The organism is Candidatus Vesicomyosocius sp. SY067_SCS001 (assembly GCF_014706615.1).
Classification (GTDB): Bacteria; Pseudomonadota; Gammaproteobacteria; order PS1; family Pseudothioglobaceae; genus Ruthia.
In genome coordinates, this window is the sequence record NZ_CP054877.1 from 461,370 (window position 1) to 519,040 (window position 57,671).

At 30.8% G+C, this 57,671-nt stretch carries 51 protein-coding genes (2 of these 51 cut by a window edge); 30 read left to right on the forward strand and 21 right to left on the reverse strand.

Annotation, left to right across the window (positions count from 1 at the left end; genetic code table 11):
* The 6 genes from rho to HUW60_RS02240 form a co-directional block, all read left to right on the forward strand.
* On the forward strand, positions 1 to 954 hold the 3' portion of the coding sequence (gene rho / locus HUW60_RS02215) for a transcription termination factor Rho (protein WP_190600806.1). Its footprint begins 309 nt before the window's first position; only the last 954 of its 1,263 coding nucleotides appear in the window; its start codon lies beyond the left edge, outside the window; the stop codon is at positions 952 to 954.
* A gap of 121 nt (positions 955 to 1,075) precedes the next feature.
* The gene (lptF, locus tag HUW60_RS02220) at positions 1,076 to 2,167 is read left to right on the forward strand and encodes an LPS export ABC transporter permease LptF (protein ID WP_255501583.1); all 1,092 of its coding nucleotides are present in this window, start codon (positions 1,076 to 1,078) and stop codon (positions 2,165 to 2,167) included.
* Between the two features lie 141 nt (positions 2,168 to 2,308).
* Complete coding sequence (gene queF / locus HUW60_RS02225; protein ID WP_190600807.1) at positions 2,309 to 2,707, forward strand: preQ(1) synthase; 399 nt, start codon at positions 2,309 to 2,311, stop codon at positions 2,705 to 2,707.
* Positions 2,708 to 2,714: 7 nt separating this feature from the next.
* Positions 2,715 to 3,860: a polynucleotide adenylyltransferase PcnB gene (gene pcnB, locus HUW60_RS02230; protein ID WP_190600808.1), complete on the forward strand. Its 1,146-nt coding sequence runs from the start codon at positions 2,715 to 2,717 to the stop codon at positions 3,858 to 3,860.
* A gap of 376 nt (positions 3,861 to 4,236) precedes the next feature.
* Complete coding sequence (locus HUW60_RS02235) at positions 4,237 to 4,461, forward strand: exodeoxyribonuclease VII small subunit (protein WP_190600809.1); 225 nt, start codon at positions 4,237 to 4,239, stop codon at positions 4,459 to 4,461.
* Between the two features lie 49 nt (positions 4,462 to 4,510).
* The gene (locus HUW60_RS02240; RefSeq protein ID WP_190600810.1) at positions 4,511 to 5,365 is read left to right on the forward strand and encodes a polyprenyl synthetase family protein; all 855 of its coding nucleotides are present in this window, start codon (positions 4,511 to 4,513) and stop codon (positions 5,363 to 5,365) included.
* Here the strand turns inward: HUW60_RS02240 and HUW60_RS02245 are convergent.
* The 5 genes from HUW60_RS02245 to HUW60_RS02265 form a co-directional block, all read right to left on the reverse strand.
* Entirely contained in the window at positions 5,362 to 6,306 is a 945-nt protein-coding gene (locus HUW60_RS02245; RefSeq protein WP_190600811.1) for a beta-ketoacyl-ACP synthase III, read from the reverse strand. The genes HUW60_RS02240 and HUW60_RS02245 overlap by 4 nt on opposite strands.
* On the reverse strand, positions 6,299 to 7,318 hold the full coding sequence (gene plsX / locus HUW60_RS02250; RefSeq protein ID WP_190600812.1) for a phosphate acyltransferase PlsX: 1,020 nt from the start codon (positions 7,316 to 7,318) through the stop codon (positions 6,299 to 6,301). The genes HUW60_RS02245 and plsX overlap by 8 nt, the downstream gene beginning before the upstream one ends.
* A gap of 5 nt (positions 7,319 to 7,323) precedes the next feature.
* Positions 7,324 to 7,521, reverse strand: a complete 198-nt coding sequence (gene rpmF, locus HUW60_RS02255) for a 50S ribosomal protein L32 (protein ID WP_190600813.1) — start codon at positions 7,519 to 7,521, stop codon at positions 7,324 to 7,326.
* A gap of 24 nt (positions 7,522 to 7,545) precedes the next feature.
* Positions 7,546 to 8,040, reverse strand: coding sequence for a YceD family protein (locus HUW60_RS02260; protein WP_190600814.1), 495 nt, complete (start codon positions 8,038 to 8,040; stop codon positions 7,546 to 7,548).
* A 348-nt stretch (positions 8,041 to 8,388) separates the two neighbouring features.
* Positions 8,389 to 9,090, reverse strand: coding sequence for a lysophospholipid acyltransferase family protein (locus tag HUW60_RS02265; protein WP_190600815.1), 702 nt, complete (start codon positions 9,088 to 9,090; stop codon positions 8,389 to 8,391).
* A gap of 892 nt (positions 9,091 to 9,982) precedes the next feature.
* Here HUW60_RS02265 and HUW60_RS02270 point away from each other — a divergent pair.
* Positions 9,983 to 10,735: a YciK family oxidoreductase gene (locus tag HUW60_RS02270; RefSeq protein WP_190600816.1), complete on the forward strand. Its 753-nt coding sequence runs from the start codon at positions 9,983 to 9,985 to the stop codon at positions 10,733 to 10,735.
* Between the two features lie 107 nt (positions 10,736 to 10,842).
* On the opposite strand, the gene HUW60_RS02275 is transcribed toward HUW60_RS02270, so the two are convergent.
* Complete coding sequence (locus HUW60_RS02275; protein ID WP_190600817.1) at positions 10,843 to 11,643, reverse strand: inositol monophosphatase family protein; 801 nt, start codon at positions 11,641 to 11,643, stop codon at positions 10,843 to 10,845.
* A 13-nt stretch (positions 11,644 to 11,656) separates the two neighbouring features.
* Between HUW60_RS02275 and HUW60_RS02280 the strand changes: the two genes are divergently transcribed.
* Positions 11,657 to 12,394, forward strand: a complete 738-nt coding sequence (locus tag HUW60_RS02280) for an RNA methyltransferase (RefSeq protein WP_190600818.1) — start codon at positions 11,657 to 11,659, stop codon at positions 12,392 to 12,394.
* Here the strand turns inward: HUW60_RS02280 and htpG are convergent, their stop codons facing one another.
* Positions 12,395 to 14,245: a molecular chaperone HtpG gene (gene htpG / locus HUW60_RS02285; RefSeq protein WP_190600819.1), complete on the reverse strand. Its 1,851-nt coding sequence runs from the start codon at positions 14,243 to 14,245 to the stop codon at positions 12,395 to 12,397.
* Between the two features lie 545 nt (positions 14,246 to 14,790).
* Between htpG and HUW60_RS02290 the strand changes: the two genes are divergently transcribed.
* From HUW60_RS02290 to bioB, 5 genes are all read left to right on the forward strand, one after another.
* Complete coding sequence (locus tag HUW60_RS02290) at positions 14,791 to 15,327, forward strand: L-threonylcarbamoyladenylate synthase (RefSeq protein WP_190600820.1); 537 nt, start codon at positions 14,791 to 14,793, stop codon at positions 15,325 to 15,327.
* Positions 15,324 to 16,250, forward strand: a complete 927-nt coding sequence (gene hemF / locus HUW60_RS02295) for an oxygen-dependent coproporphyrinogen oxidase (RefSeq protein ID WP_190600821.1) — start codon at positions 15,324 to 15,326, stop codon at positions 16,248 to 16,250. Before HUW60_RS02290 ends, hemF begins: the two co-directional genes overlap by 4 nt.
* Entirely contained in the window at positions 16,240 to 16,464 is a 225-nt protein-coding gene (locus tag HUW60_RS02300; protein WP_190600869.1) for a sulfurtransferase TusA family protein, read from the forward strand. Before hemF ends, HUW60_RS02300 begins: the two co-directional genes overlap by 11 nt.
* 132 nt (positions 16,465 to 16,596) lie before the next feature.
* Positions 16,597 to 18,012 (forward strand): type I glutamate--ammonia ligase, encoded by a 1,416-nt coding sequence (gene glnA / locus HUW60_RS02305; protein ID WP_190600822.1) that lies wholly within the window; start codon positions 16,597 to 16,599, stop codon positions 18,010 to 18,012.
* Positions 18,013 to 18,110: 98 nt separating this feature from the next.
* Positions 18,111 to 19,079, forward strand: a complete 969-nt coding sequence (gene bioB, locus HUW60_RS02310; protein WP_190600823.1) for a biotin synthase BioB — start codon at positions 18,111 to 18,113, stop codon at positions 19,077 to 19,079.
* On the opposite strand, the gene murG is transcribed toward bioB, so the two are convergent.
* Positions 19,042 to 20,034 carry an undecaprenyldiphospho-muramoylpentapeptide beta-N-acetylglucosaminyltransferase gene (murG, locus tag HUW60_RS02315; protein WP_238924526.1) on the reverse strand — a complete coding sequence of 331 codons (993 nt, stop codon included), beginning with the start codon at positions 20,032 to 20,034 and terminating at the stop codon, positions 19,042 to 19,044. The genes bioB and murG overlap by 38 nt on opposite strands.
* 1,214 nt (positions 20,035 to 21,248) lie before the next feature.
* Here murG and HUW60_RS02320 point away from each other — a divergent pair.
* From HUW60_RS02320 to nusB, 5 genes are all read left to right on the forward strand, one after another.
* Positions 21,249 to 22,859: an ABC-F family ATPase gene (locus HUW60_RS02320; RefSeq protein ID WP_190600825.1), complete on the forward strand. Its 1,611-nt coding sequence runs from the start codon at positions 21,249 to 21,251 to the stop codon at positions 22,857 to 22,859.
* Between the two features lie 133 nt (positions 22,860 to 22,992).
* Positions 22,993 to 23,580 carry a riboflavin synthase gene (locus HUW60_RS02325; RefSeq protein ID WP_190600826.1) on the forward strand — a complete coding sequence of 196 codons (588 nt, stop codon included), beginning with the start codon at positions 22,993 to 22,995 and terminating at the stop codon, positions 23,578 to 23,580.
* Positions 23,581 to 23,582: 2 nt separating this feature from the next.
* Positions 23,583 to 24,656, forward strand: coding sequence for a bifunctional 3,4-dihydroxy-2-butanone-4-phosphate synthase/GTP cyclohydrolase II (gene ribBA, locus HUW60_RS02330; protein ID WP_190600827.1), 1,074 nt, complete (start codon positions 23,583 to 23,585; stop codon positions 24,654 to 24,656).
* An 11-nt stretch (positions 24,657 to 24,667) separates the two neighbouring features.
* On the forward strand, positions 24,668 to 25,171 hold the full coding sequence (gene ribH / locus HUW60_RS02335; protein WP_190600828.1) for a 6,7-dimethyl-8-ribityllumazine synthase: 504 nt from the start codon (positions 24,668 to 24,670) through the stop codon (positions 25,169 to 25,171).
* A gap of 2 nt (positions 25,172 to 25,173) precedes the next feature.
* Positions 25,174 to 25,599 carry a transcription antitermination factor NusB gene (gene nusB / locus HUW60_RS02340; RefSeq protein ID WP_190600829.1) on the forward strand — a complete coding sequence of 142 codons (426 nt, stop codon included), beginning with the start codon at positions 25,174 to 25,176 and terminating at the stop codon, positions 25,597 to 25,599.
* Positions 25,600 to 25,835: 236 nt separating this feature from the next.
* Here nusB and metH read toward each other — a convergent pair whose 3' ends face one another.
* Entirely contained in the window at positions 25,836 to 29,489 is a 3,654-nt protein-coding gene (gene metH / locus HUW60_RS02345; protein ID WP_190600830.1) for a methionine synthase, read from the reverse strand.
* A 190-nt stretch (positions 29,490 to 29,679) separates the two neighbouring features.
* Between metH and HUW60_RS02350 the strand changes: the two genes are divergently transcribed.
* Complete coding sequence (locus HUW60_RS02350) at positions 29,680 to 30,075, forward strand: hypothetical protein (protein WP_190600831.1); 396 nt, start codon at positions 29,680 to 29,682, stop codon at positions 30,073 to 30,075.
* Positions 30,076 to 30,155: 80 nt separating this feature from the next.
* Here the strand turns inward: HUW60_RS02350 and ssb are convergent, their stop codons facing one another.
* The 3 genes from ssb to HUW60_RS02365 are packed head-to-tail and all read right to left on the reverse strand — an operon-like array spanning position 30,156 to position 32,630.
* Positions 30,156 to 30,653 carry a single-stranded DNA-binding protein gene (gene ssb / locus HUW60_RS02355; RefSeq protein ID WP_190600832.1) on the reverse strand — a complete coding sequence of 166 codons (498 nt, stop codon included), beginning with the start codon at positions 30,651 to 30,653 and terminating at the stop codon, positions 30,156 to 30,158.
* 33 nt (positions 30,654 to 30,686) lie between these two features.
* Positions 30,687 to 31,844, reverse strand: a complete 1,158-nt coding sequence (locus HUW60_RS02360; RefSeq protein ID WP_190600833.1) for an MFS transporter — start codon at positions 31,842 to 31,844, stop codon at positions 30,687 to 30,689.
* An 18-nt stretch (positions 31,845 to 31,862) separates the two neighbouring features.
* The gene (locus HUW60_RS02365) at positions 31,863 to 32,630 is read right to left on the reverse strand and encodes an outer membrane protein assembly factor BamD (protein ID WP_190600834.1); all 768 of its coding nucleotides are present in this window, start codon (positions 32,628 to 32,630) and stop codon (positions 31,863 to 31,865) included.
* 98 nt (positions 32,631 to 32,728) lie between these two features.
* Between HUW60_RS02365 and HUW60_RS02370 the strand changes: the two genes are divergently transcribed.
* From HUW60_RS02370 to HUW60_RS02390, 5 genes are all read left to right on the forward strand, one after another.
* Entirely contained in the window at positions 32,729 to 34,831 is a 2,103-nt protein-coding gene (locus HUW60_RS02370) for a RelA/SpoT family protein (RefSeq protein WP_190600835.1), read from the forward strand.
* 74 nt (positions 34,832 to 34,905) lie between these two features.
* A complete protein-coding gene (iscX, locus tag HUW60_RS02375; RefSeq protein ID WP_190600836.1) occupies positions 34,906 to 35,100 on the forward strand; it encodes a Fe-S cluster assembly protein IscX in 195 nt (64 codons plus the stop codon).
* A 515-nt stretch (positions 35,101 to 35,615) separates the two neighbouring features.
* Positions 35,616 to 35,810: an OmpA family protein gene (locus HUW60_RS02380; RefSeq protein WP_238924527.1), complete on the forward strand. Its 195-nt coding sequence runs from the start codon at positions 35,616 to 35,618 to the stop codon at positions 35,808 to 35,810.
* Between the two features lie 153 nt (positions 35,811 to 35,963).
* Positions 35,964 to 36,404, forward strand: a complete 441-nt coding sequence (locus HUW60_RS02385; RefSeq protein ID WP_190600837.1) for a tetratricopeptide repeat protein — start codon at positions 35,964 to 35,966, stop codon at positions 36,402 to 36,404.
* A gap of 12 nt (positions 36,405 to 36,416) precedes the next feature.
* Positions 36,417 to 37,706: an aminodeoxychorismate synthase component I gene (locus tag HUW60_RS02390; protein WP_190600838.1), complete on the forward strand. Its 1,290-nt coding sequence runs from the start codon at positions 36,417 to 36,419 to the stop codon at positions 37,704 to 37,706.
* Positions 37,707 to 37,889: 183 nt separating this feature from the next.
* On the opposite strand, the gene HUW60_RS02395 is transcribed toward HUW60_RS02390, so the two are convergent.
* Positions 37,890 to 39,770 carry an NAD+ synthase gene (locus HUW60_RS02395; RefSeq protein ID WP_190600839.1) on the reverse strand — a complete coding sequence of 627 codons (1,881 nt, stop codon included), beginning with the start codon at positions 39,768 to 39,770 and terminating at the stop codon, positions 37,890 to 37,892.
* A gap of 619 nt (positions 39,771 to 40,389) precedes the next feature.
* Between HUW60_RS02395 and hemH the strand changes: the two genes are divergently transcribed.
* From hemH to HUW60_RS02415, 4 genes are all read left to right on the forward strand, one after another.
* Positions 40,390 to 41,373, forward strand: coding sequence for a ferrochelatase (gene hemH / locus HUW60_RS02400; protein ID WP_190600840.1), 984 nt, complete (start codon positions 40,390 to 40,392; stop codon positions 41,371 to 41,373).
* 117 nt (positions 41,374 to 41,490) lie between these two features.
* Positions 41,491 to 43,767, forward strand: a complete 2,277-nt coding sequence (gene nrdA, locus HUW60_RS02405; RefSeq protein ID WP_190600841.1) for a class 1a ribonucleoside-diphosphate reductase subunit alpha — start codon at positions 41,491 to 41,493, stop codon at positions 43,765 to 43,767.
* A 15-nt stretch (positions 43,768 to 43,782) separates the two neighbouring features.
* A complete protein-coding gene (gene nrdB / locus HUW60_RS02410; protein WP_190600842.1) occupies positions 43,783 to 44,919 on the forward strand; it encodes a class Ia ribonucleoside-diphosphate reductase subunit beta in 1,137 nt (378 codons plus the stop codon).
* A gap of 8 nt (positions 44,920 to 44,927) precedes the next feature.
* Entirely contained in the window at positions 44,928 to 45,191 is a 264-nt protein-coding gene (locus tag HUW60_RS02415; protein ID WP_190600843.1) for a 2Fe-2S iron-sulfur cluster-binding protein, read from the forward strand.
* Positions 45,192 to 45,375: 184 nt separating this feature from the next.
* Here HUW60_RS02415 and HUW60_RS02420 read toward each other — a convergent pair whose 3' ends face one another.
* The 3 genes from HUW60_RS02420 to HUW60_RS02430 all read right to left on the reverse strand — a co-directional run bounded on the left by HUW60_RS02420 (position 45,376) and on the right by HUW60_RS02430 (position 47,314).
* Complete coding sequence (locus tag HUW60_RS02420; protein WP_190600844.1) at positions 45,376 to 46,044, reverse strand: dUTP diphosphatase; 669 nt, start codon at positions 46,042 to 46,044, stop codon at positions 45,376 to 45,378.
* Between the two features lie 273 nt (positions 46,045 to 46,317).
* Complete coding sequence (gene rnt, locus HUW60_RS02425) at positions 46,318 to 46,899, reverse strand: ribonuclease T (protein ID WP_190600845.1); 582 nt, start codon at positions 46,897 to 46,899, stop codon at positions 46,318 to 46,320.
* Positions 46,889 to 47,314 carry a GNAT family N-acetyltransferase gene (locus HUW60_RS02430; RefSeq protein ID WP_190600846.1) on the reverse strand — a complete coding sequence of 142 codons (426 nt, stop codon included), beginning with the start codon at positions 47,312 to 47,314 and terminating at the stop codon, positions 46,889 to 46,891. The genes rnt and HUW60_RS02430 overlap by 11 nt, the downstream gene beginning before the upstream one ends.
* A gap of 75 nt (positions 47,315 to 47,389) precedes the next feature.
* Here HUW60_RS02430 and ilvD point away from each other — a divergent pair, with 75 nt between their 5' ends.
* A complete protein-coding gene (ilvD, locus tag HUW60_RS02435; RefSeq protein ID WP_190600870.1) occupies positions 47,390 to 49,054 on the forward strand; it encodes a dihydroxy-acid dehydratase in 1,665 nt (554 codons plus the stop codon).
* A 55-nt stretch (positions 49,055 to 49,109) separates the two neighbouring features.
* Here the strand turns inward: ilvD and rnr are convergent, their stop codons facing one another.
* The 5 genes from rnr to hflK are packed head-to-tail and all read right to left on the reverse strand — an operon-like array spanning position 49,110 to position 55,566.
* A complete protein-coding gene (gene rnr / locus HUW60_RS02440; RefSeq protein WP_190600847.1) occupies positions 49,110 to 51,230 on the reverse strand; it encodes a ribonuclease R in 2,121 nt (706 codons plus the stop codon).
* A 3-nt stretch (positions 51,231 to 51,233) separates the two neighbouring features.
* Positions 51,234 to 52,550, reverse strand: a complete 1,317-nt coding sequence (locus tag HUW60_RS02445; protein WP_190600848.1) for an adenylosuccinate synthase — start codon at positions 52,548 to 52,550, stop codon at positions 51,234 to 51,236.
* A 26-nt stretch (positions 52,551 to 52,576) separates the two neighbouring features.
* On the reverse strand, positions 52,577 to 53,527 hold the full coding sequence (locus HUW60_RS02450) for an ATP phosphoribosyltransferase regulatory subunit (RefSeq protein ID WP_190600849.1): 951 nt from the start codon (positions 53,525 to 53,527) through the stop codon (positions 52,577 to 52,579).
* 12 nt (positions 53,528 to 53,539) lie between these two features.
* Complete coding sequence (gene hflC, locus HUW60_RS02455) at positions 53,540 to 54,397, reverse strand: protease modulator HflC (RefSeq protein ID WP_190600850.1); 858 nt, start codon at positions 54,395 to 54,397, stop codon at positions 53,540 to 53,542.
* Positions 54,397 to 55,566, reverse strand: coding sequence for an FtsH protease activity modulator HflK (hflK, locus tag HUW60_RS02460; RefSeq protein WP_190600851.1), 1,170 nt, complete (start codon positions 55,564 to 55,566; stop codon positions 54,397 to 54,399). Before hflK ends, hflC begins: the two co-directional genes overlap by 1 nt.
* 143 nt (positions 55,567 to 55,709) lie before the next feature.
* On the opposite strand from hflK, the gene HUW60_RS02465 reads away from it, so the two are divergent.
* Positions 55,710 to 57,671 carry the 5' portion of an LPS-assembly protein LptD gene (locus HUW60_RS02465; RefSeq protein WP_238924430.1) on the forward strand. The gene runs 249 nt beyond the window's last position, so the window shows 1,962 of its 2,211 coding nt (coding positions 1-1,962); the start codon lies at positions 55,710 to 55,712; its stop codon lies off the right edge, out of view.

Consider the following 57,671-nt stretch of genomic DNA (forward strand, 5'->3'; position numbering starts at 1 on the left):
CCTAAAAAAGGTGAAAAGTATTTTGCTTTAATTAAGGTATCAGAAGTGAATAGTGAAGATCCAGATAATGTTAGGAATAGGATTCCATTTGCCTCACTAACACCTATCCATCCTAATGAAAGAATTAATTTAGAAGTTGGCAATGGCGGTACTGAGGATATTACTGCTAGAGTAATTGATCTTGTTGCACCATTTGGAAAAGGCCAAAGAGGTTTATTGGTTGCGCCGCCTAAGGCAGGTAAAACTATGATTATGCAAAATATTGCTACGTCTATTTCGGTTAATCATCCAGAATGTGAACTTATTGTGCTTTTAATCGATGAGCGTCCTGAAGAAGTGACAGAAATGGCTCGTACTGTTCGTGGAGAGGTAATCGCCTCAACGTTTGATGAACCAGCAAAACGTCATGTGCAAGTTGCTGAAATGGTTATCCAAAAAACGAAACGACGTTCAGAACAAGGTAAAGATGTGATAATTCTATTAGACTCAATTACACGTTTGGCACGTGCTTATAATACAATTTCTCCTTCATCAGGTAAAGTTCTAACAGGTGGTGTTGATGCTAATGCACTACAACGTCCTAAGCGTTTTTTTGGAGCGGCTAGAAATATTGAAAATGGAGGTAGTATTACTATTATTGCTACTGCATTGATTGATACTGGCTCAAAAATGGATGAAGTTATTTATCAAGAATTTAAAGGTACTGGCAATATGGAGCTTCATTTAGAGAAACGCTTAAGTGAGAAACGAATTTTTCCAGCAATCAACATTAATGCTTCTGGTACACGTCGTGAAGAACTAATTACTGATGAAAAAGAATTACAAAAAATATGGATTTTGCGTAAGATTTTGCATCCAATGGATACTGTTGAAGCAGCTGAGTTCTTAATTAATCGTTTAAAGTTGACCAAAACTAATGACGAATTTTTTGCTTTAATGTCGCAAAAGAAGTAATAAATTGATTGAAAAATCATTGTTTAATTTAATCATTACGAGTGTTTGTTAATCACCTTAAGCATACCTAAGGTATGTAACCTTTATTATAGCAATTAAAGTTTTTAAATTACAGAATAGCATTCTAGCTAGATATTTAATGCGTAATACATTGGTAATTTTAAGTGCAGTGTTTATTGTAATTAGTTTAGTAGTTTTTGGTAATCAGTTAGTACTAATGGTGAAAGAGAGTCTAGGAGAAGGTATACCTGTTAAAGAGCTATTACCAGTAGTTGGTTTTAATATGATTAGAGATGTTGTGCCAATTTTATCTTTATCTTTATTATTGGCTATTATTTTGAGTATTAACAGGTTGTATAAAAACTCAGAGGCCGTCATAATGAACTCATTAGGTTTGAACAATAAACATTTTATGTTATTCATTCAACCGCTTGTTATTGTTATTGTTATTGTTATTGTTATTCTAACGACAGTTGTAGTACCTTGGTCTAAGCAGCAAAAAGACTTGATTATAAATCATAGTAAAAATATATCTAAATTTTCTTTTATTAAAGAAAGAGAATTTCAAGAGTTTAAAAATGGTGATATTATTTTTTTTGCATCAAAAGTAAGTAATTCTGATAATTCTAAAGAACAAAATATGGAAGGGATTTTTATTTACACTTTGATTAATAATGAACCAGTTATAATTTTAGCGAAACAGGCTAAAAAATACACTAATTTAAACACTAATAGCGTGTATTTACGTCTTAAAGATGGTACGAATTATCACGGATTTATTCTAGATACAAAGAAAAAAATATTAAATTTTAATTTATATGATATACAAATTATTGACGGAAATATGAAAAAATTAATTAGCAAGGTTACTAAAGTAGAATCAAAATCAACACTTGAATTGTTTCTTTCTAGAAAACTTACAGAAATAGCAGAGTTTCAATGGAGAATATCTCAGCCTTTGAGTATTTTAATATTGTCAGCGCTTGGTGTATTGCTTGGAAAAACTTCCCAGAATGGAGGTAGAAATTTAGGCGTATTAATTGGCGTTGTTGTGTTTATTTTATATAATAATGCTTTGCTAATTTCCAAATCAGTCTTAGAACGGGGAGAGTCTTTACCAATTATTGGACTGTGGTGGGTACATTTAGTTATGTTATTACTAATTTTTAGTTTTTATTCAATTAGGCATAGAATATTTACCAATTTTTTTTAACAATATCTTATTAAAAAATAATTCAGTAAAATTACTAATAATAAAAAATATTAGATTTATTATTTTTTAGTTAGGTTTTTATAAAGAGTGCTACACTTTTTGACGCGTAAAATAACCATGTTTTTTAAAGGAAAAATTTTAATGTCGTCTCAACCAAATAAAAATTTAAAGGTTTTTGATAACCCTAATATTGAACGTAATTTTATTATTCAAATTAACATGCCAGAGTTTACATGTTTATGTCCTAAAACAGGACAACCTGATTTTGCTAAATTATATCTTGAATATATTGCCGATAAAGTATGTATAGAATTAAAATCATTAAAAATGTATATTTGGTCGTATCGAAGTAAGGGTGAATTTCATGAGTCAGTCACTAATAAAATTCTTGATGATTTGATTCAAATAAGTAATCCAAGATTTATGCGCTTAAAAGCAATTTTTAATGTTCGTGGTGGTATTTATACAACTATAATTGCTGAATACCAGCAAAAAAACTGGACATTAGAAAACAAAGTTGATTTACAGTATCAAGGCTAGTATTTTTATGAAAGTTATTCGTCAGATTGTTAAGTTTGATAGAAATCTTCTAGATAAAGATGCTTTAAAGGTTATTAATATTATAAATAAAGCTGGGTTTAAAGCCTATTTAGTAGGAGGTTGTGTTAGAGATTTCCTTTTAAGTTTAACACCAAAAGATTTTGATATTGCAACCAATGCTAAACCAGAACAAGTACATAAATTATTTAAACGTTCACGTTTGATTGGTAGGCGGTTCCGTTTGGTACACGTTATGTTTTCAGCACGTAAATTTATTGAAGTAGCTACTTTTAGATCAGGGAAAGTACAAGTAGCTAACAACGGGCTTGTTATGCGCGATAATTGCTATGGCAATATTGAAGATGATGTTATACGTAGAGATTTGAGTATTAATGCACTTTATTACGACATTGAAACACAAGAAGTTATTGATTATGTAGGTGGACTTCAAGATATAAGAGTACAAGAGTTACATGTTATTGGAAACCCAAAAAAAAGATTTGAGCAAGATCCAGTGCGCATGATTAGAATTATTAGATTTCAAACTAAATTAGATTTTCATTTGAGTAATGAGATTAAGTTGGCTATTTTTGAGCAAGCGCCACTTCTTGGTAATATCTCCACAATACGCTTATATGAAGAGTGTATTAAATTATTTCATAATGAATATGGGTTTAAAATATATCAACGCTTAGAGGAATATGGTTTGTTTAAATATTTATTTAAACAAACTCACAAGAATGAATTTATTAAAAAAGCTTTATTAAATACATCAGATAGAATTAAAAGAAACCAATCTGTAACACCTGTTTTTTTATTTGCTGTATTTTTATGGCAGGCTCAAAATGAGCGTTTTTTTGTGATTAAAAAGAAACAATGTTCTACATCTTTAGCTATGAGCCAAGCTTCAGAAGAAGTTATTATTGAACAAATTAAACAAGTTTCATTACCAAGATGGCTTAGTAGTAGAATTAAAGACATCTGGATGATACAGCCAAAACTAGAAAGTATGAATCCTAAAAAAGTAAAAGAATTATTAAAAAATCCACGTTTTAGAATGGCGTATGATTTTTTATTACTACGCTCTATAAGTATCAATCCTGAATTAGCTAAGGTAGCTAAATTTTGGCACAAAACTCAACAATTAAATTAGTCTTAATTACAACTCGTTCAAGTGGGATTAACCTATGTTTATCAGAATATTTCTTCTGGAAGAAGTAATATAGATGCTTAAAAGTTAAAAACTTAGAATTTAACACCTATTAACTAGATTTATCCATTCTCTTGTATATATTTACAAGGTTATGAGTCACATGTATAAATAATTGATAGTTTACATAGGTAAATAGGTGTATTAGAATAGTATTTAGTAAAATTTAAATATATTATTCATTCTTTATAAGAAAAAATATCAAAATTTATTATTGTGTTATTTTTTAACTAAACTATTTACTATACTTAAAAGAATATTTATAACAAAAATAATGGATAAAATAACAAGTAAATCGGATAGCGAGGAAAAATATAAAATGTCAGAAAAATTTAATTTTAACCAAGGTTTAATCGATTTAGAAAAAATTGTAAAAACCATGGAATCTGGCGATTTAAGTCTCGAAGATTCGCTTAATCACTTTTCTAAAGGTGTTGAATTAACTAAACAATGTCAAAGTGCACTTAATAAAGCAGAACAAAAAATTTCTATGTTAACTGAACAAGACAACTATACGAATGAAAAACCACTAAAGAGGTTATAATATTTTGTATTATACTAAGTGTTAAATATTACATTAAGACTTTTTAGTAATGGATTTTAATACTTACATTACAAGGGTTAATACTAAATTAGAGAAATGTTTACCAGCGCATGGTTATTTAACTAAAGCAATGCGTTATAGCACATTAACCAATGGTAAACGTTTTAGACCTATTCTTACTTATTCTGTTGCTAATACTTTTAGTACGCATTTAGATTTAGTTGATTCTAGTAGTTGTGCTGTTGAATTTATCCATGCATATTCTCTAATTCATGATGATTTACCAGCTATGGATGATGATGATATACGCCACAATCAACCAACTTGTCACAAACTTTTTGGAGAGGCTCAAGCAATTTTAGTGGGTGATGGTTTGCAAACATTGGCATTTAAGGTGTTGGTTAATGATAATTTGATTGGTTCTGATACAAAAATTGAGTTAATAAAGTCTTTAACGCATGCCTCATTTGAAATGGCAGAAGGTCAAGCAATTGATTTATCTATTATTGCAAAACAAGTTAACATTACAACGTTAGAAATTATGCACCGAAAAAAAACAGGTGCATTATTAAATTGTGCAGTTAACCTAGGTGCAATTATTTCTAAAAATTGTAACAATAAGGATCATGCTATTTTAAATATTTTTTCTAAAGATATCGGTTTAGCATACCAGATTCAAGATGACGTTCTTGATATTGAAACACCTGATGAGTTATTAGGTAAAAAACAATATTCTGATAAGTATAAAAACAAGCCTACTTATCCGTCCTTATTGGGATTGGATAAATCAAGACTTGTTTTTAAGGATTTATACGAAAAAGCTATTGATGAGATATCTTTATTAAGCGTAGATGCAGTAGAATTACAACAATTAACAGCTAAATTGCAAGAAAGATTGTTTTAAAACTGAATTAGAATACTACCCCAACTAAAACCAGCACCAATACCTTCAAATAATAAATGATCACCTCTTTTAATACGGCCGTCTCTAACTGCTGTATCTAGTGCTAATGGTATGGAGGCGGCAGAAGTATTGCCATGATTTTCAAGAGTAACAATTACTTTATTCATTGGAGTTTTGATGCGTTTGGCAACAGCAGATATAATACGAATATTAGCTTGATGGGGTACTATCCAATCTAATTTGTTTGAATTTAAATTAGTTTCTTTAAGTGTTTTTTCTGCTAAAGAAGATAAGAGATTAACCGCAATTTTAAAAACTTCATTACCAGACATTTCAATAAACCCCACTTCATTAATGTAATTATTACTAACTTGGAGTGAAGATAGATAATTTCCATCACTAAATAGTTTTGAATATAAAATACCGGTATTATCGCTTCCGCTTAACACTACAGCACCAGCACCATCACCAAATAAAACTGCAGTAGAGCGGTCATTCCAATTAACAATTCTTGATAAAGTTTCACTACCAACAACTAATACTTTATTAGCAGCAGAGGCTTTGATATATTGCTCAGCTGTGGTCAATGCAAAGATAAAGCCTGCACAAACTGATTGTAAATCAAATGCAGGGCATGAGGCACCAATTGCGGTTTGTAATATGGTTGCTGTTGCAGGAAAAATTTTATCAGCTGTGGTGGTTGCTAAAATAATTAAATCTAAATCTTTGACATTAATACCAGCCATTTCAAGTGCACGATTAGCTGCTTTTTCAGCTAAATCACAAGTTGTCTCATTAGTCACCTTATGTCTTTGTTTAATACCTGTGCGCGCAACAATCCACTCATTTGTTGTGTTAATGGTTTTTGATAAATCATCATTGGTAATTACGGTAGGTGGTAAGTAACTACCTGTACCAATGATTCTTGCAAATTTATTCATTATGTTCTAATTCTTTTGAAATTTGAATTGATATTTTGTCGCTGATTTTAGCATGAGCTTCAATATAAGCCTCAGTAATTGCTGTTAAAAATGAATCAATATTTGCACTACCATGACTTTTAACAACAATACCACGAAGTCCTAACAAGGATGCGCCATTGTATTTATCAGGGTTAAGACTAGATTTAAAATCTTTAAGTACGGGTATTGCAATGAAAGAAACTAACTTGGTTAATAAGTTTTTAGTAAATGCTTGTTTTAGATAATGTTCCATCATTGATGCTACACCTTCACTGGCTTTTAATGCAATATTACCTTCAAAACCATCGCAAACAATTAAGTCTACGATACCCTTGTAGATATCATTACCTTCAACAAATCCTACATAATTTAAGTTAGAGGCTTTTAATAAAGTGGCAGCTTTTCTAATTTTTTCACTGCCCTTCATATCCTCTTCTCCAATATTAAGAAGACCAATGGTGGGTGATCCGATATTTTCAATATGTTTAACAGCAATTGAACCCATCGTTGCAAATTCAACTAAAGCTTTAGGCTTTGAATCAACATTAGCACCTAAATCTAGCATGTGTGTATGTCCAGTTATGGTTGGCATACGGCCCATAATAGCAGGACGGGCAATACCTTTAATAGTTCTTAGTACAAAGCGAGAAATAGCCATAAGTGCACCAGTATTGCCTGCACTAACACAAGCATCTGCTTTGAATGTTTTAACTAGATTAATAGCAATACGCATAGAAGAATCTTTCTTCTTTCGTAATGCGATTGCTGGAGATTCATTCATTAATACAACTTCACTTGCATGAATAATTGTGTATCTTGAATTAAGCATATTTGATGGATATTTGTCTAGTTCAGTTATAATACTAGGTTCATTACCGACAAAGTATAAATGTAAATCTTGGAATATATTTAATGCTTTAATACCTGCTACAATAGTAACAGGTATGCCATAATCTCCTCCTGAGGCATCAATTGATACCTTTATTGTCACAGGGTTTAAACATTTATTTTTTGAATATTTTGTGCTTTGTTAATTATTTTTTTACCATGGTAAAAACCATCAGTTGTGATGTGATGACGTAAGTGAATCTCACCTGTCTCTTGATCTTCTGATAATGTAGAGTTTGTTAGTGCATTATGTGAGCGACGCATACCTCTTTTTGAAGGGGTTTTTCTACTTTTTTGTACGGCCATTTTTTTTACTCCTTAGGTTTTATTTTAATCTTTTAATTGTTTTAATCTTGCAAAAGGGTGATATTTATCTTGACTATTTATCCACTCTTTATCTTGGTACGATTGACAATCGTATGAATGCATCGGACTCATTGGAATGGAAATTAATAGCTCATCTGTTATAAATTCAATGGTTGAAAATGTTTTATCAGTATTAAGAATTGTTTCAAAGCTTGAATCCAAATTTTCTTTTTGTTGTTCATTTTTCAGAAATCCAATTTTAAAACTAGGACTTAAATGAATATTTACCTTATTTAAACAACGTTGGCAATCAACGACTGCATTTAATTGAATTGAACCTTTAATACAAGGAACTACATTATTTTTAATGTAAAAGCTTAATTCAACTTTTATTTTATCATCAATATTGCTAAGTAGTTTTTTCATTCTAGGAAAATCTTTCACTTTATATATGTGTGAAAAATTCAACCCCTTTTTAGCAAAACTAAATAATTTTATAATATCTGGTATTCCTTGCATTAATCTTTATCAAAAAAACAACCTGATAATTTTATCAGAAAAGAATCAATAACTTGTTCTTTATAGAAAATAAATATTTAACAAAACAGTTAGTTTGCTAAATATTTATTTTCTATAAAATTTAATGTGAAATTTCTTTAATAGTTGAATAATTACTATTAATTATTGTAAATCTTAATATTACTCTCTAAATTACTATTCATATTATTGATAATACTTATGTTTATATACCAATCAGAATTATTATATTTACTATTGTCTAGCGCTATTTGTTTAATTTGTATATCAATTATAAAAGATTTTTTGATTAAAAGTATTTACTCCTAAGTATGATACAATAAAGTTAAATTAAAATTTTTTACTTTGTTTTTGAGTCCAATTTTTAATAATTTGCGTCAATTTTTTGGTAGATTTTTCTTTTACCTTCATTGGCTTGCCAATAATTACAGTGATAGTACCAGCATGTTTTATGAAACTACCTTTGGGCCAAATTGTACCAGCATTATGATAAACAGGCATGATGTCACAAGATGCTTTCTTAGCAAGAGCTATAGCACCATTTTGATATTTTCCTAGTTTTTTATAGGGTTGCCGAGTCCCTTCTGGAAATATCACCACAAAAATACCATTTTTTAATCGATTTTCTCCTTGTTTTATAATTTTTTTTAATGCTTTTAATTTCTTTCCACGATTAATAACAATAGGTTTGAGTAGCATCAAACCCCAACCAAAAAATGGTATACATAATAAAATTTTCTTAAGTACCCAAGTTTGTGGGGGAAATATTTGTTGAAATCCAAGTGTCTCCCAGGTAGATTGATGGTTAGAAACGATTACACAAGGTTTAAAAGGAATATTTTCTTTGCCGATCACTTGTAGCTTAATATTAAGTGTATATTCCAACCACCACAAGCAAAACATTGACCATTTAGATAAAATTGTGTAGCGAAACTTAAATGGTAAAAAGAACAAAGATAGTGCAACAGTTACTAAAATTATCAATGTAATAAATGAGCCTAAAAAATACAATAATGACCTTAATAACAGCATAGTAATTTGCGAGTGTAAACGTTATAATATGATATTTTTATAATTTTAACTGATAGATATTACTATATTGAGTATTAACACTATTTATTTTGACTTAAATGGTACATTTATATATAGCATTAGATTTAGCTAATGTGTTAAATATGTTACTTTAATACAGTGGTTAAGTGAAAAACCTTATAAAAGAATCAATTTTTTAGTTTTATTGGAATAATATATTCTTAATTAAGTTTAGTTTTGATTGTGATGAATTCTATTCTAATCTTATTGATAGATACATAAAAATGTTGAATATTTATAAGTATTAATATAAATCAATTTTATAAAATATTTTTAGACATTGATATATGTATTATACTTATTAGAATCAAAGAGATGTTTTAGAGTAGTTACTAATAATCCTGATAATTTAATTTATCTCTTATTAAGAAAATTTAATATAAACCATGATGTTGTGGTTTTTGGTGCTACCATTAGTATTTAATATACATCCTGCTTTGTTATAATATGCTTATGTATAATCAGAAATTAATCTAAAGTAATATTTATTTGTTAGGAGTGATAAGAATGATTTATTGTCAGCTTAAAACACTAATATTAAAAACATAACTGTTACTTATAGTTATTGAAAGGTGAGAAAAGATTTGTACTATGATTATTTGATTAATCAAAAAGAAGGATGTTAGTACTAATAATAGTGGACATATAGAAATTAAGGAATTTTTAGACAAGATTGAAATTATTTTTAATAAATAAGTTAAAGAAAGAGTAACCATTTTGTATAGATCTACAAGTTAAGCTATAGGTAAACTATTTGATAACAAAGGTAATCTTATTGCTTTTTATGAAAAAATAAAAAATTAGGTATTTAAAGTAAAAAGGAATTAAGCCAATGGAAATTTCAACTAATTATTCAATTACTAAAGGTGAATTAAAAGATAGAGTTATTTTAGTTACTGGTGCAAATCGTGGTTTTGGTAGGGCAATAACACTTGACCTTGCTAAGGCAGGTGCAAGTGTTATTATGTTAGGTCGTGATTTATGCTCTCTAGAAATCACTTACGACGAGGTGATAGATTTGGGTTATCAAAAACCTATTCTTTATCCGCTTGATTTAGAAGGTGCAACACCTAAACATTATGAGCAGTTACAAAAAAATATCTTGGATAATTTTGAGCAACTTGATGGGCTTATTCATAATGCTAGTATTATTGGAACAATGATGCCAATTGAACAATATGATATTAAACTTTGGTATTCAACTATGCAAATTAATATTAACGCACCTTTTATGCTCACCCAAGTATTAATTCCTGTGCTTAATAAATCAAGTGATGCCCGTGTATTATTTTTTTCTTCATCGGTAGGACGTGTAGCAAAAGCATATTGGGGAGCATATGGTGTAAGTAAATTTGCTATCGAGGGAATAAGTAAAACCTTATCTGAAGAATTAGAAAGAACTAATATTAAGGTAAATTCACTTGACCCAGGAAGAATGCGTACCAAAATGAGACAAATTGCTTATCCAGCTGAAAATATATACAACAATCCACTGCCTGAGACAAAAAGTCCTGTAATTGTGTATTTAATGAGTGAAAAATCTAAAAAGATAAATGGAAAACAGATTACTTTATTTAGTATTTGATAAAATTTAAAATAAATACTAGTATAGTAGTTGCTTTCTTTTAAAGAAAGAATATCAAGTGGTATAAATATATTTTTAGTAGAGTCTTAGTTATATATTGATAATTTTTAACGTTGTAATTTAACTGTTAAATAGGGATGAATGGTTTTTAAAATTGCTTTAAAAACTTGGTTATTGCCAGCCACTATATTGCCTGTTTTTAGATATTCATCTCGTCCTGAAAAGTCACCTACAAACCCACCTGCTTCTTTAACTAAAAGCACGCCAGCAGCAATATTCCAAATATTAAGTTCAATTTCCCAAAAGCCATCTAACCGACCTGCAGCTAAATACGCTAGATTAAGTGCAGTAGAGCCAGTATGGCGAATACCAGAAACCTTTAGACGAATAGCTTTAAACATACTTAAATAAGTATCTAAATGTTTTGATTCTTTGAATGAAAAACCTGTACCAATTAATGTATTTTCAAAACCATTAGTATGTGTTATGCGAATTCTTTGTTCGTTTAAGTAAGCGCCTTCTCCTTTAGAAGTAGTAAATAATTCTTCCTTAAAGGGATCGTATACTACAGCATGTTTTGGCTCTTTATTTTCATACAAAGCAATCGAGACAGAATATTGAGGAAAACCATGTAAGTAATTAGTAGTGCCATTTAATGGATCAATAATCCATTGAAAACGATTATTGTCTAAAATTTTACTATTTTCTTCATATAAAATTGAATGACTAGGAAAGGTATATTTTAACTCGTTTATAATGGCATCTTTAGCAGCTTTATTTACTTCAGAAACAAAATCATTAGTTGTTTTATTTTTAATCGTTAAAAGATCAATTTGATTATGATATCTTAAAATGATGTTGCCAGCTTTTCTAGCGACTTTAACGGCAATATTAAGCGTAGGGTGCATAATAGAAGGAAAAATGAAGAAAGGAATAAATTATACCTTTGATAAGGTACGTGTGGTTATGGTTAATACTACCGAGCCTGGTAATATCGGTGCGGCAGCTCGTGCAATGAAAAATATGAATTTATCAAAATTGTATTTGGTTAATCCAAAAGGTTATCCATCAGCTACAGCTACGGCTAGAGCTAGTGGTGCAGATGATGTACTTTCAGATGCTATAGTTTGTGAGTCTTTAGAAGAAGCTTTAAAAGGTACGCATTTAGTGATTGGTGCTAGTGCACGCCAGCGTAACATAAAATGGAGACAAATGGATGTTATTGGGACTTGTAATAAAATTCAAAAAACTATTACAATTGATAGTCAAGAAGTTGCTGTGATATTTGGTACTGAAAAGTCAGGTCTTACTAATAAAGAGTTAGATTTATGTCAAATACTCATGACTATTCCTGGTAATCCAGATTATTTTTCTTTAAATGTTGCATCAGCTATTCAGATATTTGCTTATCAAAATTATATTTATAACACCACAACTGAATTTAAAGAAAGCGTTAGTAAATTGGCTAGTTTTGATGAATTAGAAAGTTTTTACACACACCTTACTCAAGTGTTAGAGCATATTGAATATTTTAGAGATAAGTATTCTCAAGTATTATTAATGCGTCGATTACGTTGTTTTTTTACCAAAGTAGAGCCTAAGATAGAAGAGGTGTCAATTTTTAGAGGTATTCTTAAAAAGATTAAACCTTTTAACTGATCAATTGATCAGTTTATTTATACGTTTTACAAATTCTGCTGGCTCTTTAAGTTGTCCACCTTCTGATAAAACAGCTTGATCAAATAGAACCTTGACTAAATCCTCATCAATTTTAGTTTTAAGTTTTTTAACTAATGAATGAGTTGGATTAATTTCAAGAATAGGTTTAGTATCTGGTACATCTTGACCTAAGGATTTCATAATTCTTTCCATATTACCGCCCATTTCATTTTCATCAGCTATCAAACAAGAAGGGGATTTGCTAAGACGGGAAGAGATTTTAATTTCTTTAACCTGAGAGTCAAGAATTTTTTGCATTTTTTCAATAACTATTTCAAAGTTTTTAGCGACTTCTTCTTTAGCTTTTTTTTCTTCCTTAGAATCAAAGTCTTCTAAATTACCTTTGGCAATTGATTTAAGTTGGATACCCTCAAATTCTCTAAAATTACTTACCATCCACTCATCAACACGATCAGATAGTAGTAGCACTTCAATATTTTTTTGATTAAAATTTTCTAAATGTGGGGAACCTTTAGCAGTTTCATAGGTTTCGGCAGTTATATAATAAATGGCTTTCTGGTCTTTTTGTATATTTTTTGTATAGTGTTCAAGTGTTACTGTTTGTGTGGCGTTTTTACTTTTATTAGTAGTAAATCGTAAGAGTTTTGCAATTTTATCTTTATTGATGGTATCTTCTACTACACCCTCTTTCATAAGCATGCCGAATTCTTGCCAAAATGTTGCATAATCTTCAGGTTTGTTTTTAGCCATCTTTTCTAAAACTGATAAAATTCTTTTGACACTTGCCTTACGAATAGCCTTAACTACTTTATTATCTTGTAAAATTTCTCGAGAAAGGTTTAATGATAAATCAGCTGTATCAATCACACCTTTAACAAAACGTAAATACAGCGGCATTAGAGCTTCATTATCTTCCATGATAAATACACGTTTAGCGTAAAGTTTAATACCTCCTTTACGTTTAGGTTCCCATATATCGAAAGGAGACTTTGAAGGGATAAATAGTAATGAAGTGTAATTTATATTCCCTTCAACTCGATTGTGCAGTTGTGTTAGTGGAGCTTCAAAATCATAAGTAAGTGACTTATAGAATTCATCATAATCTTTTTGTTTAAGATCTTGTTTATCTTGAGCCCAAAAAGCATTGGCTTTATTAATGCGCTCATATTCAATATCTTTATTATCTTTACTAACCTTAACCATCATGATTGGCACAGTAATATGATCTGAGTATTTTGAAATAATATTGCGTAAGCGATAATCTTCTAAAAACTCCTTTTCGTCTTTTTTGATGTGCAATATAACTGAGGTACCAAAATCTGGACGATCAATACTTTCTATTGAATATTTACCTTTGCCAGTAGAAGTCCATTTTGTACCTTTTTTACTTTTACTACCAGCTTTTCTGGTAATTATTTCAACCTTGTCAGCTACAATAAAGCTAGAATAAAATCCCACACCAAACTGTCCAATTAAGTTAGAGTCTTGTGCTTGTGTTTCATTTAAACTTTTTAAAAATTTTTTAGTACCAGAATTGGCAATAGTCCCGATATTCTTATTAACTTCTACTTCGCTCATACCAATACCATTATCAGTAATGGTAATTGTGTTAGCATCTTTGTTTACATCAATGTGAATTTGCAATTCTTCTTTTCCTTCAATCAAAGTATCATCTGACAAGGATTTGAATTTTAATTTATCAACTGCATCAGAAGCATTAGAGATTAATTCACGTAAAAATATTTCTTTATTTGAATACAAAGAGTGAATCATTAAGTGTAATAATTGAGAAACCTCGGTTTGGAAAGAATGTGTTTGTTTTGTTGTCATTATATTATTTCTACCTGTTTTTTAATACATTAATTCGTAATATGGTCGAAACATAAAAAAGCAAGGGTTATTTTCTGTATAAACAAATTAATAATTTTAGTTCAGTGTTTAAAAGTTAATCATTATACATTTTAATCAGTTAATTATGATTAAAATGTATAATGATTAAATGATGTAGTCTTGTAGACTTAAAGCGTCTAAACTAGTAGTTTTAAATATTAATAATGTGAATTTACATCAAGGTTTTTACGTGTGCTTGGCAAGACTCCTCATATTAGAGATATACCAGTTGGTAAAGTCAGTTAAACAAATAGTTAGTTATTATTTAATAATTCAAGCTATGTGTTATTGTGAATAAAAAACAGCAATAGAGTAAGTGTAATAAGCGAACAGAATGTATTATACCATCTAGTCACAATTTATATTTTTACTAAAAAAGTTCTTAGGACTATTTAGTATTAGATCTATTCAAGTCTATATTTATCTTATTTTTTTTAGAATTGTCAAAAGTATATGATAAGTACTATGCTAAGAGCTAAAAAGTCATGAATTTTCAAACCAGATTTGCAGCTTCTTGCTTAAAAGCAGGCGGGGTAATTAGCAATCCTACTGATACTATTCAAGGGTTATCTTGTTTGCCAAAATTTGAGCCCTCTATGAATAAAATACTACAATTTAAACACCGATCTAGCGCTAAAGGATTGATATTATTAGCTAGTAATGTTCATTATTTTAAAGATTATGTTAAGGACACTTCCTTGTTGATTAATATAACCATTGATGCTCAACCAACTACTTATTTACTCAAGGCGAATGGGTGTACTTCTCAATTATTAACAGGTGATTTTGATACAATCGCACTTAGACTAACTAATAATGAATTAATCACTAATTTATGTACAATAACTCATAGCGCTCTAGTTTCAAGTAGTGCTAATATTACAAATAAATGTAATGTAAGAAGCATACTAGGTTTAAAAGTATTTTTTAGCGATAAATTAGATTATATTATCCCGCCAAAAACTTACAACATCCAAGCCTCAAAAATTATTAATTTGCAAACTGGAGAGAAGATTAGATGATTGAAAAACTTCAAAAATATTTACTAATGCTGCAAGCCGATATTTGTGAACAATTTGAACAACTAGATGGTAAAGTAAAGTTTATTAAAGACGCTTGGAAAAAGCCAAATAATACAGGTAATGGATTGACTAGAATACTAGTCAATGGTGCTGTATTTGAACAAGCAGGTGTTAATTTTTCAATTATACGTAGCAATGATATGCCGGCTTCAGCTACTGCACTAAGACCAGACTTAGCAGGACGTAGTTTTACTGCTTTAGGTGTATCATTAGTGATTCATCCGCACAATCCTTATGTTCCAACGTCACATGCTAATGTTCGATTTTTTATCGCTAAAAAAAAAGGTAAAATTCCTATTTGGTGGTTTGGTGGTGGTTTTGATTTAACTCCATATTATGGTTTTGATGAAGATGCAATTTTTTGGCATAAATCAGCCAAACAAGCATGTGATCTGTTTGGTAAAAACGTGTATTTAAAATACAAAAAATGGTGCGATGATTATTTTTATTTAAAGCATAGAGATGAACAACGTGGTATTGGCGGTTTATTCTTTGATGATTTAAATGAAGGTGGTTTTGATAAATGCTTTGCTTTTATGAGAAGCGTGGGCGATGGTTATATTAAGGCTTATCAACCTATTGTTGAACGTAGAAAAGATACATTCTATACAGACCATGAAAGACAATTCCAGCTTTATCGTCGTGGGCGTTATGTTGAATTTAATTTAGTTTATGATCGTGGTACTTTATTTGGATTGCAAACCGGCGGACGAACAGAGTCAATTTTGATGTCAATACCACCATTGGTTCGTTGGCAATACCAGTATCAACCAGAACCAGGTAGTGAAGAAGAAAGACTATATACTCGTTTTATTCAGCCTCAAGATTGGATTAATATCTCTTTTGAACAAAGTGAAATATAATCTTAACGCTAAACGTTTATTTTGCCCTATGTCAGTTATCCGTTTGAGTGAGATGATTAAAAAAATTGAAATTAATGACACAATTGAATTATTAACTACCGATACTAGTGTTCTTCGTGACATATCTGCTTGGTGTAAAGTTCATGGGCATAAAGTGATTTTAGTTAATCAAAAAACTGATGAAATTATTATTTTTGTAGAAAAAACAGGGTAGAATAAATCCTTCGAAAATTAAGAAAAAATTTATTACAAAAATAAATAAAAAGAATAATAATGCTTGCAACGGCGCAGGTTATTTTTGACAAAGACTGTCAGCGAAATATAAATAGTCAAAAAAGGAGAAAGTATGTCTGCTAAAAATATAATGAAGATTATTGAAGATAATAAGGTTAAATTCATTGATTTTCGTTTTACCGATACCATTGGCAAGGAACAACATGTGAGTGTTCCAGCACACAGCATAAATATTGAAAAACTAACTGAAGGACAAACGTTTGATGGTTCGTCAATTGCTGGTTGGAAATCTATTGATAAATCTGACATGATTATGATGCCAGACACAGCAACAGCGGTAATGGATCCATTTACCGAAGAGCCTACACTCAACATTATTTGTGATATTATTGAGTCAAATAATATGACTAACTATGAAAAAGACCCTCGTTCTATTGCAAAGAGAGCTGAAGTTTATTTAAACAAAACTGGCATTGGTGATACCGCATATTTTGGCAATGAGCCAGAATTTTTTATCTTTGATAGTGTTAAATGGGATACAGGCTTTGGTTTAGGTAAAGCTTTTTATGAAATTAATTCCGAAGAGGCTTATTGGGAATCTGGTTCTGATTTTGAAGGTGGTAATAAAGGGCATCGTCCTAGAATTAAAGGCGGTTATTTTCCAGTTCCTCCGGTAGATTCATTACATAATTTACGTGCACAAATGTGCTTAGCAATTGAAGAAATGGGGGTAACTACCGAGATTCATCATCATGAAGTTGGTACTGCCGGACAATGTGAAATTGGTGCATTATTTAATACGTTAGTGAAAAAAGCTGATGAAACTCAAATATTAAAATATTGTGTGCATAATGTTGCACATACTTATGGTAAAACAGCAACTTTTATGCCTAAACCAATCGCAGTTGATAATGGTAATGGTATGCATGTTCATCAATCAATTATTAAAGATGGTAAGAACTTATTTGATGGTAATGAATACGGTAATTTAAGTGAAATGGCGCTTCATTATATTGGGGGTATTATTAAGCACGCTCAAGCACTTAATGCTTTTACTAATGCTTCCACTAACTCGTACAAACGTTTAGTACCAGGTTTTGAAGCACCAGAAATGTTAGCATATTCAGCCAAAAATCGTTCTGCTGCTATTCGTATTCCTTTTGTGTCTCATTCTAAAGGCCGTCGTATTGAAGTGCGTTTCCCTGATTCAACAGCTAATCCATATCTTGCATTTGCAGCAATGTTAATGGCAGGTCTTGATGGTATTAAGAATAAGATTAATCCTGGAAAACCAGGCGATGAAGATTTATATAAGTTGACAGAAAAAGAAAAATTATCTTTTCCTAAAGTTTGTAGCTCATTAGATCAAGCACTTGAGGCGTTAGATAAAGACCGTGAGTTTTTAAAGAAAGGTAATGTATTTACTAATAATATTATTGATTCATTTATTAATCTTAAAATAAAAGAAGTAACAGCACTTCGTGCTTCTCCTCATCCGGTAGAGTTTGATATGTACTACAGTGTATAGAATTTAATTTTAAATAAGATAAAAAGCCGTGTATTTACACGGCTTTTTTAAAATCTTAATTAAGTTAAAATAACTAATAAAATATCAAACAAAAGATTATGACACAACATCGACACAATTGGACACTAAAAGAAGTTGAAGCTTTATTTACATTGCCTTTTAATGATTTATTATTTCAAGCACATAGTATTCATAGAAAAAATTTTGATCCTAATCAAGTTCAAATTAGTTCATTGTTAAACATCAAAACTGGTGCCTGCCCTGAAGACTGTTTATACTGTTCGCAAAGTTCTAAATACGACACAGGCCTTGAACGTGAAAAATTAATGGAAATTGACTTGGTTCTTCAACAAGCTAAACAGGCGCAAAATAACGGTGCAACACGATTTTGTATGGGAGCTGCATGGAGAAATCCTACTGATAAGAGTCTAAACAAGGTCATACTAATGATACAGAGTGTAAAAGATATGGGTATGGAAACGTGTGTAACCTTAGGCATGTTAACCCAGAAACAAGCATTCGTTTTAAAAGAAGCAGGTCTAGATTATTACAATCATAACATTGACACTTCAAAAGAGAACTACTCAAATGTTGTTACTACACGTAATTTCCAAGACCGCTTGAATACTTTAGAATCAGTACAAAATGCTAATATTCGTGTTTGTAGTGGTGGTATTATAGGATTGGGTGAAGATCAAACTGATCGCGCCTCTATGCTTAGGTCACTATCTAATTTAGCAATACATCCAGACAGTGTGCCACTTAATTTATTAGTGCCAATTCCAGGTACGCCGTTTGAAAACATTAAGCCACCAACAGAAAGTGAGTTTATACGTACCATTGCAGTAGCACGTATTATGATGCCAAAATCAGTTGTACGCTTATCAGCAGGTCGCACTAATATGGGAGATACTATGCAAGCACTTTGTTTTTTTGCAGGCGCTAATTCTATTTTTTATGGTGAGCAGTTACTCACTACCGACAATCCAAATACTAATAGTGACAAAGATTTGTTTGTAAGTCTAGGGATTAATCAGAAACAAGCAAATAATCTACAATCTGTTTAACCGCATTAGGTTTGGCAATTTTTAATGCATTGCTAGACATTTGTTTAATTTGATCTTTGTTAATATTAAGTAAAATTCCTTCTAGTAATTCAATTGTTAAATCTTTTTGCTCAATTAGTATACCAGCATTATTATCTGCCAAAATTTTAGCATTATGGAATTGATGATTATCAATGGCGTTAGGTAGAGGGATTAAGATACTGGAGGTAGCTGATAGCATTAATTCTGAAACAGTCATTGCACCTGCTCTACAAAGCACAATATCTGCCCAAGCGTAAGCACTTGCCATCTCTTGAATAAATGCAGTTACTTTTACTGTACTATTTTTGTACTGAGATTTAACCGTATCAGCATGTAATTTTCCTGTTTGATGCCAAATATTAATATTAATATTAAGCTGTGTAACTATCTCATTAATCGGCTTTGAACCTAAAGAACCACCGATAATTAATAAGTTTAATTTGTTATTATTTTGTTTTTCAATAGGATTGAATACAATTGGATTGCCAGAAGTAGTGGCATTTCTAATAAAAGTATCGTCAAATGCTTGAAAGGTTTTTGTGGCTATTTTGTTAAGTATTTTATTGGTTGTTCCTGGAATAGAGTTCTGTTCATGAATTACTAATGTAGTTTTAAACATCCAAGCTACTAAGCCACCAATACCTGAAGTAAACCCACCCATACCAAGTACAACATCAGGTTTAAATTTTAGAAAAATTTTTATCACTTGTAACGTAGCATAGCCCAGTAAAAATGGTGCTTTTATTAGGCTAATAACGTTCTTACCCCGTAATCCAACACTATTAACAGTGTGTAGTTTAATCTTATGTTTAGGTATAATATTGTTTTCCATACCGATGTTTGATCCAAGCCATTGAATATTACTTGAATGCCTTTTAAGCTCGTTAGCAATAGCAAGTGCTGGGAATATATGTCCCCCAGTTCCCCCAGCCATAATGAGGATTTTTTTAGCTGTGTTAAACACAGTGTTTTTGCTTAGAATATTTATAGTAATTTTCTATATCATTTCTAAGTAATATGAGAGAAACTATCATATTTGATATTCACCTAACGAATAAGTTGTAAAGTAAGCCCTTTGGGTAGAACTAAGGATAGATTAATACTAAATTGTATACCTATATAAATACCAAAGGCTAACATAAGACTTATATTCACGATTATTTTTAAGTGTATTTTTTGGTAAATTTTAAAGCTCTAAGTATAATATAAGTAAAGGTAAACAATATATGTTTCTCCAAAGATAGTAGAAATCATATCAGTATGTAGTTCTGTAAATTTGGTATATTGTTAAATGTCATTACCAAAATCTAGTTTAACCACTCCTAGCAATACTAGCTAATGTATGTTTAGTTTGCCCACTTTATTAGGACTTTGTTAAGCTAACTTTCTTTTTTGTCAAAAAGAAAGTTAGCTGTTAGACTCAATTAAGAATTTGAAAAGGATAGTGATAACAATAGCAATAATATTTACACCAACTATGAATAATTGTTTTTAAATTAGTCACACCTCACACACCTGTGCCCAGTTAAATAGTATAAGCAAATATAGAGGTAATAAAAGTCGCACATAAGTCTGATACTAGTAGTAGACCCCCAATAATGATAAGCGTTTTAATAAATCTTATATTGAATTTTTTAAATCTTTTTCTTGTTTAACTAAAAATCCTACCATGAATAAAATTATTTCAAAAGACTGAAGTTTAAATAACATAAATTTATTACAAACACGTTTAACCTTTGACAGTTTTTTTCGATAAATTATAGGAAAAACACCAATCAGTAAGTATATCAATGTAATAATAAAAAATAATTTTTGTAAAAATACAAAGAAAATTTTATTGTAATGTAACTAACACTTAAGCCCCTAAAATAATAAAAATAACTTATTTTATAAGATATCCATAACTAAAAGAATATCCGTTAGTATGTATAAAACATAGTATCCAAATAAAGATAAACAATGTTAAAACAGGAAAAAGTAGATTTTATCGATAATTAAACTATTCTTATCAAAGATAAGTTCCTAACAATTAATTATTTTATTGAATTATATTCACCAAGGTGAGATTTATAATTCTATTAGTTGGGCTTTTTTATTACTATTATGGGATAATATTCTTTTTTCGTTTGTAAAAATAAAAATAAGTTTATGATTTCTACTGCCAATATTACTATGCAGTTTGGTGAAAAACCTTTATTTGAAAATATTTCTATTAAATTTCAGGACGGTAATCGTTATGGTTTAATTGGTGCGAATGGCTGCGGTAAATCAACTTTTATGAGAATCTTAACAGGTGAACTTATTCCTAGTAATGGCACAGTTCATATTAGCGATGGAGAGCGTTTAGGTATTCTTCGCCAGGATCAATTTTCTTTTGAAAATTTTAGCGTAATTGATACTGTGATTATGGGACATCATGAGCTATGGATAATTAAAAAAGAAAGAGATAGAATTTATGCCCTACCTGAAATGAGCGAAGAGGATGGTATAAAGGTTGCAGAGCTTGAAATGAAATTTTCAGAAATGGATGGTTATATGGCTGAATCTTCTGCTAGTGAATTATTATTAGGTTTAGATTTTCCAGAAGAGCAACATTATGGTTTAATGAATAAAATTGCACCAGGTTGGAAATTACGTATTTTATTAGCTCAAGCATTATTTTTAGATCCAGATATTTTATTACTTGATGAACCTACAAATAATTTAGATATTGACTCAATCCGTTGGTTAGAAGATGTGTTAAAGGAACGAAAGGCAACAATGATAATTATCTCTCATGATAGACATTTTTTAAATGGTGTATGTACACATATGTCTGATTTAGACTATGGTGCACTTAGTACCTTTCCTGGCAATTACGATCATTTTATGATTGCGTCAACTGCTATTCAAGAAAAAATGCAAGCTGACAATGCTAAAAAAGAAGTTAAAATTAAAAATCTAAAGCACTTTGTATCTCGCTTTTCAGCTAATGCCTCTAAATCTAAACAAGCTACTTCAAGGTTAAAACAATTAGATAAGATCACATTAGATGATATTAAACCCTCTTCAAGAGTAAGTCCATATATTATATTTAACCAAGAAAAAAAGATACATAGAAATATATTAGAGGTTGAAAACCTATCTAAGAGCTTTAATCCCAAAGGAGATAATGAAAAGGATGGTAAGATTGAAGTTTTAAAAAATATTAACTTCTTGTTTGAAGCAGGTGATCGAATTGCGGTTATTGGCCAAAATGGTATTGGAAAAACTACGTTGTTACGAACTTTAGTTGGTGAAATAAAGCCTGACAAAGGTAAGATTAAGTGGAGTGAAAATATTAATATTGGTTATTATGCACAAGACCATAGTAAAGAATTTGAAATTGATATGAGCGTACTTGATTGGATGAGTCAATTTAAAAGTGAAAAAGATGATATACAAGCAATGCGTGCAGTGCTAGGAAAAATGTTATTTGGTAAAAAAAATATTGGAAAAAGTGTTACAACACTTTCTGGTGGTGAAAAAGGCAGGATGTTATTTGGTAAACTCATGCTACAGAAACCCAATATATTGGTAATGGATGAGCCTACCAATCATCTTGATATAGACTCAATTGAAGCACTTAATTTAGCATTGGATAATTATAAAGGTAGTTTAATATTCGTTAGTCATGATAGGGAGTTTGTTTCTTCACTTTCTACTAAGGTATTAGAACTTAAAAAAGATGGCATGCATTATTATTCTGGTAATTATGAGGATTATTTAGTTAGTAAATAATAAAATAAACTCTTAGAGCTTTTTAATTTAATTTTTAAAAAAGATAAACGTGTTACTTTAATATTGATTTGATTGTTTATTAATGTTATTTAGTGTAAATAAAAGTTTTTATTTTAACCAAAAAAATAAGTAAATGTTTACAGGTATTATTCAAGCTATTGGCAAAATTAAAAGTATTGAACTAGGTTCATTTTGCTTTCAAGCGAAGAAATCATTTTTTGATGAAGTAAAAATTGGTGATAGCATTGCCGTGAATGGCGTGTGCTTAACTACTATTAAAATAGATAATGATTATTTTAAAGTCGATCTTTCAGAAGAAACTCTTAGGTGCACAAATTTTAGCCATTTAGGTGTTGATAGTTTGGTCAATCTTGAAAAAACATTAAAACTTAATAAAGGCATTGATGGACATTTAGTTAGTGGGCATGTTGATGGTATTATTAAGGTTGTTGGACGATGTATTGAAGGTAAATCAACACGTTTTAAAATGATAACACCTAAGAATTTGATAAAATATATCACTAAGAAAGGTTCTGTTTGTATTAATGGAGTTAGTTTAACAGTTAATAATATTAATGACTGTGTATTGGATATTAATATTATCCCATATACTCTAAAAACTACAACATTGGGTGAGTTAGAAATAAATAGCAAGGCTAACCTTGAGGTTGATATTATCGCTAGACATATTGAGCAATTATTATTTTTTGAAAAAAAATAGTTATGAAATCTACCATTAAAGAAATTTTAAAAGATTATAGCCAAGGCAAAATGATTATCCTCATGGATGATGAAGACCGTGAGAATGAAGGTGATTTAATCATCCCTGCTGAAACTGTTACTAAAGAAGATATTAACTTCATGGCGACTCATGGTCGTGGTTTAATTTGTTTAACATTAACACAGGAACGTTGTAAGCAACTTAATTTACCACTTATGGTTGCACAAAACAATGATTCGAATGGTACTAATTTTACTGTTTCAATTGAAGCAATAAAAGGCGTAACCACAGGCATTTCAGCAGCAGACAGAGCTAAAACAATATTAGATGCTGTGGCAAAAGATGCCAAGCCTGATGATATTGTACAACCAGGACATATTTTCCCGCTTATGGCACAACCAGGTGGGGTTTTAATTCGTGCAGGACATACTGAGGCAGGATGTGATTTAGCTCGTATTGCAGGATTTGAACCAGCTAGTGTGATTGTTGAAATTCTAAATGAAGATGGTTCAATGGCACGACGTAATGATTTAGAAATATTTTCTAAAAAACACAATATTAAGTTAGGCACGATTGAAAACTTAATCTCTTATCGAGTTGAAAATGAAAAAACTATCGAGCGTATTAACGAACGTGAATTTAAAACCGAATTTGCCATTTTTAGACTAATTTCATTTTTTGATAGTATTCACAATGAAACTCATTTAGCCTTGATTAAAGGTGAAATTAATGGTAATACTGACACGTACGTACGTGTACATATGGAAGATACTTTTAAGGATGTATTAAGAGAAAAATCAAATAGTTTTAGCGTTGATGCTGTATTAAAGCATATTGCTAAGTCAGACAGTGGTGTTTTATTGTTACTTAGAATGCAAACTAACCAAAGTATTTTAGAAAATATTGACAACGTCAATGGTGATATTCATGATGATATTAAAACTTATGGTGTTGGTGCTCAGATTTTATCTGATCTTGGGGTTAAAAGAATGAAAATATTAGGTAATCCTAGAAAGCTTTATGGCTTAAAAGGCTTTGGTTTAGAAGTGACTGAATATATAGATACTAATAAGTAAGGGAAACAATAATGGAATTTAAATTTAATAAAGACGGTAGTAGAGATTTTCTTTCAAAGAAAAGAATTGCCATTATTGTGGGTTATTTTTACCAAGATATTTGTGATAATCTATTATTAGCTGCACAAGAAACTTTAATCAAATATGGTATTAATGATAATAATATCAATGTATTTTATGCTCCTGGCGCATTTGAAATTCCACTATTAGCTAAAAAATTAGCAAGTCAACAAATAAATGGTAAAAACTTATACAATGGTATTGTAGCTTTAGGTGCTGTGATTAATGGTGAAACTCCTCATTTTAAGTTTATTTGTAATGAATGCGCTCGAGGTGTATCAAATGTTTCTTATCAGTATGAAATTCCAACCACTTTTGGTGTTATTACTACAAATAACATGGAGCAAACTATTGCTAGAGCTGGTGGTTATAAGGGAAATAAAGGCGAAGAAGCAACTATGGCGATGATTATAATGCTTTATTTAATGCAACAAGCAGATACCCAATCTTTTTAACTATGCCCTTTAAAACTCCAAAGCAACGTACCCGCGAACGTGTGATACAAGCATTATATCAATATCTAGTGTCAGGTGGTGAAGTATTTCAAATTGAACAACAATTTCTAAACCAAAAACAAGGCAAAATTTCAAAAGTTTTCTTTTCAAATTTATTTATCAATATCCTTAAAAATAGATTTGTATTAGATGAGCTAATTACATCTAGCATTAGTCGGGGAACTGAAGAGCTAGGATCTGTTGAACATTCTATTTTATATCTAGGTACTTTTGAACTTAAATTTAACTCAGAAGTGCCTTATAAAGTCGTAATTAATGAATCACTTGTATTGGCAAAATTATATGGCGCAGAAGGTTCATATAAACTTATTAACGTTTCGTTAGATAAATTAGCACGAATGCTTAGAAAAATTGAATTAATCAACTAAAAATAAATCTAGATATATATTTTATAATCATAAGTTTTTGTTTTTTACTAACCAAAAGATTTATTGTATTTGACAAAATTGCTTGATTAAAATTTGCAAGTAATTTATATATTTACTTAAATAATTTAACTATTTTGGTGATTTTAATAATATCTAGAATAGCACGCTTTAACATGGGTTTGTTTAAGTAGTTAGAAACTTTAAACAATTAATGTTTAATTTTTTTGTAAGTATTCCTATTCTAAATTAGGTGATAGTAATTTTTCTGCTTGTTCTAACGAAATACTTTTACGTTTAGCGTAATTATTTAATTGTGATTGATTGATTTTTGCCACGCCAAAGTATCTAGCATCAGGGTTTGCAAAATACCAACCGCTAACGCTAGCAGTTGGTAGCATTGCATACGAGCTGGTTAATATCATGCCAGTGTTATTTTTAACGTCAAGTAGTGTCCAGAGTTTTTCTTTTTCGCTATGTTCAGGACAAGATGGATAGCCAGGAGCAGGGCGAATACCATCAAATTTTTCTTGGATAAGTTGATTGTTATCAAATCTCTCAAAACTATAACCCCAAAGATTGGTACGTAATTTAAAGTGCATAAGTTCGGTAAAAGCTTCTGCTAGACGGTCAGCTATGGCTTTAATCATGATTGAATTATAATCGTCGTGGTCAGCTTTAAATGTAGTAATTAATAATTCAATATTAATACCGGTAGTAACAGCGAAGGCACCCATATAATCATTGATGCCGCTATCTTTTGAAGCAATAAAATCACTTAAACAAAAGTTTGGAGTGTTGCCTTTTTTGTCTAATTGTTGACGTAGATGGTTAAGGGTTATTATAACTTCGTTATTTTTATCATACAACTCAATGTCTTCATTGATACTATTAGCTGGGAAAATGCCGATAACGGCATTAGCCGTAAGTAGTTTTTCATTAATTACTTTTTTAAATAAAACCTTAGCATCATTAAATAGTGTACTAGCAGATTCACCTACAATCTTATCCGTTAATATATTAGGAAATTTACCGGTTAATTCCCAAGTTTGGAAAAATGGTACCCAGTCAATAAATTTGAAAATTTCAGCTAAATCATAATCTTTAAAAACATGAATACCTAATTTTTTAGGTTTAATAATAGAGTTAAAAGAAATATTAGGTCTATTAGCTCTAGCTTTTTCTAGAGAAATAAGTCTACTTTTACCTTTATTGATACGACGCTTACGTATATTTTCATACTCGATCTTTGTATCATTTAAAAGTTTCTGCTTAAGGGTTTTTGAGAGTAGGGCAGTTGCTACGCCAACGGATTTAGAAGCGTCTTTTACATAAAAAACTCCATGGTTATATTCTGGCTCAATTTTTACGGCTGTATGTGCTTTAGAAGTGGTAGCACCACCAATCATTAAGGGCAAATTAAGACCTTGACGAGTCATTTCTCTAGCAACAAACACCATTTCATCTAGTGAAGGTGTGATTAGCCCTGATAAACCAATAATATCTACATTCTCTTTTCTAGCAGTTTCAAGTATGGTTTCGATAGGTACCATTACACCTAGATCAATAATTTTATAATTATTACAAGAAAGTACCACACTAACAATATTTTTACCAATATCGTGTACATCTCCTTTAACCGTTGCCATTAAAATTTTGGCTTGTGAGCTGGGGACACAATTTTCTTTTTCAGCTTCTAAGAATGGATCTAAGTAAGCTACTGATTTTTTCATAACTCGAGCTGATTTCACCACTTGAGGCAAGAACATTTTTCCATCACTAAATAAATCACCTACTACATTCATACCACTCATAAGTGGGCCTTCAATGACTAGAATAGGACGACCTAATTTATCAAATGCCTCTTGAGTATCTTTATTAATGTATGTAGTAATACCCTTGACTAAAGCATGTTCTAGGCGTTTTTCTACTGCCCATGTGCGCCATTTTAGATCTTGTTTATTATTTTTTTGCTCGAATGTGTTAGAAAATTTTGAGGCTATATCAACTAAACGTTCGCCTGCTTGTTTGTTGATATTTAATACAACATCTTCAACAGCTTTTTTAAGTTCTGGGTGAATATCATTATAAACCATTAATTGCCCTGCATTAACGATACCCATAGTCATGCCTGCTTTTACAGTATGATATAAAAAGACTGAATGAATCGCTTCACGTACGGTATTGTTACCTCTAAATGAAAATGATACATTGGATACTCCTCCAGATATTTTAGCGTAAGGTAGATTTTTTTTAATGGCGCGCGTGGCTTCAATAAAATCTATCCCATAATTATTGTGTTCTTCAATACCTGTTGCTATCGCAAAAATATTAGGGTCAAAAATAATATCTTCTGGTGGAAAATTAACATTATTAACTAAAATATGATAGGCTTTTGTACAGATTTCAATTTTTCGAGATTGTGTGTCTGCTTGACCAGATTCATCAAATGCCATAACGATAATTGCTGCACCATAGCGTTTGCATAGACGGGCATATTGTATAAACTTAGCCTTACCTTCTTTGAGTGAAATAGAGTTGACAATAGATTTCCCTTGCGTGCATTTAAGTCCAGCTTCGATAATCTCCCATTTAGAAGAGTCTACTATTAATGGAACTTTAGCAATATCAGGTTCTGAGGCGATTAGATTCATAAAGCGGATCATAGCAGTTTTACCATCAAGCATACCTTCGTCCATATTGATATCAATCATTTGTGCGCCTTCCTCTACTTGTGTGCGGCAAATATCCAGCGCCTTTTCATATTCTTGGTTAAGAATAAGACGTTTAAATTTAGCTGAACCTGTAATATTAGCGCGCTCACCAATATTTACAAAAAGTGAATCGTTACCAATATTAAAAGCTTCAAGCGCTGATAAGCGACATTCTAGTTTAATAGTAGGAATCTTTCTAGGAGGTATCCTACTAATTGAGTCAGCAATTGCTTTAATATGATCAGGAGTTGATCCGCAACAACCCCCTAATATATTTACCAAACCTGATCTTGCCCATTCACTAACTTGTTCACTCATGGTTATAGCATTTAAATCATATTCTCCAAATTCATTGGGTAGTCCAGCGTTTGGATGAGCTGATACATAGGTATCAGCTACGCGTGACATTTCAGCTATGTATTGGCGTAATAAATCAGGTCCTAGTGCACAATTAAGCCCAATAGAGATTGGTTTAGCGTGGCGCAATGAGTTATAAAAAGCCTCAGTCATTTGTCCAGATAGAGTACGACCAGAAGCATCAGTAATGGTACCAGAAATCATAATGGGTAACTCAATCCCGTCGTCTTCAAAAACCTGTTTAATCGCAAAGATAGCAGCTTTGGCATTGAGTGTATCAAAAATGGTTTCAATTAAAATAATATCTACCCCACCTTTAATCAAGCCACGGGCGGATTCTATATAAACATCAACTAACTCGTCAAAGGTAATATTTCTAAATCCAGGATCATTTACATCTGGTGATAGAGAGCAAGTGCGTGAAGTTGGACCAATAACACCAGCAACAAATCTTGGTTTTTTAGCACTTGAAAATTCATCTGTTGCTTGACGTGCAATTTTAGCACTTTCAAGGTTAATTTCATAGGCCAATTCTTCCATTTTATAATCAGACATAGAAGTTCGAGTAGCATTAAAAGTATTAGTTTCAATAATATCAGCCCCGACTCTTAAATAATCTTTATGAATATTCTTGATAATCTGAGGCTGAGTAAGTGAGAGTAAATCATTATTACCTTGAACTAATATATGCCAATTTTTAAAACGATCGCCACGATACTCTTTCTCGGTTAATTTGTGTTGTTGAATCATGGTTCCCATAGCACCATCAAGTACTAAAATTCTTTTATCTAAAAGGGATTTTAATATCTGTTTTATATTCATATTTAGCATTATACAAGTATATAACAAGTTCTAATTTACAATAAATGGAAAGGTTATAGTGAATAAAATATTATAATTATCTTGAATTTTTATTCATGTAATCAATATTTTTTAAGTGTTAGTTTTATTTAGGTGTTAATATATTATTATGTTATAATATACTTTAATTTTATTAAATGGAGATGTAACAATGAAAAGTTTTTTTACAATAGTATTATTGACATTTACTATAAGTGTGAATGCATTTTGGAGTGGTAATAACTCTCCTTGGGGAAATGGGTATAACCACCATAATAGTTATGGTTACCAAGAAGATAACGGTATATTTGGCTATAACCCGTATGATTTTTGGGATCCTCGTTGGTATGCAGAAGAAATGGGTAATATGTTTGATGAATTCGATGATAATGGTTGGAACAACAACTATAATGGCTATGGACGTAATGGCTATGGACGTAATGGCTATGGACGTAATGGCTATGGACGTAATGGCTATGGTTTTGCTCCAAATGGTTATGTAAATACCCCATGGGGGCCTGGTGTTGCACCTAAAGTTACTAAACCAGTAGTACCAACAGTTAAGTAATATCAAATTATGATTAATAAAAAACCAGCACTAGTGCTGGTTTTTTATTGCTTTATTGTCGAGCCTTATATCCCCTTTTCCTAAAAAGGAATGTCATCATCAAATTCAGAATTTTCAACAGGTGTGATAGGGTCTGATATTGGCAGTACTGTCTTTTGTTGTGATGCAAATGTAGAAGAAGGGGATGATTGTTGAGGTTGGAGCGTATTATTCATATCATCAGTATTATCGTGGCGACTATCTAACATTTGTAATGTGCCATTAAAGCCAGATACAACTATTTCAGTTATATAACGATCAGCACCAGTTTTGTCTTGCCATTTTCGAGTTTTTAATTTACCTTCAATGTAAATTTTAGAACCTTTGTGTAGATATTGACTAGCAATATCAGCTAATTTTCCAAATAAATTAACTCTATGCCACTCAGTGCTATCAACTTTTTGCCCTGTATTCTTGTCTATCCATCTTTCATTAGTTGCAACGGATAAATTAGCTATTGATCTACCATCAGAGGTATATTTTAATTCTATATCTTGACCTACATTACCTATTAAAATTACTTTGTTGATTCCTAACATTTTTTTTGCTCCAATTAATTTTTTGCTGTTTGTTTAACGGGGTGTTTTTTGCTTTGTTGTAAGGATGATTATCCACCAAATAATTGCAATAAATGTAGTAAATAAGAATACACTATTTAGATTAAATATGTTGTAAATACGTCCACCAGAAATCCCGCCAACGAATACACCTAAGAATTGTGATGTAGAATACAATCCCATAGCCAATCCACGTTTATCAGCGCTTGCACCTGAGGCTATGAGTGAAGGTAAAATAGCTTCTAATGCATTAAAAGCAATAAAAAATAAAGTTAGGAAGATCAAAAATGAAGTGTATGTAAGTTGTGTTTGATAAAACAAAATTTGGCTAATAATCAATAATGTAATAGCGCTTAAGAACACAGGCTTAATTTTTTTATGTTTGGAAGCTAAGATTACCATTGGTAACATACCAATAAAAGATAACATGATAATAGGTAGATATATTTGCCAACTATCTTTAATGTCAATAATATTATTTTCTTCTAAAACAATTGGCATGGCGATAAAAGCACAAGTTAAAATTAAATGTAGTGCAAAAATACTAAAATCTAGTCGTAGTAAATCAATATTTAGTACTTTTTTAATGTTTACAATTGATAAAGTATATTGTTCTTTAGGTTTAATGTCTGGCATGGTACTAACAATAATCAAAGCAATAATAGAAAGCAAAGCAATAATCCAAAATAAGCCAGAGATACCTAATTTAGCACTAATAATAGGGCCTAGTAATAAGGCTAGCATAAAGGCTATGCCTATTTGTACACCCACAAAAGCATTGGCTTTAGAACGTTGATTATCGCTAATAAAATCTGCTAAAAATGCCATCAGTACTGCTGAAATAGCACCTGAACCCTGCAAGGCTCTACCAATAACAATTCCTATGATATCTGTTGAATTAGCAACCACAATACTACCAATAAAAAAGATAATAAGACCAATATTTATCATGGATTTTCTACCATACTTGTCTGACAAATAACCAAATGGAATTTGTAATAATGCTTGAGTTAAGCCATAAATACCAATAGCTAAACCTATTAAGTAAGGTGTAGTATTGGTGTATTTACTGGCATAGACTGAAAATATAGGAAAAATCATAAACAAGCCTAACATACGTGTGGCCATGATTAAAGAAATTTTAAACGTGAAAACTCTTTCTTGTTTATTCATCGGAGTAGGTTAATAACCTTAGTTCTTCAAAGAATAATAGGGTGTATACCAAGGGTAATTTTTTTCTAGTACTCGACGTGTATCTTTTGCTAGTGTACCTGCGTTAATAGCATCATAATTGATTGCCATTAAATGTAGTGCTGCAGGAACTGAGGGCGTATTTTGATATTTCTCAACAATAAACTTAGTCCGGTTAATAGCAGCAATATTGGCCCCTTTCTTGGTGTAATAAATAGCTATGAACAACTCATGTCTTGATAAAATATTTCTAAGTACAACTATACGTGTTATAGCGTCTTCACTATACTTAGTTTTTGGAAATTTATCAATCAATGCTAGATAGTAGTTAAAGGCGTTACGTACTGAATTAACTCCACGTTGAGCACTATCAGTAAAGTAGTCATCTAAAAATGAGCGGGATTTGTCTTGTGAAACAACACCTCGTAAATAATAAGCATATGGAGTTGAAAAATGTTCTGGATAAATTTTAATATAATTATTTAGATGATAAATTGCCTGGTCATAGTCTTTGTTTTTATACAATGCATAGGCGATTTCTAACTTAGACTGTAGTGCATATTTTGAGCCAGGATAAGCGGCTTGTAGTTGTTCAAAAAGTTCTATAGATTCATTTATTAATCCTAATGATTCTTGTTCTTTAGCTTGAGTAAAAAATGTCTTTGGCGACCAACCTTTAGTAATAGATTCTATTTTAATTTCTTTTTGCCAGAAGCAACCATTAAGTAATAATACTAAAAAAGGTAGAATGATGAATAATTTTTTCATAATTAAATGTATTATTTATTACATAATATGTGAAGAATTATACTGGTGTAGTTGCATTATAATGGTAAATATTTTTACTTCAATTTAATTTTTATTGAATGAAATTACCTGATAAAAGAATTCTAATAAGCGAGCTATGTAACACACTAGAAAACTATATGTCTAAAAAACAGGTTGAAGGTGTTTATCAGGCTTATATTGTTGCAGCAACAGCACATGATGGTCAATACAGACAGTCAGGTGAAGCTTATGTATTCCACCCTATATCAGTTGCTATGATTTTAGCAGAGTTAAAACTAGACTACTGTTGTATTGTAGCGGCAATACTACATGATTGTATTGAGGATACTTCAGTCACTTATGATCAAATTAAATGTGATTTTGGTGATGAAATTGCACATATTGTGGAAGGTGTTTCTAAGCTAACTGGGTTTAAATTTCATTCAAACACAGATAAGCAAGCACAAAATTTTAGAAAGTTACTATTGGCTATGAGTGGTGATATGCGAGTTATAGTAATAAAACTAGCAGATCGTTTACATAATATGCAAACACTTGGCTCTATGAGCAGAGATAAGCAACTTAGAATTGCCAAAGAAACGGTAGAAATACATGCACCAATTGCGCGTCGTTTAGACCTTAATAGTATTAGAGTTAAGTTGGATAATTTGTGCTTTTCTATTATTTATCCATTTCGTAATAGGGTTCTAGTGAGTCAAATTAAAAAACAATGTGGTAATCGAAAGAAAGTTATTAATCATATTGAGAATGAAATAAAGAGCCGATTAAATCAAGAAGGCTTGCCAAACGTTGAAATTAATAGTCGTAGAAAACAACCTTGTAGTATTTATAGAAAAATGAAAATCAAACATTTGAAGTTTTCTCAAGTGTTGGATATGTATGCACTTAGGATTATTGTAGCTGATGTTGCACAATGTTACCAATCCTTAGGTATTATTCATAATTTATACAAACCATTACCAGGTAAGTTTAAAGATTATATAGCATTACCAAAATCAAACGGTTATCAGTCCTTACACACGATATTATTTGGTTCTAATAAAATTTTTATTGAAGTACAAATTCGTTCATCTGATATGCATTTTATTTCAGAATATGGGATTGCTGCACATTGGCATTATAAGAGTGGTTCTAATCGTAAATCAGCATTAGCTAATAACTGGTTAGGTTCGCTACTAGATATTCAACAAAATTCAGGTACTTCTATTGAGTTTTTAGAAGAAACTAAAGCGGATTTATTTCCTTATGAGGTATTTGTTTTTACTCCTGAAGGTGATATTATTCAATTACCTTATAAATCGACTGTACTTGATTTTGCCTATATGGTACATACCAGTATCGGCAATCATACTCTTAGAGCTAAAATTGATCAAGTTATTACACCTATTTCTACCGAATTAAAATCAGGACAGACTATTGAAATTATTACTGACGATAAAGCCACTCCTAGATCTTCTTGGTTACAAATTGTTGTTACTATAAAAGCTAGATCTTCGATTAAAGCGTACCTTAAGAATGAGTCAGCCTCTGAATTAATTCAGTTGGGAGAGTATTTATTAACCAATGCACTTGATTATCAAAATATAGATACAGATAATATTGATGAGGTTCAATGGATAAAATGTATTAAAGCATTACATTGTAATTCTAAAGAAGACATGTACATGAAAATTGGACTTTCTGAGATTTTAGTATCAGTTGCACTGAACAAACTGCAAGGAGATAATATCAAGAATACAAATCAAAAGATTAGTATTTATAAAACTCAAGGAAAAGCCATTAGTTTTGCTTCTTGTTGTCATCCCATTCCTGGTGATAAAGTAGCTGGTGTTTTAACCACTTCTAAAGGTATGGTGGTACATAGACTTATTTGTGCTAATTTAGCTCGTGCTAAAAGTAAAAATGCACAATGGCTTAACATTGATTGGCAAGCCAATGAGGATGAGGAATTTAAAGCAATGATTGACGTGGATGTTGCCAACCAAAGAGGTACACTCGCGTCTATTACCAGTGTTATTTCAAAGATGAAAATTAATATTGAGTTTTTAGAGATTCAAGAAAAAAACAATACTATCAAATCACTTAATATAGTGATTAGTGTTGCAAATTTTAGTCAATTAAATCAAGTATTCGTACAATTAAAAACGTTAAAATTTGTTAGAGAGGTTAGTAGGATGTGATTAGAAAAGTCACTAAATTTATACATAGTAAACCTTAATTTGGTTAAAATTAAATTTTCCTTCAAGGGGCTTTTATGAACTGGACAGATTCTTTAGATATTGCAATAGCCTTGAATGATGCTTATCCAAAAATTAATCCTTGTATTGTTAATTTTGTTGATCTTAAACAGATGGTGATTGCACTGAATGAATTTGATGATGATGTAAACAGATCAAGTGAAAAAATTCTTGAGGTTATTCAAATGAACTGGATAGAAGAAATGGAATAAAACAATTTATTGTTTTTATTTTATCATTTTATACAACCATTGCTTGGGCAATATTAAAAATCACTATTTTCAAACAAGATGAAAATAATCTTCCTATTGCTATCTCTAATTTTTTTGTTGTAGGTGATGTAAGCCAAGGCAAAGTCATTGCAGATATTATGCGTAATAATTTTAACTATTAAGGAGAATTTAGTGTTGTTAATACAAATTATGTCATTAGTAATGAACCTAGTTTTGATAATTTGAATACAAAAAAAATTGAAGCTATTGTACTAGGTAAGTTAGAAAAGATTAGTAAAAAATCTTTAATGTTGAAATTTAATTAATAGATGTTTATTCTAAGAAAACACTTTATAAAGATACATTTACCGTACATAATAGTGATATCAGAAAAGCTACCCAACTATTTATCTGATCAAATTTGTTACGCTTTACTGGGTAAAAGAGGATTTTTTAATACACGTCTAGCCTATATTATCGTTATTAATAAAGACAAAGGTATAACTTAGCACTAGGTGAAAAATCGTGTCTTAAATGTTAAAGAATTATTAAGCTTGTATGATCTTTCTTCAAGAATTAAAGTTATTAGTTTTGGTGAATCAAAGCCGATGATGCAACAACACGATGAAGGTGTATGTCAGAAAAGTAGGCGTGTTGAATTTGTTTATCAAAAAAGTTTCATATACTATCTTGGTTTATTTGTTTTTTAAGTATTTTTATCTTACAGTCTGCTTATTCAGGTATTAAATACAGAAAAAGTAATTATAGATTATAATAAAAAAATTAAGCGATTATTGCTTAATAATAAAATTATTAGTATGTAAAATTGAAAAGTTGTTTAACTTAATTACTTATCAAAATCCATGGATGTAATTAAAGAAACTTCGTTTAAAATAAGAAGGTATGATAAAAAAGTCAAATGTGTTTATACGCAGGCTCGTAGTTTGCTAATAACAGATCAATATGACCAATATATTAAGTTATTTAAGCAATATTTAGTAGATTATTCCAATAGTGGTTACATTTCAGATGTGCACTACTGGCTAGCTAAATCTTATTTGGCTAAAGAAGATTTTCATAATGCTAGAAATACTTTTATTGTATTTCAACAACAAAATCTATTGCATTATAAATTTTCAAACTCTGTATTTGAATTAGCTAAAGTATATATAGTACTTAATAAAAAAGACAAAGAATGTGGTTTATTAAGTACAATGCTGCTGAAATTTACTTCACATAAAGCAATTAATAGAGCCAAGCAACTACTTAGTAAGATCATAATCAAATTAAAGATTAATAATTAACTATAAATTAAAGTGAAAGTTATATCTATTCCTGATATTGATTTAGATGCGTTATCTTACGCTAATCCTACACGTTATCCATTTTTATTAGAAAGTGTCCATCATAATTCTATTAATAATTTTTCTATATTGTTTGCACATCCTGGTAAAAAAATTGTGTTGAATGATTTAGAAGAGTTTGATTTTTTAGACAAACTCACTGCTAGTATAGATGGACTACTTATTTACAGTGATTTGCCTTTTACTGGCGGGTGGTTTGTATATCTTTCTTATGAATTAATTGGGCAAATAGAGCCTACTTTAAAACAAATAATGCATACAAGCGATCAACCTATTGCTATGGCTGTGCAAATTCCAACAGCTATTATTATTAATCACACAAATCATCAGACCTATCTATTAGACCAATTTGACAGTAAATATAGAATAGATCAAGTATTAGCAGATATTAAACAATTAAAGTCAATACCTGATTGTAAATTAATAGGTACTTTATATACTGAAGAAGAAGCTAAGTTTTTATCAGGCGTGGCAAAGAATCTTGAATACATTAAAGCAGGAGATGTTTTTCAAGTAAACCTTTCAAGACAATGGCAATACCAGTTAACTAATGATATTACTCCAACTCAAATTTACCAAGCATTAAAAAAAACCAATCCAGCCCCATTTTCCGCACTGGTACAATTACAAACGTTTAGTATTATTTCTTCTTCCCCTGAGCGTTTATTTAGCGTGGATGGTAATGTCATACAAAGCAGACCTATTGCAGGTACCTGTCCACGCGGTATAGGTATTAAAGATAAACGTCTAAAACAACAACTTATTAACCACCCTAAAGAACGAGCAGAGCATATTATGCTACTTGATTTAGAGCGTAATGATTTGGGCAGGGTGTGTGAATACGGAAGTATCAAAATTGATGAAATTATGGGTTTGGAAAGCTATCCATTTGTACATCATATCGTTTCAAATATCAAAGGAAAAATTAAATTAAACACTACTATTAAACACCTAATTAGTGCATTATTCCCAGGGGGAACTATCACTGGATGTCCTAAGATTCGTTGTATGCAAATTATTCAAGAACTTGAACAAACTCCACGTCAATCCTATACAGGATCGTTAGGTTATGTCAGTAGTAACGGGAAAATGGATTTTAATATTCTTATTCGTACCATTAGTAAACAAAACAATCTGCTAACTTTAAGGACAGGGTCTGGCATTGTGGTTGACTCTATTGCTAAACAAGAGTTGCAGGAAACCAAACACAAAGCCAAGGGTATTCTTCAAATTTTTGTATAATATAACAAGATGTTGGTTAATATATAATTTAAATGCAAAACATGTTATATCCCCTCAAAAGAGTAAAAATTCATCAACTTATCAAAGTTGATGAATTTGTTATAAGTTTTTTAACTTGTATTTATAATATATTTGGAATCATTTGTACCATTATTTTAATGGTGTTATTTCTTTAAATAGATATTAAGGCTGAAACTTAGAAGTAATAGGGTAGCGACGTTCTTTACCAAAGGCGTTTGGGCTGATTTTAGGTCCTGGTGCACTTTGTCTTCGCTTGTATTCATTGTTAAGTACCATTTGTGTGATATATTTAACAGTTTGTTCGTTAAATCCTTGTTTAACGATATGTTCAACTGAATATTTTTGTTCTATAAATAGTGCTAATATTGCATCCAGTTCGTTATAAGATGGTAAGGAATCTTGATCAGCTTGGTTAGGTGCGAGTTCAGCAGATGGCTCTCTATCTATAACGCGTTCCGGGATGATGGCTGATAGGGTGTTTCTATATTTAGCTAATTGGTAAACTAAAGTCTTGTTAACATCCTTAAGAGGAGCGAAACCACCTGACATGTCGCCATATAGAGTGGTGTAGCCAACTGCTATTTCAGATTTATTACTTGTGGTAAGTACTATTTTTCCTAATTTATTAGAGATTGCCATGAGTAGTGTACCCCGTATACGTGCTTGTATATTTTCCTCAGTAGTATCGGTTTCCATCCCAATAAATAGCGTATTGAGTTGTGTGTTAAAACTGTCTACTATGATGTGAATGTTGATTTCATGATAATCAACATTCATTGTCGTGGCCTGAATTTTAGCATCTTCAAGGCTTATATTTGAAGTATACTTATAAGGCATCATAATAGCTTTAATATGCTTAGCTCCTATAGCATCAGCAGCAATAGCAAGGGTAAGTGCAGAATCAATACCACCAGATAAGCCAATTATCACTCCATTAAAAACATCATTTTTTTCAATGTAATCTTTAGTAGCAAGTACCAAAGCATCATAAATAGTTTTCTCAATAGAGTCAGTGTTAAATAATGTAATAGGGGAGGTAAAACTAACGCTTTGAACTGCTTCTTTAAATAAGGGTAATTGCAAAGTGATATTGGCATTTGAATTCATTGCAAAAGATGCACCATCAAATACTAACTCATCTTGTGCACCAACCATATTAACGTAAATAAAATTAGTTTTAGTTTCTAAGACACGTTGTTTAATTTGTTCAATGCGTTGTGAGTGTTTGCCAATCTGAAATGGAGAGGCATTAATACTAATTATGATTTGCACACCTTGATTAGCTGAGATAGAGATAATATCTGATGTCCAAGCATCTTCACAGATAACTAGGCTAATTTTTTTTCCTTGACATTCAAAAATAAAAGGCTCATTACCTGATTTAAAATAACGTTTTTCATCAAATACACCATAATTTGGAAGATTTTGTTTATGATAAAAATACACTTGCGAATTTTGAATAAGATAGGCACTGTTGTATAAAATATCGTTTTTCTTGTATGGTGCTCCAAATATAATAGAAATATTATTAGAGATGGTTTGGTTGATTAAAGTTACTTTATCTTGGACTTGTTGAATGAACCCTTCATGTAGCAGTAAATCTTCAGGAGGGTAACCAACGAGCGATAATTCTGGAAAAACTAATAAATCACAACCTCGAATATACGCTTCTTGGGTTAATTTAATAATTTTTTGAGTGTTTCCATTTAAATCACCAACAATAGGATTAATTTGCGCAATGTCAATTTTAATAGATCTTGAGTTATTTGCAAGTTTTTCTAGTTGATTTTGCCAAAATATTGACTTTGATTTACTATCAGTAAATTTTGCATATTCAAGTTTAGTATGAGTGATGACTTTTGGATGGTTAATGTTTAAAATATTAGCAAATAACCAAGCAGGGGTTTCAGAAATGGTATCTTTTCCTGATTTACATTTACTTAAATTAGATTGATTAATTGAATATTTTTGTGAGATTTTATAGTCTGAAAGGCCAGTTTTTTTGCGTACTTTATTCAAGTAATATTTAGTTCTATTTATCATTATTTATGTCTTAATTGTAAATGTAATTTAACACCTATTATAGTTAATTTTAACTATTTTTATTTAGCAATTAAATTAGTTAAAAAATACTATATAAATTATTGATTTATAATTATTTTTTAAATTTTAAAAAGCAAAAAATAATTAATGGTGTTATACTATAATTTTAATCTATATGTAATAAACATTGATCAATTCTAGTAATAAAAAATATACAAAAATTTGATAAAAATGTAAGACACAATAGTATTGTTAAATTTTACTAAATAGTAAAAAGTTTTCTTTTAAGTAAAACTTAAACATAATAATAATTTAGACATGCTCAATCTTAAAAAAATGGCTAAGTTTAAACCAAAGTTAGAATCTTAAAACAAAGTAAAGCTGAAAATAACTATGATAAAAATTTTAAATAGAATACATAAAATAAGATTTAAAAATGATATTTTAAATCCACTCTTTGGATGTGATTCTTACAACTAACTATTTTAAAAAAATCAAAAATACAAACCCATTAAACGGTTTGTTAATGTAAATGGAATTTAGGCATAAATTTTACAAGATTGTATGGAAAATGAAAAAGTAGTAAATTTTTTTTAAATGTATATAAAATTGTTTCAAAATGAAAATAGGTATCTTACTAACCAATATTGGTACACCTGACGCCCCTACAAAAGCATCTTTAAGGCGATATTTATCTGAATTCTTATCAGACTCTAGAGTGGTTAGCTTTCCTATTAAATTTAAATTCATATGGTGGCTGGTGTTAAATGTTGTTATTCTTAATACAAGACCTAAAAAATCAGCCCAAAATTATGCCAAAATCTGGGATAGAATTGGTATTGGTTCTCCATTATTAAGCATTGCTAAGTTACAATTACAAGGTGTTAAAAAAATATTGCTTGAGCGACATGAAAATTTAGTATTTGAAATTGGTATGCGTTATGGAAACCCTTCTATTTCATCAGTGTTGAATAAGTTACGTAATCAAGATTGTGAAAAAATTATTGTTTTACCGCTTTATCCTCAATACTCTAACACAACAACACTCTCAACATTAGATGTTATTAATCAAGTACTGAATAATTCTTGGGCTAAAAAGCCAGAAATAATCTTTATTGAATATTATTGTTACAATGATGATTATATTCAATCCCTTGCTAATACGGTATTAGAACATCAAATTAAATATGGAAAGCCGAATAAATTAATAATTTCATTTCACGGTATCCCTCAACGATATATTGATAATGGTGATATATATTATGACCATTGTGTTGGTACAGCTAAATTACTCGCTAAAAAATTAGATTTGAATAAAAGCGATTATTTATTTAGCTTTCAGTCTATTTTTGGTCGAGAGCCTTGGACTAAGCCACAAACCAAAGAAAGATTAGAAACATTAGCTTGTGATGGTGTTGAGCATATTCAAGTAATTTGTCCAGGATTTTCAGCTGATTGTTTAGAAACTTTAGAGGAAATTGAGTGTGAAAATAGAAATTATTTTATTCAATCTGGCGGGCGCCAATTTAGTTATATTCCTGCATTAAACGATAGGAATGATCATATCGAGATGCTTTCTAATTTGATTTCTAATTATTTATAATATGTTAAATTATTTTTATCCATAAATAAATTGTAAAATACGCTTTATTTAATTTATAACTAAATAAAGCGTATTTTACGAACATTATATATGTAATGTTGCTTAATAGGAGTGTCAATGAATCAAGATATTAAAGTCACTAAACGTAATGGACAACAAGAATTTATTGATATGGAAAAAATTCATCGAGTTGTACATTGGGCTTCACAAGACTTAAAGGGTGTTAGTGTTAGCCAAGTTGAAATCAATGCACAGTTGGCATTTTTTGACGGTATTAAGACGGAAGATATTCATGAAACAATTATTAAATCAGCAGCAGATTTAATTTCAACAGACATACCAGATTATCAATATTTAGCAGCGCGTTTATCTATTTTTCATTTACGTAAAAAAGCATTTAAATCCTTTACCCCACCACCATTTTTTGAGCACATTAAAAAATTAACAGGTTTGGGTATTTATGATAAAGATATTCTTAATAAATACATTAAAAAGGAAATTGAAATATTAGGCTCTTATATTGATCATTGGCGTGATATGAATTTTTCTTACGTTGCTGTTAAACAACTAGAAGGAAAATACTTAGTTCAAAATCGTGTCACTGGCGAAATTTACGAATCTCCACAATTTCTTTATATGTTAGTGGGTATGTGCTTATTTCAAGAATATGAAGTGAGTAAACGCATAAATATTGTGAAGCGCTTCTATGATGCAGTAAGTTTGTTTAAAATATCCCTTCCTACACCTATTATGGCTGGGGTTAGAACACCTACACGCCAATTCTCATCTTGTGTATTAATTGAGACAGATGATGATTTAGATTCTATTAGCGCCACTGCTGGGGTTATTGTGAAATATATATCTCAGCGTGCTGGGATTGGTATTAATGGTGGTAAAATTCGTGCAATTGGTAGCCCTATTCGTGGTGGTGAAGCAACACATACAGGTTGTATTCCTTTTTATAAACATTTCCATACCGCTGTTAAATCTTGCTCACAGGGTGGAGTGCGTGGTGGTGCAGCTACTTTGTTCTACCCTTTGTGGCATTTAGAAGTTGAAAATTTATTAGTTCTTAAAAACAACACAGGAACGGAAGAAAATCGTATTCGTCATTTAGATTATGGCGTTCAGTTTAATGGCTTAATGTATCAACGTTTTCTAAAAGATGAAGATATTACTTTATTTTCACCACATGATACACCTGATTTATATGATGCCTTTTTTGTTGATCAAGAAGAATTTAAATGTTTGTATGAGAAATATGAGCAAAATGTTTTAATTAGAAAACACACTATTAAAGCCAGGGAATTATTTTCTAAGTTTATACAAGAACGTGCTAATACAGGTCGTATTTATTTACAAAATGTTGATCATTGTAATACCCATAGTGCATTTAATGCCAAACAAGCACCTATCAGACAATCCAATCTTTGCATGGAAATTACTCTACCAACTAAACCCTTATATTCAGTTCAGGATGAACAAGGCGAGATAGCGCTTTGTACATTATCAGCAGTTAATCTTGGCGCATTAGATTCTTTAGATGAGTTAGAAACATTAACTGATATTATTGTACGTTCATTAGATTGCTTACTTGATTATCAAAATTACCCAATTAAAGCAGCTGAATTTGCTAGTAAAAACCGTCGAACACTCGGTATTGGCGTAACTAATCTTGCTTATTATTTAGCCAAAAATGGTGCGAAATATTCTGATGGATCAGGTAATCAACTTGTTCATACAACCTTTGAGGCGTTACAGTATTATTCATTAAAGGCTTCAAATACGTTAGCAAAAGAATTAGGACCTTGTCCACTATTTTCTCAAACACAGTATTCACAAGGTATTATGCCTATTGATTCTTATAAAAAAGATATTGATGTGTTTTGTGATTGTAAATTAGAATTTGATTGGGATACACTACGTCAGGATATTACTTCTATAGGTCTTAGAAATTCAACTTTAACAGCACTCATGCCATGTGAAAGCTCGTCACAAATCTCTAATTCAACTAATGGAATTGAACCACCGAGAGGGTTTGTATCTATTAAACAGTCTAAAGATGGTATTTTAAAGCAAATTGTACCTGATTATGAATTATTAAAAAACCAGTATGAGCTACTCTGGGATATTAAAGATAATGATGGTTATCTACAACTTTGTGGGATTATGCAAAAATTTGTAGATCAGTCTATTTCTACTAACACACATTACGACCCTTCACAGTTTGAAGGTAATAAAGTACCAATGAAATTGTTTTTAATGGATTTGTTGAAAGCTTACAAATATGGTATTAAAACGCTTTATTATCATACAACTCGTGATGGTACTGGCAAAGATGTTTCGGAAAAAGAAGATGATAACAACTGTACAGACGGTATTTGTAAACTATAAAAGGAGTTTTCTAGTATGTCATATAGTATTTTTACCAAAAAAATAAGCAATACATTAATTGAGCCAATGTTTTTTGGTAATACAGTTAATGTAGCGCGTTTTGATAAGCAAAAATATAAAATATTTGAAAAGCTCACTGAAAAACAGCTTTCTTTTTTTTGGCGTCCAGAAGAGATTGACGTCTCTAAAGATAAGATAGATTTTGCTAAATTACTACCCAATGAAAAACATATTTTCATTTCTAATCTTCAATACCAAATCTTGCTAGATTCAGTACAAAGTCGTTCTCCTAATATTGCTTTTTTACCAATTGTGTCATTGCCAGAGTTAGAAAATTGGATTGAAACTTGGTCATTTTCTGAAACTATTCATTCACGCTCTTATACACATATTATTCGCGCTATTGTTAATGAACCAGGCATAGTATTCGATGATATTATGAAAATAGATGAAATTATTCAGCGCGCTGATAGCGTGTCTAAACACTATAATGAGTTAATTAAATGTACTCAGGCTTATTTATTACACGGCATAGGTAAATTTAAAGTTCAAGATAAAGAGATATTAATTGACTTGTATTGTTTAAAAAAACAACTTTATCTTACTATTGTGTCAGTTAATATTCTTGAAGCAGTGCAATTCTATGTTAGTTTTGCTTGTTCTTTTGCTTTCGCTGAGAGAAAGGTTATGGAGGGTAATGCTAAAATTATTAGAATGATTGCTCGTGATGAGGCTTTGCATTTAACAGGTACTCAACATATATTGAATTTGATGAGTGGTGGTAAAGATGATCCTGATATGAAAAAAATAGCAAAAGAATGTGAAAAGGAAGTAATTACCATGTTCAAAGAAGCTTGCGAACAAGAAAAAGATTGGGCAGAATATTTATTTCGTGACGGTTCTATGATCGGTTTAAATGCAAATATGCTAAAACAATATTTAGAATATATTACCAACGTACGTATAAAAGCTCTAAATTTAAGTCCTGTATTTGATGAATGCATCAATCCTTTACCTTGGATTAACCACTGGTTAGATTCTGATAACGTTCAAGTTGCGCCACAAGAAACTGAAATTACCTCTTATTTAGTCAGCGCCATTGATAATACTTTGGATAAACAAGACTTTGATTTTAATAGCTTTAAATTATAGCTAGTTAGATGTTTAGGATAGAAATTGATAACATCAATGGTAAAACCAAATCATTATATGCTTATGGAAATCACTCCATTCTTATTGAACTTGAACAACAGAATGTACTCATTAATCATTCTTGTCGTCAAGGGCATTGTGGTAGCTGTATATTGCAACTATTATCTGGTGATGTCACCCATCAGGATTCTATAATATCCTTATCACAAGGGGAAATTTTAGCTTGTAGAGCAACACCTGTTACTGATATTAGAATTGCTTTAAGAAATTGAATAAATATTATTAGTGTTGTAGTATATTCACAATTAAAAACCAAAATAAAAGTTTTATAAATCTATTTTTATGTTCCTGTGTATACATACTTATAATACTACTATCAAATATTTTATATCCTGTTTCTATTCTATAAATAGTAAGCATGCTATACTTACTTATTATTCTAATAAGTTTTCTTGATTATTTATTTAGTATAAAATTATGAGAATTGTATTCTTTCTCTAATTCTTTATACAATTGTTCTGGCATTAAATCGGGATATTTTTCCATTATACGAAAGGCAACAACGTTATCTTCCTCTACGCCCCAAAGTTTAATATAAGTGCCTTTCTTATAACCATGTTTCTGTCTAAAGACATTAAGTTGATTTTTGACAAGATAGCGTTTATAGAGTTCTGATATGTCCATACTCATTGTTGTTAGCGCTTTAAAAAAAAGCCCTGTTATTTCATATAAAGCATTTTGTGATTTATTCACATTAGCACTACTTGCTACGGCCACTAATTTTTCTAAAATTTCTATCACAAGTTCTGGATTTACCTCCCTTTCTGGCTTTATATTTTCATAATTATAAGCAAATTGAGTATCACCAAAATAAATAGCTTCAGACATAATAAAATGCCAAATATCCACTAACTCAACTTTAGAGTTATCTAAATCATGCTCCTCTTTAATATTTTTCCAGTGTTTCCAATTAAAAGAATCAATTGCCTCAGTAGCTTCCATATAAATACAACGTAACCAAGAAATATAACGCCCGTCTTTTGTTATACCATCAGTCCACTGTAGACCGTTAGTGTTGTTATTGAACTGTTTTTGTAATTCAAACATTTGCTTAATTTTGCTCATTGATAAACCCTTATAATAATATTAAAAATTATCAAGAATTATAATGCAAACATTTGTCAAGTTAAAAATTAATTATGACTTAAGAGAGTTTTTAACTTCTAATTATGATCTTGATCTTGTGTATATTATGAATAATATTTCTTATTATAGGATTGTTTGATGATACAAGCACAAGAATTTAAGTTTTGTCAATAAAGTGTATTTAAAGTATATTGAAACAAATACAAAAGTTCAATAACGTGTAATTGTTATTCAAGGTATTTTGGTTTAATTTTATTGTGTATTAAAAACTTTACAAAATAGTTCAGCTGTTTTTTGTGTATCGTATAATGCAGAATGAGCATAAGTATCATCCCACTCAATATCAGCCTTACGTATGGCTTTAGCCAATACTGTTTCGCCATAGCATAAGGCTGATAAACTAACCGTATCTAGGGTTGAAAATTGATGAAAAGGGCTTTTAAGTTTACACCTGTTAGTTGCAGCACGTAAAAAGCCTAAATCAAAAAAAGCATTATGTCCCACTAAAATAGCACGAGTGCAGTTCTTTTGTTTTAGTTCTGTATATATTTTGGTATAAATTTGCTTAATAGCATCAGCCTCTTTAACTGCCATTCTAAATGGATTATTAACATCAATACTATTAAACTTTATCGCACTAGGCTCTAATATGCTTCCTTTAAATGGCTCAATGTGAAAATGTTGTGGCTTTTTTGGGTATAAATTATTCATTCTATCAATGCCAATTATAATAGTGCAAATCTCCAACATGGCATCAGTTTTTTCGTTAAAACCACCTGTTTCAATGTCAATAACTACTGGTAAATACCCACGAATTCTATCTTTAATTAACATTTTTAAAAAAAATTGATGAATTACGTTCCTGATTAAATGAAACTTGATGTTTTTGGGGTAAATCAATAATACTCATTTGTATAAAACCATGTTTAATAAACCAATTTGTGCTATGTTTAGTTAATGCAAAAACCTTGGAAAATTTTTTAGCTTTTGCTTTAAACATAATTTTTTCAAGTAACTTTAAAGATAACCCTGTTTTTTGTACTTTCTTAGATACTGCTAATGAGTAAATTTCTCCCATATTATCCTCTTTACAATCTTTAAGTCCTGCACAAGCAATCAATTGATTGTTGTCTGTCAAATAAACAAAATCTCTAATATTTTCATTAATTTGTTCCTTAGTTCTAATTAATATTTTACCATCCTCAGAAAAAGGTTTAACTAGAGTTAGAATTTGTTCGGCTTTAATCAAGCTAAATGTTTAAAATGTTTACTAAAATATTAATTTTAGTCTAAAATTTAATCTTTATTTTTGGATAAAAAAAATATGTGCATCCCAAGAAAATATTCCTCACAAGTTGTTGATGGATTTGAACGCGCACCAAGTCGTGCTATGCTTTATCCTATTGGTTTTAAAAAAGAGGATTTTAGCAAACCCCAGATTGGTATAGCAAGTACTTGGTCAATGGTAACACCATGTAATATGCATATTAATAAATTGGCTAACAAGGCTGAAAAGGGGATAAACAACGCAGGTGGTAAAGGTGTTATCTTTAACACCATTACCATATCAGATGGTATTTCTATGGGTTCTGAAGGTATGAAATATTCTTTAGTATCACGTGAAGTCATTGCCGATTCAATTGAAACAGTGGTTGGTTGTCAAGGGTTTGATGGTGTAGTTGCTATTGGTGGTTGTGATAAAAATATGCCTGGTTGTATTATTGGTTTAGCACGTCTTAACCGTCCCAGTATTTTTGTTTATGGCGGTACTACTCAACCAGGTAAAAATCATACAGACCTGGTGAGTGTTTTCGAAGCAGTTGGTCAATTTTCTAACGATGAAATTAATGAAATTGAGTTAGAGAATATTGAAAAAACAGCCGTTACTGGTCCAGGCTCTTGTGGGGGTATGTACACCGCTAATACTATGGCATCAGCAATTGAAGCGTTAGGTATGAGTTTACCCAACTCCAGTGCACAAAATGCTATATCAGATGATAAAAATAATGATTGCATCCAAGCTGGAGAAGCTGTTCTTATTTTATTAAATAAAGACATTAAACCCCGTGATATAATGACTATGAAAGCATTCGAAAATGCAATCACTGTAATTATTGCACTAGGTGGTTCAACCAATGCTGTATTGCATTTAATTGCCATGGCGAATGCCGCTGAGGTCAATCTTAAAATTGATGACTTTACTCGTATTGGTAAAAAAGTACCTGTTATTGCTGACCTTAAACCATCAGGTAAATACATGATGAGTGAATTGGTTGAAATTGGAGGTACTTTACCACTAATGAAAATGTTACTTGATGCAAGACTATTACATGGGGATTGTATGACAGTAACAGGAAAAACTTTAGCTAAAAATTTAAGAAATGTTAAACCGTATCCTGATTCCCAAGAAATTATTAGAGCATTAGATAACCCAATAAAGAAAGATTCGCACCTTAGAATTTTACGGGGTAATCTTGCAATTGAAGGTGCTGTAGCAAAAATTACTGGTAAAGAAGGTTCAAGTTTTAAAGGTACAGCTAAATGCTTTTCTCATGAAGAAGGAGCGCTTAAGGCTATTTTAAATGATCAAATAAAAGCAGGTAATGTTATTGTTATTCGTTACGAAGGCCCTGTTGGTGGCCCTGGTATGCGTGAAATGCTCGCTCCTACTTCTGCAGTTATGGGAAAAGGATTAGGTGGTAAAATTGCTCTTATTACTGATGGGCGTTTCTCTGGTGGTACACACGGCTTTGTAGTCGGTCATATTACACCTGAAGCCTTTAAAGGTGGAGTACTAGCAGTGGTTGAAGATGGTGATGAAATTATAATTGATGCACAAAATAACGTTTTAGAGCTATTAGTTGATAAAGTTATTATTGATAAACGCTTATCCAAATGGAGGCAACCTAAACCAAACTACACTAAAGGTGTATTAGCAAAATTTTCAAAATTAGTTAAATCTGCCTCTGAAGGTGCAGTTACTGATTAACTAATACTTATCTTTTGTTTTTTATGAATAATAAAGATTTATAGAAATTTTAGTATTATTCTATAGGAGAAAACATTATTTGTCTATTGTCAAGATTAACTGAGGTAACTTGGATTTTGATAGTATTTCCTAATTGATAAACTTTACCAGTAGGATCTCCTTTGAGTTGATGTTTAATGTTATCAAAAATATAATAATCATCTTTCATGTCACATAGGGCAATCATACCTTCGACAAATATATCAGTAAGTTCAATAAAGATGCCAAAACTAGCAATACCAGAAATAACACCATTAAATCGATCTCCTACTTTATCAAGCATATATTCACACTTTAACCACTGTTCAACATCACGTGAAGCATTATCTGCACGACGTTCAGTCATAGATAGGTGCATACCAATTTCAAGCATTTTCTTACTTGGTTTTTTACTTTTTTTTCCTAAAACACGTTTAATAGCGCGATGTACTAAAAGATCAGGGTAACGTCTAATTGGCGATGTAAAGTGGGTGTAGTCTTCAAATGCTAAGCCAAAGTGACCTTCATTGGTAGGGGTGTAAACAGCTTGTTTCATTGTACGTAACACAATAGTTTTGATTATATTTTCATCATTTCTACCTTTAGAATCTTCAAGCACTTTAGCAAAATCTTTAGATTCTGGTTGTATACCCCCTTCAAGTGTTAAGCCAATAGCAGTTAAGAACTGGCGAGTAACCTCTACTTTCTCAGCTGTAGGTTTTGGATGAATCCGATATAAAAAATCTTCATTGTGATGATTTAAAAATTTTGCACTTGCTTGATTAGCCATTAGCATACATTCTTCAATCAGTTTATGGGCATCATTACGAGAACAATCAACAATATTAGATATTTTACCATTATCATTAAACAAAATTTGTGATTCAATACGATCAAAATCCATTACTCCACGTTTAATCCTAGAAGTTCTAAGTGATTTGTATAAGTTATATAATGAGTTTAAATTTTCCATTACTGGTGCATAGTACTGGGTTAAATCAGCATCATGATGCTTTAAAATTTGATTAACTTTATTGTACGTTAATCGAGCATGTGAGAACATAACAGCACGATAAAACTTATAATTTAATAGATTTCCATGAGTATCAATATTCATCTCACAAGTCATACATAATCGTTCAACACCAGGATTAATTGAACATAATCCGTTTGATAAAATTTCAGGTAACATTGGGACAACACGATGTGGAAAATACACCGAATTACCACGATCAAGAGCATCTTTATCTAAATCTGATCCTTCTTTTACATAATGTGATACATCAGCAATAGCGACAATTAGTTTCCAGCCTTTGCTGGTAACTTGTGCATATACAGCATCGTCAAAATCACGAGAATCTTCACCATCAATGGTAACTAACTTTATTTTAGTGATATCAATTCGGTCTGTTTTGTCAGAATTAGTAACTATAGTTGGTAATTTAGAAGTTTGTTCAAATGCTCCTAGTGAAAAATCAACAGGAATGTTATTGCGATAAATAGCAGAATCTGTTTCCATTCCTTTATCCATGTAGATACCCAAGATTTGGATAATTTCACCTATTGCTAGGCTTTTCAAAGTTGGAGATCTAGTAATCTTAACAATTACAATTTGTTTATCATGATGTTCTTTATTAATCTTTAGAATACTAATATTATTTTTAATACGTTTATCATCAACTACAACATAAGCACATTTTTTTTCAAGATGTAAACGCCCTACTACAGTTTCAATACTTTTAGTAACTTTGATAATTTGTGCATCACCACGTTGATTAAGTAATCGCGCTTGCACTTTATCGCCATGAAAGACTAATTGCATTTGTTTTAATGAGAGTCTTAAGTCTTTACCACCCTTGTCTAACGTAATAAAACCAAAGCCTTTAGGATTGGCAATTACCCTTCCAGTTATCACACCATTTTTAGAACTAAATTTATGGTATACACCATGTTGGTCGAAATTGAGCTGTTGATCACGAACCATGGCTTTAAGCCGGTGTGATAGAGGTTTTTTTTGATGATATTCAATAGTTAATAAATCATATAATTCATGTAGTGTACGTGATTTTTTTTCAAAAAAACTAAGGATATATTTCCTTGAAGGAATTGAGTTATCGTACTTTTTTTTTGACTCTCTTTTATAGTGAGGATCTGACATTAATTACTCGAATGGGTGTTTTAAAATTAGAGTTTGTGTTCTGTCTGGTCCGGTAGATAAGATATCAACTGGAAGATTAGCTAACTGCTCAATTTTATGGATGTAGTTTTGTGCTTCAATAGGTAAAGAGTTAAATGAATTAGTACCAATAGTTGAAGTTTTCCAACCAGGCATTTCAATATAAATTGGTTTTGCATCTGTGTATCCTTTGGCGTCATATGGCGGTATTGTAACTTCTTTGCCGTTTAATTTATAAGCAACACAAATTTTAACACTTATTAACGAATCTAAGACATCAAGCTTGGTAAGACAAATACCAGTAACAGCATTTAAATTAAATGAACGTTTCAATGTAACCATATCCAACCAACCACAACGACGCTGGCGACCTGTAGTTGCACCAAACTCATGCCCAACTGTACCTAACACTTTACCAATTACATCACCTTTATTAGTGGAAACATTATAAATTAGCTCAGTTGGGAATGGACCACTACCTACTCGTGTTGTATAAGCTTTAACAATTCCTAATACATAATTAATATCTGTTACTCCAACACCAGAACCAGTAACTGCACCACCAGAAGTTGTGTTTGAAGAAGTAACAAATGGATAAGTACCTTGATCAATGTCTAATAATGTACCTTGTGCACCTTCAAATAGTATATTTTCATCATTAGCAATATGCTGATGAATTTTTTCTGTTACATCAATAATCATATGTTTAATTTTTTTTGCTTGAGATAGAGCTTGATATAAAATAGTTTGATAATCAACAGGAGCTGTGCCATAATAGTTAGTTAGTAAAAAGTTATGGTATTCTACCACTTCTTTAAGTTTTGAGGCAAATAGGATTGGATTCAATAAATCCCCTACACGCAAGCCACGACGAGCAACTTTATCCTCATAAGTAGGCCCAATACCATTACCTGTTGTGCCAATAGCAGCCTTGCCACATTTTGCTTCTCGAGCATTATCAAGAGCAATGTGATATGGAAAAATCAAAGGGCATCCTGGACTAATCTTTAAACGCTCTGTTACATTAATATTAGCACCTTCTAATTCCTTTATTTCTTTTAATAAAGCAGACATCGATAATACCACACCATGAGCAATTAAACATTCAACATGGTCGTGTAAAATACCTGAAGGAATAAGGTGTAGTACAGTTGTTTGTTTATCAATGACTAAGGTATGGCCTGCGTTATGACCACCTTGGAAACGCACCACGATTACTGCTCTATCTGTGATTAAATCAACTATCTTACCTTTACCTTCATCACCCCACTGGGTACCAATAATCACTACATTTTTTGACATATTAATTCCTAACTATTTAATATTTTTTAAAAATGACTTTGAGATAAAAATTTCAAATCAAACGAAAAGCCAGTAGCTGCTCTTGATTTTCCAAAAGACTTACCAATGTCGTTATAACGACCCCCTTGCGCTAAAGCTTTAGAATAATTTTTATTATAAGCTGAAAACACAACACCTGTATGGTATTCATAGGCCTGTAATTCGCTAAGATCAAAAATAGCTTTAACACCCTTTTCAAGAAGCTGTTTGTCAATGATAATTAAATCTTCAATAGCTATTCTAGCTTGTTCAAAATGGCCAAATATTATCAACGCCTTATCTAGGATATCAGAACCTCCCTCTAGTTTTATCAAATGGATAAATAAATCAGCATTTTTAAGCGTGTTATTATTTAAGAATACAGCTAAATCTGGCATTGATCGACGTGAGAAAATAGCTCTCAAATGTACCACTGCTTGTATTGATATATTCTCTTGTTCTGTTAAAGAATCAAAAATAGCAACATTGCCTAAGATAAGTATGACTGAATTAATTGATAATAGCTTTAAACTTTCCAACATTAATTCGATTATTTCAACATCAGATTCAGTTGCATTTGAACCATAAAGCTCAGCTCCTGCCTGAATAGGAGAGCGTGATGCATAAAAATCATCTGCTTTGGTTTTTAAAATTGAATTAATATAGCAATATTTTTCAATCGAATCACTACCACGTTTAGCATCAATACGTGCAATTTGTGGAGTAATATCAGCATGAACCCCTAGCATTTTACCACTATTAGGATCTAAGAACTTGAATGTTTTTTCATCAACAACATCATTAGTTAGTAAAAGTGAATTGACATGTTCAACCATTGGGGGAATAACCAAACCAAAGCCTTTATCAGCATATAAATCTAAAAGATCACGCCGCAAGGATTCAAAAATCAATGCTTGGTTATTAGTAAGCTCCTCTATACTTTCAGGCAATTGCCACACTCCCGTATCTAATTATTTAATTTGTGGATTAAAGTGACGGAAGAATTCCGTATTTGGATTAAGAACTAAAATATTACTTTGATTAGAAAATGACTTTTTATACGATTCTAATGAACGATAAAAAACGTAAAAATCTGAATTCTTACTATAGGCTTTTGCGTAGTTATTTGCACTAACAGCATCACCCTCACCTCTAATTTTCTCAGAATCTCGATAAGCATTTGCCAAAATAATAGTACGTTCTTTGTCTGCTGCTGCCTTAATTATCTCAGCCTCCTCCGCTCCCTTAGATCTAAATTCTTTAGCTACTCTTTGTCGTTCTGCCTGCATACGACGATAAACTGAATTAGATACCTCTTGTGATAAATCAATTCGCTTAATACGAACATCAATAATCTTAATACCAAATTGAGCAATGTCCTTTTTCGCAAGTCTAGCAATGTTTGACATAATTTCACTACGTTCACCAGAAACAACGTCAGCAATAGTTCGTTTTGAAAATTCACTTTTAAGGCCAGTTTTAATAATTTGAGCTAGACGATTATTAGTTCTAGCTATGTTACCGCCTGTTGATTTATAAAACTGCTCAGCATCTTCAATTCTCCATTTAACATAAGAATCGACAATTACATTCTTTTTCTCCCCTGTTAAAAATCGTTCAGATGGTGCATCTAAAGTTTGAATACGATTGTCAAATTTTACAATATTATTAACAAATGGCATTTTGAATTTAAGACCTGGAACTTCCTCAACGCTTACAATTTTACCTAAACGTAATTTAATTACTGTCTGGGTTTCATTAACTGTGTAGACTACTGAACTTAATATTAAAAATAAAACAGCAATTAGTGCTAAACCTATTTTTTGCATTATCTGCCTCCTCTATTTCTGAAAATGTCTCTAACATTACTACTACCCTGATTGTTTTCTTTTATTGATGATTCTTGAATAGTAACGTGTGTATTTGATTGCCTAGTATTAATGAGTTTATCAATAGGTAAGTACATCATATTATTAGTATTAGAGTTAACCAGTACCTTACTGGTAGTAGCCAGAACGTTTTCCATAGTTTCTCGATATAAACGCTCTTTAGTAACTATGGGTGCTTTTTCATATTCAGCTAAAATTTGTTTAAAACGCGAGGTCTCACCTTCTGATTTAGAAACTATTTCAGATTTGTAAGCTTTTGACTCCTCAAGCATACGTGCAGCTTTACCACGAGATTTAGGTAAGATATCATTAGCATAAGTTTGTGCTTCGTTAATTAAACGTTGCTTATCTTCACGAGCTTTAACTGCATCAGAAAAAGCAGATTGTACTTGCTCTGGTGGTTGAGCATCTTGCATGTTAACTGTAGTTATTAATAAACCAGTTTTGTATTTATCAAGCAAACTTTGAGATTTTATTTTAATATCATCAGCAATATTAACTCGTCCTTCAGTTAAGATGTAGTCCATGGTGTTTTGACCAACAATTTGCCGAATAGCACTTTCAGAGACGTGACGAAGTGTTGTGTCTGGTTTCACAACATTAAATAAATAATCTTGAACATTATTTATTTTATATTGAACTGCAAATTTAGCTTCAATCATATTTTCATCTTTAGTTAACATTAAAGATTCAGATGCAACATTACCACCAAAACGTCGATTATTATTAACCGTATTACGATAACCAATTTCAGACGTTCTAATTTGTTCAACATTAATTCTATTTAAAGTTTCAATTGGATAAGGGATATGCCAATGAGGACCTTGAGAAGTTTCTTCTTGAAATGCCCCAAAACGTAGTATAACTCCTTTTTCAGCAGGGTCAATAATATAAATACCTGATAATAACCAAATAAATAAAATCAAAATTAATATATATTTAAAATTACCACTTGAAGTTATTTTAGGTGTAATTGTATTTGATGATTTCTTACTATTTAAAAAACCATCAAATTTATTTTTCATATCTTTGATTACTTTCTCTAATTCCGGTGGAGTTTGATTATTGCCATTCCAAGGATTTTTATTGTTGTTGTCATTCCAAGCCATTTTAATTTATGTGTCCAGATATATAGTTAAAATCTGGAGTTATTTTACCTAAACTAAAGCAAGCTTATGTAACTAATAGGGCAATCTATTATTATGATAATATGATGTTAAAATAACGACATTTGAGAGAATATACAATCATCATGCAAAAACAATTATCTCTTTGTTTATCACTTGCTTTTTTATCTAGTAGTATTAGTGCTGAAAGTTTAATATTAAACTGTAAAAATAATGTATTACTTTTCCCAAAACAAATACTCTCAACTGAAACTAAAGATCTTAATATTAAAGCAAATTATAGTGAAATTTATAAAGATGATAGTTTTTTTTTAAAAGGCAATGTTTCATTAAATTCAAGTACTTATTTTCTAGGCGCTGATGAAATCAGTATTAATAAACTTAGTAAAATATCAAAAGCTTCTGGCTATGTTAAATTTCAAAACAACGAACTTATGCTAACTGGTGATAAAGCTATGATTAAAAAAGAAGGTGCAATGATTCATACAACTCTAAATCAAGTAAAATTTTACTATCCAGACTTAAAAATAAATGGCCGTGCACAATTTGTAACTCATGATGGCACTGAACAAATATTCAACTCAGGTAGCTACAGTTTATGTCCACTAGGTAATTCTGATTGGCAAATGAAGGCTGATAAAATCATATTGAATTCAACGACTAATAAAGGTATAGCAAAAAATGTTACGATTGAATTTTTAGGGATAACTATTTTTTATTCTCCTTATCAAGAATGGGCGTTAGAAGGCCGTAGTTCTGGATTTTTAGCACCAATATTTGGTAGTTATAATGAATTAGGTATTAGCGGTGGTAGTAAATACCAGGTTAAAATTCCTTATTATTTTAATATTGCTCCTGATCGTGACTTTTTTTTAATTTTGAACCAATTATCAAGTCGCGGTAGTTTAATTGAAGGTAAATATCGTCAACTTATCACTAACAATAATTATTTAGGTAATGGACGTTCTGAGATTGAGGGACATTATTTATTAAATAAAGATAAAATTGCTAGTAGTAAACGTTGGCTATTAAATTCAAAATTAGACTTATCACTTAATACTAAAACTGATTTTAGTATTATCACTAATCGAGTATCAGATCCGAATTACTTTAAAGAAATTGCTCATAGTAATACTTCGGATTCAAAATTACGATCTTATGTTAATTTATCCTACAAAAACCAAAAAAAAAATTTAACTATGTCTTTTTTTGTTGAATCAGAACAACTTATTAACAATGGAAATGCTTCGTACACGCGTGTACCAGAGTTATCTATTAATAAAGAATATAAAGGTTTAGATGGACATAATATTGATTTCTTATTAATTGGTACAAAATTTACGCATAAAAACTCAAATACTACAACTAATAGAACCGGGATTCGCACTTACGCGCAAACAAAATTTAGTCGCTCATTAAAAACTAAAAACTATTTAATTACCCCAAGTTTAAAACTATCAACAACTAATTATACAATGGATAATGCTGTTCATCAAGAACGAAATATTGTTAGTTTTGGCTTTAATTCTAAATTTTTCTTAGAAAGAAAAGCGTTCTTATTTGATACACATTTAATCCAAACTTTAATCCCAAGATTAGGATACAATTACACACCTAAAAAAGACCAAAGTACATTGCCTAATTTTGATTCAGATTATAAAAATAATTTATATGAAAGTTTGTTTTCCGGACAAAAATTTACAGGTATCGATAGGATTGCCAGCGCTAATGATCTTATTTTTGGGCTTGAGTCAGACTTTATTAATAAAGAAACAGGTAGCACCTATTTAAGTTTAAAAATAGCCCAAGCATATCAATTTGATAACATGAGTATGAGTAAAAATGGCACTTTGGTTAGCCAAAAAAAATATTCTAATGTTGCCATGTCGGCTAATTTAACGATGCGCGATTTTTCTTTTAATAATTCACTACAATATAATTCAATAACTAATAAAATAAGTAAGCGTAATAGTTCAATTAGTTTTATTATAAATTCTAGAAAGTTTTTAACTTTGGCGCATTATGATGATAATGGCAATAATTCAGTTGAATTATATAGCGCTTATCCATTAACACAGCAAACACAT

What these genes read in the sequence shown, in the direction of transcription:
- queF (WP_190600807.1), top strand. Translation starts at nt 2,309, where the DNA reads ATGTCGTCTCAACCAAATAAAAATTTAAAGGTTTTTGATAACCCTAAT.
- pcnB (WP_190600808.1), top strand. Translation starts at nt 2,715, where the DNA reads ATGAAAGTTATTCGTCAGATTGTTAAGTTTGATAGAAATCTTCTAGAT.
- HUW60_RS02235 (WP_190600809.1), top strand. Translation starts at nt 4,237, where the DNA reads ATGTCAGAAAAATTTAATTTTAACCAAGGTTTAATCGATTTAGAAAAA.
- HUW60_RS02240 (WP_190600810.1), top strand. Translation starts at nt 4,511, where the DNA reads ATGGATTTTAATACTTACATTACAAGGGTTAATACTAAATTAGAGAAA.
- HUW60_RS02245 (WP_190600811.1), bottom strand. Translation starts at nt 6,306, where the DNA reads ATGAATAAATTTGCAAGAATCATTGGTACAGGTAGTTACTTACCACCT.
- rpmF (WP_190600813.1), bottom strand. Translation starts at nt 7,521, where the DNA reads ATGGCCGTACAAAAAAGTAGAAAAACCCCTTCAAAAAGAGGTATGCGT.
- HUW60_RS02260 (WP_190600814.1), bottom strand. Translation starts at nt 8,040, where the DNA reads ATGCAAGGAATACCAGATATTATAAAATTATTTAGTTTTGCTAAAAAG.
- HUW60_RS02265 (WP_190600815.1), bottom strand. Translation starts at nt 9,090, where the DNA reads ATGCTGTTATTAAGGTCATTATTGTATTTTTTAGGCTCATTTATTACA.
- HUW60_RS02270 (WP_190600816.1), top strand. Translation starts at nt 9,983, where the DNA reads ATGGAAATTTCAACTAATTATTCAATTACTAAAGGTGAATTAAAAGAT.
- HUW60_RS02275 (WP_190600817.1), bottom strand. Translation starts at nt 11,643, where the DNA reads ATGCACCCTACGCTTAATATTGCCGTTAAAGTCGCTAGAAAAGCTGGC.
- HUW60_RS02280 (WP_190600818.1), top strand. Translation starts at nt 11,657, where the DNA reads ATGAAGAAAGGAATAAATTATACCTTTGATAAGGTACGTGTGGTTATG.
- htpG (WP_190600819.1), bottom strand. Translation starts at nt 14,245, where the DNA reads ATGACAACAAAACAAACACATTCTTTCCAAACCGAGGTTTCTCAATTA.
- HUW60_RS02290 (WP_190600820.1), top strand. Translation starts at nt 14,791, where the DNA reads ATGAATTTTCAAACCAGATTTGCAGCTTCTTGCTTAAAAGCAGGCGGG.
- hemF (WP_190600821.1), top strand. Translation starts at nt 15,324, where the DNA reads ATGATTGAAAAACTTCAAAAATATTTACTAATGCTGCAAGCCGATATT.
- glnA (WP_190600822.1), top strand. Translation starts at nt 16,597, where the DNA reads ATGTCTGCTAAAAATATAATGAAGATTATTGAAGATAATAAGGTTAAA.
- bioB (WP_190600823.1), top strand. Translation starts at nt 18,111, where the DNA reads ATGACACAACATCGACACAATTGGACACTAAAAGAAGTTGAAGCTTTA.
- murG (WP_238924526.1), bottom strand. Translation starts at nt 20,034, where the DNA reads ATGGCTGGGGGAACTGGGGGACATATATTCCCAGCACTTGCTATTGCT.
- HUW60_RS02320 (WP_190600825.1), top strand. Translation starts at nt 21,249, where the DNA reads ATGATTTCTACTGCCAATATTACTATGCAGTTTGGTGAAAAACCTTTA.
- HUW60_RS02325 (WP_190600826.1), top strand. Translation starts at nt 22,993, where the DNA reads ATGTTTACAGGTATTATTCAAGCTATTGGCAAAATTAAAAGTATTGAA.
- ribBA (WP_190600827.1), top strand. Translation starts at nt 23,583, where the DNA reads ATGAAATCTACCATTAAAGAAATTTTAAAAGATTATAGCCAAGGCAAA.
- ribH (WP_190600828.1), top strand. Translation starts at nt 24,668, where the DNA reads ATGGAATTTAAATTTAATAAAGACGGTAGTAGAGATTTTCTTTCAAAG.
- nusB (WP_190600829.1), top strand. Translation starts at nt 25,174, where the DNA reads ATGCCCTTTAAAACTCCAAAGCAACGTACCCGCGAACGTGTGATACAA.
- metH (WP_190600830.1), bottom strand. Translation starts at nt 29,489, where the DNA reads ATGAATATAAAACAGATATTAAAATCCCTTTTAGATAAAAGAATTTTA.
- HUW60_RS02350 (WP_190600831.1), top strand. Translation starts at nt 29,680, where the DNA reads ATGAAAAGTTTTTTTACAATAGTATTATTGACATTTACTATAAGTGTG.
- ssb (WP_190600832.1), bottom strand. Translation starts at nt 30,653, where the DNA reads ATGTTAGGAATCAACAAAGTAATTTTAATAGGTAATGTAGGTCAAGAT.
- HUW60_RS02360 (WP_190600833.1), bottom strand. Translation starts at nt 31,844, where the DNA reads ATGAATAAACAAGAAAGAGTTTTCACGTTTAAAATTTCTTTAATCATG.
- HUW60_RS02365 (WP_190600834.1), bottom strand. Translation starts at nt 32,630, where the DNA reads ATGAAAAAATTATTCATCATTCTACCTTTTTTAGTATTATTACTTAAT.
- HUW60_RS02370 (WP_190600835.1), top strand. Translation starts at nt 32,729, where the DNA reads ATGAAATTACCTGATAAAAGAATTCTAATAAGCGAGCTATGTAACACA.
- iscX (WP_190600836.1), top strand. Translation starts at nt 34,906, where the DNA reads ATGAACTGGACAGATTCTTTAGATATTGCAATAGCCTTGAATGATGCT.
- HUW60_RS02385 (WP_190600837.1), top strand. Translation starts at nt 35,964, where the DNA reads ATGGATGTAATTAAAGAAACTTCGTTTAAAATAAGAAGGTATGATAAA.
- HUW60_RS02395 (WP_190600839.1), bottom strand. Translation starts at nt 39,770, where the DNA reads ATGATAAATAGAACTAAATATTACTTGAATAAAGTACGCAAAAAAACT.
- hemH (WP_190600840.1), top strand. Translation starts at nt 40,390, where the DNA reads ATGAAAATAGGTATCTTACTAACCAATATTGGTACACCTGACGCCCCT.
- nrdA (WP_190600841.1), top strand. Translation starts at nt 41,491, where the DNA reads ATGAATCAAGATATTAAAGTCACTAAACGTAATGGACAACAAGAATTT.
- nrdB (WP_190600842.1), top strand. Translation starts at nt 43,783, where the DNA reads ATGTCATATAGTATTTTTACCAAAAAAATAAGCAATACATTAATTGAG.
- HUW60_RS02415 (WP_190600843.1), top strand. Translation starts at nt 44,928, where the DNA reads ATGTTTAGGATAGAAATTGATAACATCAATGGTAAAACCAAATCATTA.
- HUW60_RS02420 (WP_190600844.1), bottom strand. Translation starts at nt 46,044, where the DNA reads ATGAGCAAAATTAAGCAAATGTTTGAATTACAAAAACAGTTCAATAAC.
- rnt (WP_190600845.1), bottom strand. Translation starts at nt 46,899, where the DNA reads ATGTTAATTAAAGATAGAATTCGTGGGTATTTACCAGTAGTTATTGAC.
- ilvD (WP_190600870.1), top strand. Translation starts at nt 47,390, where the DNA reads ATGTGCATCCCAAGAAAATATTCCTCACAAGTTGTTGATGGATTTGAA.
- rnr (WP_190600847.1), bottom strand. Translation starts at nt 51,230, where the DNA reads ATGTCAGATCCTCACTATAAAAGAGAGTCAAAAAAAAAGTACGATAAC.
- HUW60_RS02445 (WP_190600848.1), bottom strand. Translation starts at nt 52,550, where the DNA reads ATGTCAAAAAATGTAGTGATTATTGGTACCCAGTGGGGTGATGAAGGT.
- hflC (WP_190600850.1), bottom strand. Translation starts at nt 54,397, where the DNA reads ATGCAAAAAATAGGTTTAGCACTAATTGCTGTTTTATTTTTAATATTA.
- hflK (WP_190600851.1), bottom strand. Translation starts at nt 55,566, where the DNA reads ATGGCTTGGAATGACAACAACAATAAAAATCCTTGGAATGGCAATAAT.